The organism is Streptomyces sp. LUP47B, assembly GCF_001746295.1.
GTDB lineage: Bacteria > Actinomycetota > Actinomycetes > Streptomycetales > Streptomycetaceae > Streptomyces.
Genome location: NZ_MJAH01000005.1, coordinates 1 through 55991, shown reverse-complemented (window position 1 = coordinate 55991; position 55991 = coordinate 1). Strand labels below are relative to the sequence as shown.

Here is a 55991-nt window from a genome sequence, read left to right as displayed (position 1 = left end):
CGGCGACCGCTACTGGGCCCTGCAGACCGGCGCGCCGGCCGCGTTGTACGGCGCGAAGGACCTTGACGCGTCGTAGCGCCTGACGGCGGGCCGGGGATCTTCTGAGAGGCCTGAGGATCTCGACGCCCGGCCCCTGACGCACCGATCGTTGTCGGGGCGCGGGGCGCGGGGCGCGGGGGTGAGAGCTCGGGTCTCAGGGCCCGGCAGCCGGACCCACGGCCGGGATCCTCGGGGAGGGGCATCCTCGGCCAGGACCCTCGGTCGGGGGCMGGCCTCGGYGCCGATCGTGTYGAAGGGTCCGGGGTTTGGGCGTCGGCGGTGTCGGAGGGYCGTAGGAATCTCGACGTCGGCCGTGGGTCTCGGGCCCCACGGAGGGGCGTTGCCCAGAGYCCTYGGTCRGGGGCMGGCCTCGGYGCCGATCGTGTYGAAGGGYCCGGGGATCTCGACGTCGGCCGTGTCGAAGGGCCGCAGGGCCCTCGGCGCCGACCGGGTCAAACGCCCCGGCGATCTCGGCGCCGGCCGACCGGAAGGCTCAGGCGAACGCGTTCACGCCCGTGAGCTCCGCCGACAGCGTCCACAGGCGCTCCGCCTGCTCCGGGTCGGTCGCCCACGCCTTGACGCCGCCGCTCTCGTCGCCGTCGACGGCGGGCTCCGCGATGTCGCAGTCCTCCAGGTAGACGCCGCCCATCCCGGCCAGTTGGGGCGAGGTCGCCGCCCACACCTGTGTGGCCGCCCCCTGCTCCGGGCTCTTGAAGCCCGAGGGGTTGAGCACGTTGCCCTGCTCGTCGATCCAGCCGCGCTCCACCATCTCCGCCTTGGGCAGGTGGCGCTGCAACGGGGTGAGGATGCCGCCCGGGTGGAGCGAGAAGGCCCGCACACCGCGGTCGGCGCCGAGCCGGTCGAGGTGGACGGCGAACAGGACGTTCGCCGACTTGGCCTGGCCGTAGGCCTGCCACTTGTCGTAGCCGGTCCGCCAGTGGACGTCGTCCCAGCGCATCCCGGAGAAGTGGTGGGCGCGCGAGGACACCGAGACCACGCGGGCGCCGCCGGGCTCGATCGCCGGCCACAGCCGGTTGACCAGCGCGAAGTGACCGAGGTGGTTGGTCGCGAACTGCGCCTCCCAGCCGGGCCCGACCCGCGTCTCCGGACAGGCCATGATCCCGGCGTTGTCGATGACGAGGTCGACCGTGCGGCCCGAGTCGAGGAACCGTTCGGCGAAGGCGCGCACGCTTTCCAGGTCGTCGAGGTCGAGTTCGTCCAGTTCGACACCTTCGAGGCCGGCCAGGGCCTTCCAGGCGGTGTCGGGACGCCGGGCCGGGACGACGACCCGGGCGCCCGCCTTCGTGAGCGCCCGGGTGGTCTCCAGACCGAGCCCCGAGTAGCCGCCGGTGACGATGGCGAGCTTGCCGGACAGGTCGATGCCCGCGAGAACCTCGTCGGCGGTGCTGTGGGCGCCGAACCCCGAACCGATCTTGTGCTGTGCAGTGCTCATGACGGGAACGCTACGAATTGGAGTGCTCTCGAAGTCAACCCCACAACACGCCCACACCACCCGGGCACCGGGCCCGGACAAGAGGAAGCCCCGACCGGACGGGGGAATCACGGTCGGGGCGGTCTGGCGGTGGATACGGACGGCGGTCGCCTCTCGGCGAAACGCTCCACAGGGCTTCAGCCGAACGATCGTCCCTGTGGGCAAAAGGTGAGGCCCGGGGACACTGTCCCGTCCGTACCCACGGTCTGTTCAACGGGCAACGACCCTTGGGTGTTCCACCGTTCAGGGCGTTTGCGGGTGAGCTGTGTCACCCGTTCCGACCGGCCGGAACGGTCTCGCTCCACAGGTTCTCGGCCTGCAGCAGCAGGCTCCCCAGCACCGTCGTGCCGTCGCCCCCGTTCCCGGCGTGCTCCCGCAGCCCGTCCTGGAGCTGTTCGCGCAGCTCCCGCATCGCCGACTCGGCATGGTCGTCCGGCCGGGACTGGCCGTCGGCCGTCAGCAGCCGGTCGCTCTCCGCTTGACAGGCGTCGCCGATCAGCTGCAGGAGGTCGGCGTAGGCGTCCAGCACCGGCCTGGCGGGTGGCGCGGAGGTGCGGCCGTCGTCGGCGGCCACGGCCAGGGTCCGGGTGAGCGCGCGGATGTGCCCGGTGACACGGCTCCAGCGCTCGTCGTCCTCTTCCGGCGGGACGGACTCGGGAAGCCGCCGTACGGCACGCCGCGGGGCGGCGGTCAGCCGCAGGCTCTCCCGGCTCCAGCCACGCGCGGACCGCAGCGCGCCCAGCCGGCGTTCCAGCCGGGACGAGGCATGAGACCAGCCCTGCGCGTCCCACTCGCCGTCCCGCAGGTCACCGGCCACGGTGTACAGCACGTCGCCCGCCTCCCGAGCCAGCGCCGCGAGGTTCTCGCGTACGTCCCGCAGATGGATCGGCGGAAGCACCAACGCGTTCACGGCGATTCCGATGACGGCGCCGAGCGCGGCCTGACCCACCCGGTGGCTGACGGCCGAGACGTCGGCGGCGCCGGTGGAGAGGGTGAACAGCGCGGTGGTGGCGCCGTAGATCCCCTGGTCGCCGAAGCGCGGCCAGTTCGCCAGCAGCATCAGCAGCGGCACCGACAGCGCCACGGCACCCAGCGTGTTCCCGGTGACGGCCAGGGCCAGCGACGCCAACAGCGCCCCGGCGCAGATCGCCGTGAACTGGCGAGCGGCCTGCATCAACGAGCTGTACACGGTGGCCTGCACCAGGACGACCGCCACCCAGGGCGCCATCAGGGCCATCGGGTCGCCCAACCACACGCCCGCCACGAGCCAGGCGAGGATCGCGGCGACCGAGGCCTTGAGCGACTGCACGAGCAGATCGCGCTCCCGCCCGGGCCCCCGGCAGGCGGCACGGGCTGACCGCCCGACGGCATGTGCCTCCTGCCGCAGCGCGTGCGTCGGGCGGGGCTGTCGACGTAGAGCTTCCGTCACACCAGTCATCTGTGGTGGGTTCCGTGCCGTCCGGCACGTCATGCCAAGGGACTGTCCGCAAGGGATGCCAGCAGGTGGGCCGGATCGTCGTAGATCGCCTGCGCGCCCGCCTCCTCCAGGTCGGAGCGCGGGATGCCGCCGCACAGGACGCCGACGCAGCGCACGCCGGCCCGGGAGCCGGCCCGCATGTCCCAGACGGTGTCGCCGACGAAGACCGCGTGCTCCGCGGGCACCCCGGCCAGCTCCAGCGCGTGTTCGACGGGCTCGGGGGCGGGCTTGCCCTCCGTCACGTCGTCGGCGCTCGCGGTGGCCATGATCGCGTCGTCCGCGGAGATCGCCCGGCGCAGCGCCGCCAGCTCCGCCCCGCCCGCCGAGGTGGCGAGCACCACCCGCCAGCCGTCCCGGTCGAGGCGGCGCAGCAGCCGACCGGCGTCCTGGAGCGCCGGCAACCGGTCGAAGTACTGCCCGTACAGGGCCTTGTGGGCGGCGCTGAGCTCGTCGTCCTGGTCCTTGTCGCGGTCGTCGCCGAGGAGATGGGCGACGAGGTCGTCGGAGCCGAGTCCGATGGCCCGATGGACGGCGTGCATCGGCACCTGGTGGCCCGCCTGCCGGAGCGCCTCCCACCACGTCGTCACATGCAGGTGATTGGTGTCCACCAGAGTGCCGTCGACGTCGAACACTGCCGCGCGTTGCATGAACCGCCCCTTTCCTGTGGTGCCCTCCCTAGTACCACGTCAGACGTTCGCCACTCGGGACGGCACCCGGCCCTCGCGGGACCAGTCCAGCAGCTCCTCCAGAGCCCAGGTGGTCACGATCCGCTCGGCGGGCACCCCGCACTCCTCCGCCCGCGCGCACCCGAGGATCTGCCAGTCGAGCTGGCCGGGCGCGTGCGCGTCGGTGTCGACCGAGAACAGCACGCCCGCGTCGACCGCCCGGCGCAGCAGCCGGCGCGGCGGGTCGAGGCGCTCGGGACGACTGTTGATCTCCACCGCCGTGCCGGACTCGGCGCACGCGGCGAACACCTCGTCCGCGTCGAACTCCGACTCGGGCCGCCCCCGCCCGGTCACCAGCCGTCCCGTGCAGTGCCCGAGGACGTTCGCGTGCGGATCGCGTACGGCGGCCACCATGCGCCGGGTCATCGACCGGGCGTCCATGCGCAACTTGGAGTGCACGGACACCACCACCACGTCCAGCCGCTCCAGGAGTTCCGGTTCCTGGTCCAGCGAGCCGTCGTCGAGGATGTCGCACTCGATGCCGGTGAGCAGCCGGAACGGCGCCCATGTCTCGTTCAGCGCCGCCACCACGTCCAGCTGGTGCCGCAGCCGCTCCGGGGACAGCCCCCGGGCCACGGTCAGCCGCGGTGAGTGGTCGGTCAGCACCGCCCACTCATGGCCGAGTTCCGCCGCGGTCCGGCCCATCTCCTCGATCGGGCTGCCGCCGTCCGACCAGTCGGAGTGCAGATGGCAGTCGCCCCGCAACAGCGCCCGCAGCTTCTCGCCGCCCTGGTGCCGTGGCGCGGTGGACTCACCCTCCAGCTTCTCCAGGTAGCCCGGCACCCCTCCGTCCAGCGCCTCACTCACCACCTGCGCCGTCTTCGGGCCGACGCCCTTGAGCGACTCCAGCGACCCGGCCCGCGCGCGCTCGCGCACCTCGTCCGCGGGCAGCTCGGCCAGCACCCGGGCCGCCGTACGGAAGGCACGGACGCGGTACGTCGGTGCCAGGGACCGCTCCAGCAGGAAGGCGATCCGCTCCAGGGCTTCGACGGGATCCATCGCCACCTCCTCCTCCAGGGTTCCCCACGCCCATGGGGCCCGCACGACGGGCGGCCGGTTTGTCGGGTACATCGCCGGGTACTGCGATGCCTCGTCGGATGTCATCAGGACCTCGGACCCCGGACGTCCGGCAACCGCCTCGTCGCCCCAGACGACGCTCCCCTTCCCGAGGAGGCCCAGATGTCCGCCCCCACCGCACCTCGCACCAAGGTGGCCGTGATCACCGGAGCCGACTCCGGTATCGGCAGGGCCACCGCCGTCCGGCTGGCCCGGGCGGGGATGGACATCGGCATCACGTGGCACACCGATCTCCAAGGTGCCGAGGAGACCGCCGAGGAGGTCCGCGCCCACGGGCAGCGGGCCGCCGTGGCCCAGATGGACCTCACACGGCTGCCCGTCGCCGCCGGCACGGTCGACGAACTGTGCGACCGGCTCGGCCGCCTCGACGTCCTGGTCAACAACGCGGGCACGGGCACCATGACGCCCTTCCTCGACCTGGAGCTCGACACCGTCCGCGAGGTCCTCGACGTCGACCTCGTCGGCCCTTTCCTCTGCGGCCAGCGGGCCGCTCGGCACATGATCCGGCAGGGCTCCGGCGGCCGGATCGTCAACGTGACCTCCGTCCACGAGCACCAGCCGCGGGTCGGCGCCGCCCCGTACTGCGCGGCCAAGGGCGGCCTCGGGTTGCTCACCCAGGTGATGGCCCTGGAACTCGCCGAACACGGCATCACCGTCAACGCGGTCGCACCCGGCGAGATCGCCACCCCGATGACGGGTCAGAAGGACACCGACGTCCACACCGAGGACCGCCCCGGCGTCCCGCTCGGCCGTCCGGGGGACGCACGTGAGGTCGCGGGCGTGATCGCCTTCCTCGCCGGCCCCGAGGCCACGTACGTCACCGGCGCGTCCTGGAGTGTCGACGGCGGCATGCTCCGGATGGGCCCTCAGGCCGGCTCGCACCTCGGAGACGACGAATGGCGGCGCCCTTGAGACTGCGCACCAGTGCCTGCGACCGCCCCGGCTTCACCCGGGTCCGCTGCGGGAGGGGATTCCGTTACCGGGACTCCGAGGGCGAGCCGATCACCGACCCGGACGTGCTCGCCCGCATCCGCGCCTTGGCACGACCTGCACGGAGCCGACCTGAACGAGGCGCTGTGCCGGCTGGCCGGCACCGAGATCACGGCCAAGGACTTCCGCACCTGGCACGCCACGGTGCCGGCGGCCGTCGGCCTCGCCGTCACCGCCCAGGAGGCCCGGGCCACCCCGACGGCCCGCCGCCGCCAGATGGCCCGGACGGTGCGCGAGGTCAGCCACTACCTGGGCAGCACGCCCGCGGTGTGCCGCGCCTCCTACATCGACCCACGGGTCTTCGAGCTGTTCGAAGAGGGGGAGACGATCGCCCCCGCGCTCACCCGGCTGGGCGAACACGGGGACTTCGGGCGGCCGGCCACCCAGGGCGCGGTCGAGGCGGCGGTCCTCGACCTGCTCGGCGGATGACGCACGACTCTCCCTCCCGCGCGATGCGTTCTACGCTCGTTCCATGACCGAAATCGCGAGCCCGCACATCGCCAATCCGCGGATCATCGTGCTCGGGGTCCAGCCGACCACGCCTCCCTTCCGGATCGTGGAGATCGACGGGGAGGTGGTCGGCGAGGCGAGGGCCGTCACCGACGTCCTGGAGGCGGCCGCCGCCTTCGGTATCACGGTGCACGACCTGGACGACCCGGACGTGGTGCGCTGGGTGGGCGGCGACAAGTTCACCTGGACCCGGCACTGACCCACCGGTTCAGCCGACGGTCCACTTCTGGTTGGCGCCGCCCGTGCAGGTCCACAGCTGCAACCGCGTGCCGTTGGCCGAGCTGTTTCCGGTCACGTCGAGGCACTTGTCGGCCTGCGGGTTGACGATGTCGCGTGCGCCCGTGACGGTCCACCGCTGGGCGCCGGAGCCGTTGCAGTCGTAGAGCTGGACCGCTGTCCCGTCCGCGGTGCCGCCGCCCGTCACGTCCAGGCACTTCCCGAGCGCGCGGATCGTTCCGTCCGAGCCGACGGTCCACTGCTGGGCGGCGGTGCCGTTGCAGTCGTAGAGCTGGACGGCCGTCCCGTTCGCGGGGGTCGCCCCGGCGACGTCCACGCACTTGCCGGCCAGGCCCCGGATCGCCGTCCCCGTCGCCGTGTCGCCGGTGGTCACCGACACGTGGTCCACCACGAGCTGCTGCGGAAAGACCGTGGAGCCGTCCGGGTCGCCGGGCCAGTAGCCGCCGACCGCGAGGTTCAGGATCAGGAAGAACGGCTTGTTGAACACCCAGGTGCGGCCGCCCAGGTCGGCGGGGGTGCGGCGCTGGTAGCCGTTCCCGTCCACGGACCAGGTGATCGAGTCGGGTGCCCAGTCGACGGCGAAGGTGTGGAAGGCGTCCGCGAAGGCCTGGCCGTTCGGCAGGGAGTAGCCGGCGCCTATGCCGCCCGAGCCGGAGTAGCCGGGGCCGTGGATCGTGCCGTGCACGGTAGAGGGCTCGAAGCCGACGTTCTCCATGACGTCGATCTCGCCCGAGTCCGGCCAGTTGACCGGGGTGCCGAGCATCCAGAACGCCGGCCACATGCCCTGCCCGCGCGGGATCTTCATCCGCGCCTCGACGTGCCCGTACTGCGCCGTGAACTTCCCGGAGGTGTTCAGCCGGGCCGAGGTGTACTGGCAGGTGCCGTACCAGCACTGGTAGTTCGCCGGGTTCTCGCGCCGCGCCGTGATCACGAGATGGCCCTGGCCGTCCAGAGCGGCGTTCTTGTTGCCCGACGTGTAGTACTGCCGCTCATGGTTGTTGACGTTGTCGCCGGTCTCGATCTGCCACTTCGAGGAGTCGACGGCGGCTCCGGCGGGCCCGTCGAAGGTGTCGGAGAAGGTCACCGCCGCGGCGGACGAGGCCGCGGCGGGTGGGTCCGCCTGGGCGGTACCCGACGAGATGAGGACGGCGGACAGGGCGGCGAGGAGACATCTGCGCAGCAGGCGTGAGGCGGCCACGGCTCTTCCTTCGAGGTGGGGGGTGAAGGTGTCGCCTCTTGATTTAAGGAGTGAGTTAAGGGCTCGTCAATACTTTGGTACGGACCAGGAGTTGAGCCAGGAGGGATTCCCTACGCCTTCTTCGCCGACTTGGCGGCCGACTTCTTGGCGGCCGGCTTCTTGTGCACCGCCCGGCTCAGCCGCCGTCCCAGCAGCAGATAGCCGATCAGAGCGCCGGAGGTGTTGAGGATGACGTCGTCGATGTCGAAGGCCCGCCCCTCCACGAGCGCTCCCTGTGCGAATTCGACGAGCAGCATCACCACGGCCGTCAGCAGCACGATCCGCAGCAGCCCCCGGGTCTTGGGAGCGATGATCGGCACCAGGACTCCGAACGGCACGCCCAGCAGGATGTTCCCGCCGATCTGCTTGACCGCGTCCCGCATCTCGGGCTGGTCCAGATAGGCCTTGAGGGAGTCACCGGGATGCAGGTTGGTGTGTGTCAGGTCCACCGAAGCCGGCGACGGTTCGAGGGTCAGTCGTGCCAGGACGACGGCGAACGCCACCATGAAGGCGAACGCGAACACCATCGCCACGAAACGCACGACGAGGGAGAGCGGATCGCGCCGCGGGCGGGCGGGCTTCGCCGCCCGCTCGGTCTTGGTGGTGCCGGTGTCCGACCCCGCTCGCGAACGTGAGGGCGCCCAGGCCATTAAGTCCTCCACTCTCAACTTCCCCGTGTCGTGGGGCGATTACCCCCGAACGGTCCGAGAATGCCGCCGCGCCCCGACCGGCCCCGGTTTCCCTTCGTACGGTCGGGGCACTCCGGGCTGAGTACCGCGCGCGTCGCCACCGCACGCCCTCGGGCCGGTGTTTGGATGGCGCGCGACGGACCTGTCCCAGGCAGCGGTGGCGAGGAGGTGGCGCATGAACGGGCGTACGACACTCCTCGCCACGGCCGAACTCCTCGGCTGGTGGACCGCGCTCGCCGTCCTCTGGCTCGTGTTCATCAGCACCGTGGACACTCTGGAGCTCACGGTCGGCGCCGCCGTCGCCGGCCTCGGCGCACTCGCCGCCCGGGCCGCCCGAAGGTCGGTGACGGGCCGGTGAACGGCTGGATCCTCGCGGCGACCGTCACCCTCGGCGGGGGAGTGGGCGCCACCGTGTGGGGCGTCGCCACCGGACCGCTCGGGCGCCGGGTCGTGGCACAGAACCTGTGCACCGCCTTCGCCTGCCCCGCCCTCCTGCTGCTCTCCCAGGGCTACGACCGTCCCTCCTACGTCGATCTCGCCCTGGTCCTCGCCCTGCTGGGCCCGGTCGGCACCCTCGTCTTCGCCAGGCTGCTCGCCGACGAACTGGCCGAGGACCCGCCGAGCGCCTGGGGCCTGACCTACGCGGCCGCCGCGGTCGGCGCGGTGGTCGTACTCGCGGTGTGCGTGACCGTCGGCCCGAGCCGGGCCATGGCCAAGCTCCTGGTCGTCGGTGTCCTGCTGATCGGCGGGAACCTCGTCGCCTCACGCGCCCTGTCCGGCGGGTTCCCGGAGCTCCGCCGTGGCTGACGCGGTGATCGTCGTCGCCCTGGTGCTGGTCGCCGTCTCCGCGACGGCGGCGGTGGCCGTCCGCGACCCCGTGCGCCAGGCCCTCGTGCTGGCCGTGCTCGGCGTGGTCCTGGCGGTCCTGTTCACCGTGCTCCAGGCACCCGACGTGGCCCTGTCGCAGCTGGCGGTCGGCTCCGCCCTCACCCCGCTGCTGCTCCTGCTCGCGGTCCACAAGGTGAAGCGGCGCGGGCGGAAGGAAGGACGCCACCGGTGAGCCGACGCGTCCGACTGTGGCTCCTGGCGGTGGGCGGCGCGGGTCTGGCGACCCTCTTCGTGGCCGCCGCCCTCGACCTGCCCGCCTTCGGCGGCGACCACCACCCCTACGGCGACCGCGCCGTCCACGCCTCCCTGGCCCGGCACACCGCCAACGTCATCGCCTCCGTCAACTTCGACCAGCGCGCCTTCGACACCCTCGGCGAGATGACCATCCTCTTCGCGGCCGTCGTCGGCTGCGGGGTCCTGCTGCGGCAGACCCGTGACGAACACCGCGACCGCCCCGCCCCCGAGAAGGTGGCCCGCCCGGTCCGCCGCCACGCCCTCCTCGTCCTGCCCGTCGCCCTGCTCACCGGCCTCTACGTGATCGCCCACGGCCAGCTGAGCCCCGGCGGCGGCTTCCAGGGCGGGGTCGTCGCCGCGACCTCCCTGCACCTGCTCTACCTGGGCGCCGACTACCGGGCCCTGGAACGTGTCCGGCCGGTCGGCCTGTACGAGACCGGCGACGCGATCGCGACCTCCGCCTACGTCGTCACCGGCCTCGCCGGACTGATCGGCGGTACGGCCTTCCTCGCCAACACCGTGCTGCCGTACGGCACCTTCAACACGCTGTCCTCCGGCGGCACCGTCCCCCTGCTGAACGCGGCCGTCGGCATGGAGGTCGCCTGCGCGGTCGTCGTCCTGCTCGCCCGCTTCCTGGACCAGGCCGTCGAGATCGAGGAGGGGAACGGGAAGTGATGGACGTCTTTCCCTATCTGGTGGCCGGATGGGTCTTCCTGGCCGGCTGTTACGGCCTCGCCACCAGCCGCAACCTGATCCACGCCGTCGGCTGTCTGTCCGTGTGCCAGGCCGCCACCTACGTGCTGCTGCTCACGGTCGGCTACCGCGACGGCGCCACCGCCCCCGTCTTCTCCGACCTGAAACCCGGCTCGCGCCCGGTCGTCGACCCGGTCGTGCAGGCCCTGACGCTGACCGATGTCGTCGTCGGCGCCACCGTCACCGCCCTGCTGCTCGCCCTCGTCGTGCAGGTCGCCAAACGGCACGGCACGGTCGATCCCGACGAACTCTCCGAGCTGCGCGGCTGATGGACGCTTCGCTGCCCCTGCTGGTGGCCGTACCGCTGCTCGGCGCCGCCCTGCTGGTCGCCGGCGGCCGCCTGGTGCCCCGGCCCGTCGCCGAGACCGTCGGCTGCGCGGTGTCCGCGGGCACGGCCGCCCTCGCCCTCGTCCTCCTGCTGAACTGCTCCCCGCCCTTCCTGGAGTGGGCCGGCGGCTGGACCCCCGTGGAGGGACAGAGCGTCGGCATCGTCCTGATCGGCGACGGGCCCGGCCTCGGCATGGCCGCGCTGGCATCCCTGCTCACCCTGTCGGCGCTGGCGTACTCCTGGCCTACTTCGACGAACCGCCGCGCGGTCACGCCGGTTCCTTCCCCGCGCTCCTGCTGCTCTTCCAGGGCGGCATGTGCGGGTTCGCGATCGCGGGCGACCTGTTCAACGCGTTCGTGTGGTTCGAGCTGATGAGCGTCGTGGCGTACGCCCTCACCGGCCACCGGGTCGAGGAGGCCAGGGCCGTGCAGGGCGCGCTGACCTTCGCGGTCGTCACCTCGCTCGGCGCCTACGCCATGCTCATGGGCATCGGGCTGCTGTACGCGCGCACCGGCGAGCTGGGCATGCACCGGATCGGGCGCGGGCTGGACGCGCACGGCCGCCCCGACGCCCTGGTCCTCACCGCGTTCGTCCTGGTCATGACCGGACTGCTGGTCAAGGCGGCCGCCGTCCCCTTCCACTTCTGGCTGCCCGACGCGCACGCCGTCGCCCCCACCCCCGTGTGCATGCTGCTGTCGGGGGTCATGGTCGAACTCGGCACCTTCGGCATCTGGCGCGTCTACGGCACGGTCTTCTCCGGACCCGGCGGCGTCCCGGCCGCCGAGTTCGAGCGGGCCCTCGTGGTGCTCGGCGCGCTGACGGCAGTGATCGGCGCGGTGATGTGCTGGTACCAGAGGCACATCAAACGACTGCTGGCCTACTCGACGGTCGCCCACACCGGGCTCTTCCTCATCGGCATCGGCGTCCTGAAGCCCGAGGCCGACGACGGGATCGCCCTGTACGTTCTCGGCCACGCCGGAGTGAAGGCGGCCCTGTTCGCGTGCACCGGCATCCTCCTCGACCGGTACGGCAGCGTCGACGAGCACGCCCTGCACGGCAAGGCCCGCGAACTCAAGGGCGTCGCCGTGCTGTTCGTCCTGGGAGCCCTCGGCCTCGCGGGCCTGCCGCCGTTCGGCACGGCACTCGGCAAGTCGGTGACGGAGGAGGCCGTCGGAGGCCCGCTCACGGTGCTGTACGTGGCGGCGAGCGCGGTGACCGCCGGGGCCGTGCTGCGGGTCGCCGCCAGGGTGTTCGGCGGCCTGGGCCCCACGCCCGAGGTGGGTTCGGGGTACGAGACCACCGGGTCCGGTGAGCGGCCCGAGACCCGGCACCGGCTCGGCCGGATCCCGGACACCATGACGGCGGTGCCCGCCGTGCTGCTCGCCGGAGCCGTGGCCGTCGGCGTGGCTCCCGGTTTCGCGAAGGTGGTCGCCCACTCCGTGAACGAGACCGGATCCGCGGGGGTGTTCACCTCCGTCCACTGGACCCCGGCCGGGGTCCTGCTCGGCCTGGTCTCGACCCTGCTGGCCGGGGTCCTCGCCCTCCTCGCCGTCATCCGCCCGAAGCCGTTCGCCGCACCGGACCGGGCGCTGCCGCTGCGGCGCCTGCAGTCCGGGCACGTCGGCGACTACGTGGCCTGGGTACTGGTCGGCACCACCGTGCTCGGCGCCCTCACCCTGCCGGGCATGCTCGGCGGCTGATCAGCTGCCGTAGGTGACCTCGACCTTCTTGAAGCCGAGCGAACTCAGCAGGCCCTTCAGCATGTTGGTGGTGTTGGTCTCGGCCCGCTTCGTCAGCTCGCTCTCCTTCGCCGCCTCGTTGATGTGCTTCACCGCGAGCTTCTGCACGGCCTGTTCGCCGTTGGGGTTGTCGGAGAAGAAGTCGCCGAGCCGGTCGAGCAGACCGCGCTGCTTGGAGACCGCGTAGGAGCGGTCGGCGTCCAGCGTGGCCTTGCCGAGCTGCGCGTGCGGCAGATGGAGGGTGGCGGCCGTGCGGTCCTCGTTGACCGTCACGTCGTTCTTGGCGACCTTGCCGAGGTCGACGTAGGCGTCGACGGCGCCCGCCCCGACATACAGGGTGCGGGAGCCGCGGATCGCGTCGGGCAGGTACTTGGTGTCCTTCTCCAGGTCCACGACGACCTGGAAATTGCCGGAGGCGGCGTCGTAACGGCTGATGTCCTGGATGGACTCCAGAAGTGCGGGACCCGAACGGTCGTGGGTCTCCGTGCCGAACAGGTCCTTGAGGCCAGGGAGCACACTGAACCGGATCCCGGCGAAGAACACCACGAGCACCACCACGACGGCGGTCAGTATCTTCGCCCAGCCGGGCATGCGCCTGGACACGCGCCTGATGGGAGTCGTCATGCGACGGCCCTCCTTCCTATTGCACGGATGCCCAGGGATGACCCTCAAAAGCCCTGCGGGACCGTCTTGTTGGCTGATTGGGACACTGCCGGGACACAGCGGGGCGCACTAGCGTGGAGAACTCTGTGTACCGGCGTGTCTGGAGACTTGGATGAGCACGGACAGCACGTCCCGGACCCTTCGTCCCATGCACCGCATCCCCCTGCCCGAGAACGGCCCGCCCCGGCTCACCGCCCTGGCCACCGGCACCCCGGTGTGGCTCGTGACCCGCTACGCCGATGTGCGCCAGGTGCTCATGGACCCCCGCTTCAACAGGAAGTCCCTCAGGGACGCGGACGCCCCGCCCCTGCTCGTCGTACCGAACCTGCTGGACTCCCCGGACGGCCTGCTCAACCAGGACGGCCCGTCCCACCAGCTGCTGCGGGGCACGGTCCAGCGGGCCTTCACCCCCCGCGCGGTCGCCCGCTGGCGGCCTTGGACCGCCTCCGTGGTGGAGACCCTCCTCGACGACCTCGCGGGGCAGCCGCAACCGGCCGACATCGTCGAGGGGTTCACCCGTCGGCTGCCGGTGTCGGTGATCTCCCGGCTGATGGGCCTTGAACACGCCGACTGGGAGCGCATCCGGGGCTGGGCCGACCACGCCCTGTCCGGCGGTGCCCACAGTGCCGAGGAAGTCGGCGCGGCCATGCGGGAGTTCGGTCTGTTCTGCGCGGAACTGCTCGCCGAACGGCGCAAGGAGCCGGGTGACGACCTGGTGAGCGCCCTGGTCGTCGCCGGCGACGAGCTCGGGATCGAGGAGCCCCGACTGGTCGTCCTGGTCCTGGGCCTGGTCGTCGCCGGACACGAGACGACGATGACCGCTCTCGGCAACATCGTCGTCCACCTCCTCACCGACGGGCGCCACGCCTGGCCGGGCCTCGCCGAGAGCCAGGAGGCGGCCGAGACCGCGGTCGAGCAGCTCCTGCGCACCATCCCGTTGAGCGAGGGGAGGGTGCTGCCCGGGCTGATCCGCCGGGCCGTGGAGGAGGTCGAGGTCGGCGGCGTGACGATTCCGGCGGGGGCCGTGGTCGCCGTCCAGACCAACGCGGCGAACAGGGACCCCGACGTCTTCCCGCAGCCCGACGAGACCGATCTGTTCGCCCCGCTGACCACACCGAGCGTGGTCTTCGGCGCCGGTCCCCACCACTGCCTGGGCGCCTGGCTGGCCCGACTGGAGCTGGGGCTGGCCCTGCATCGGCTGGCGGTCCGGTTCCCCGGACTGCGGGCCGAGTTCACGCCGGAGACGATCGCGTGGCGGGAGGGACAGATGACACGGGGGCCGCGGCGGCTGCCGGTGTCGTGGTGAGTACTCCTAGTGAGGCTTGAGTTCCCGGTCGCCCGAGGGCCTGGACCACCACACCCCCTCGCCGTGCGTGAGACCGGGCAGCCGCAGTTCGATCTCGCGCGCCCTCCGGGCCGGGAGCTCGCCGGTGATCACCCATGCGGTGCTGCCGCCGGTCGTTCCGGTGAACTCGGCCCCCGCCGAGGCGAGTTGCGCGGTGATCGTGGCCAGCGCGTCGAGGGGGACCTCCGCCTCGAACGCGTGGTACGGCTCGAACAGCCGCGTCCCGGCCTGCTCCAGGGCCCGGCGCAGCACGATCGGCGTGAGACCCCGGAAGTCGGCGGCGGTACTGAGCGGACCGATGAAACCGGAGCGGAAGAGAACGACCCGGTAGTCCGTCACGGTCGCGCCCGTCAGCCCGGTCCGCATGCTCGCGTGGACCGTCTCCTCGATGGCCTGGTGGAATGCCCGGGGGAGTGCGCCGAGTTCCGTCTCGTATGCGAACACCCCGCCGGAGCCCCGCTCGCCCGGCTCGACCCGCAGTCCGATCGTCGCCCAGTAGCGGGTCCCGAGATGCCAGGGATTGCTCTCGTCAGCCTCCCCCGAACCGCGCGGGCGCTCCAGATACCGGACCCGGGCCGGCTCGAAGTCCGCCTCGACACCGAAGTCCTGGGCGAGGGTCGCCGCGAGCACCTCCATCTGGACCTCGCCGTACAGGAGCAGTGCGGTGGCGCCCCCGGTCGTGGGACGGGCGTGGATCAGCGGGTCCTGGTCGGCGAGGTCCAGCAGCGCCGAGCGCAGCCGAGCCGCCTGTTCGGGTTGGCGGGCGGTGACCAGGGTCTCCAGCGTCGGGGGCGCGAACTGCGGTGCGTGCTCGGTCACTTCGCCGAGCCGGTCGCCCACCCGCAGGCCGGAGGAGAAGACCAGCGCCGCGATGTTCCCCGCGGTCAGCGGCCCGGCGAGACGGGTGACCCGGCCGGACACCCGGCTGGTCGTCCCGTCGGCCTCGCGCCTGAGGAGGGTGAGGCGCTGCCGTTCGGTCACCTCACCGCCGTAGAGCCGCAGGTACGCGGTGCGCTCGCCGCCGGGTCCGGGCCGCACCGCGAACACCGTCCCGCGCGGATCACCCGCGGTTGTCACGGGAGGGCGGGGAATCAGCCGGATCATCCCTTCGACCAGTTCGGGGATGCCCTGGCCGCCGAGGGCGGAGCCGAAGAACACGGGGTGGAAGGAGCCGTCGGCGGTGCGGGCGGCAAGGGCCTTGTCGAGGTCGTCCGGGGTGGGCTCGGGGCCGTCCACGACCGCGGTGAGGATGTCCGGGTCCACGTCGGCGAGAGCCTCGGCCAGTCGCCGGTCGTCCTTCGCGAGGACCCTCACGCGGGCGCCGGACGTGCCGATGCCCGCCGCCTGCGTCAGCGGGGCGACGTGCGGCGTCAGCCGGCGTCGGATGTCGGCGAGCAGGTCCTCGGCGCGGGCGCCCGCCCGGTCGATCTTGTTGACGAGGACCAGGGTGGGCAGCCGCAGCCTGCGCAAGGTCCGCATCAGTACCCGGGTCTGCGCCTGTACGCCCTCCACGGCGGACAACAGCAGCACCGCGCCGTCGAGTACCTCCAGGGCACGCTCGACCTCGGCGATGAAGTCGGAGTGGCCCGGGGTGTCGATGAGGTTGATCCGGGTGTCGCCGACGGTGAAGGAGGCGACCGCGGAGCGGATGGTGATGCCGCGCTGCCGCTCGATCGCGCCGTCGTCCGTGCGGGTGTCACCGGTGTCGACGCTGCCGAGCCGGTCGATCGCGCCGTGGTCGAACAGCAGCCGCTCGGTGAGGCTGGTCTTACCGGCGTCGACGTGGGCCAGAATGCCGATGTTCAGGGTGGTGTGCATGCGTGGTCGAGTCCTCGAGAACCGTGGGCCGAAGGGGGCGCTGGGTCGATTCGAGAAGTCGGCGCATGCGAGGGATCCTGACGGTGGGGAGAGACGGACGCGGCCATCATGGCGCCCGCGGACCGGGGCACCGCAACCGAATATCGGCCGGCAGTAGCATGAGCCCGGCAGCCCGAGATGATCATCCTAGGAGCAGGTCCGTGCGAGACATCGCCGTGTTCAGCGGTAGCGCCCACTCCGAGCTGGCGGCGGAGGTCTGCGCGCATCTCGGTGTGCCGCTCAGCCCCACCCGGGTCAGCCGGTTCGCCAACGACTGCCTGGAGGTGCAGCTCCAGGCGAACTGCCGGGAGCGGGACGTCTTCCTCATCCAGCCGCTGGTCAGGCCGGTCCAGGAACACCTGGTGGAACTGCTGCTGATGTGCGACGCGGCACGCGGTGCCTCGGCACGCCGGATCACCGTCGTCATGCCGCACTACTCCTACGCCCGCTCCGACAAGAAGGACGAGCCCCGTATCTCCCTCGGCGGGCGGCTCGTCGCCGACCTGATGGTGTCGGCGGGGGCGAGCCGTGTCCTCGCCATGACCCTGCACTCCCCGCAGGTGCACGGCTTCTTCTCGGTGCCCGTCGACCACCTGCACGCCCTGCGCGAGCTGGCCGCGCACTTCCGGCAGTACGACCTCTCCCGTACCACTGTCGTCTCCCCGGACCTCGGCAACGCCAAGGAGGCTGCCGCCTTCGCCCGGCTGATCGGCGCCCAGGTGGCCGCGGGCGCCAAGCAGCGGTTCGCCGACGACCGGGTCAGTATCAGTGACGTCATCGGCGAGGTCGCCGGACGGGACGTCATCGTGCTGGACGACGAGATCGCCAAGGGCAGCACGGTCCTGGAGCTGCTCGACAGGCTACGGGAGCTGGGGCCGCGCTCCATCCGGGTGGCGTGCACGCACGGTCTGTTCGCGCAGGGTGCCCTGAAGAGGATCGGCGAGCAGCCCGATGTACTGGAGATCGTGTGCACCAACACCGTGCCGGTCCCCGACGAGGAGCGCACCGACAAGCTGCGGATCCTGTCCATCGCCCCGGCGCTCGCCGAGGCCGTACGGCGCATTCACAACGGTGAGTCCGTCAGCGCCCTGTTCGACGCGCGGAGCGAATAGCGCACGGTCATAACGTCTCGGCCGTGGCCTCGGGCCGGCCCAGGGCCGCGTCCAGCGACGGCAGCGGGGGCAGCAGCCGGGACAGGCCGGTCACCCGGATGACCCGCAGGGTGAGCGGATGCGTGCAGACCAGGAGCAGCTTTCCGTTGTTGTCGAGCACGCGCGAGCGGGCCCGGTACAGCAGCCGAAGCCCGGAGCAGTCGAAGAACTCCACTCCGCTGAGGTCGATGACCAGTCGTGCGTCGGGATGCCCCGTGACGCGGTCCAGATGGGGGAGGAGCTCCACGGCCGCGGCGATGTCGATCTCCCCGTGGAACTCCAGCACCGTGTGACCGCGGTCCTGGTGGATGCGCAGATGCCGGGACAGCGGTGCGGACTCCTGCTGCACGACGACATCGCCTCCAACCGGCTGCACAGGCGGCATGGGGTGCGCGCACATCCGTCCCCCGCCCTGCAAGTTACCCTCGATGAGGTGAATTTGAGCATGTTCGATTGACATATGTCTTCGAATTGCGGCCGCCAGTTCGCAACGGGTTCGCGCGGGGCTCGCGCCCGGCTCACGACAGGGCGTGCCAGGCCGTGGTGAGCGCTTGACGGAACTGCTCGGTCTGGTGGGCGGTGAGGTCCCGCACCATCCGCTCCTCCAGCTCCCGCACGGGGCCCTCGTGCTGTGCGAGCAGCGCGCGCCCCTCCTCGGTCAGCAGGATCAGCAGCTCGCGGCGGTTCTTCGGATTGCGCTCGCGGCGCACCAGCCCGCGGGTCTCCAGGGAGCGCACGAGATCGGCGATCGACTGGGCGGTGACGAACGAGTCCCGGGCCAGCTGAGCCGCCGACAGTCCGTCGTGCCGCTCCAGGACCGTGAGGGCCGTGTACTGCAGAGCGGTGATCCCGGACGGCCTGACCAGGTCGTCCAGATGGGAACGGACGACCAGCTCCACCTGTTTCACCATGTAGAGGAGTGACGGGGACGCCTTGGTCACCTGTGTGTCGAGCATGGGTTCAGGCTAGACCATTGACAGGAAACCTGGCTGTAAAGAGACTGCGAACCAACAGGAATCCTGTTTGTTGAAATCTTAGCGACGAAGCTGAGGAGCGGCGATGTCCCCCATCGAGATCGAACCCGGACGCCTGTTTGTGGGCGGCCAGTGGCGTGAGGCCGCCGACGGCGCACGCACCGAGGTGCTCGACCCGTCCCGGGGCGCGGTCGTCACCACCGTCGCCGAGGCCGGCGCCGCCGACGTGGACGCGGCCGTCCGCTCCGCCCGGGAGGCCTTCGACGGCGGCGCCTGGTCCGGCCTCAGTGGTCGCGAGCGGGGCCGGATCCTGCACCGGGTCGCCGAGCTGATCCGCGAGAACGCCGACGAACTCGCCCAACTGGAAAGCCTGGACGTCGGCAAGCCGATCTCGCTGTGCCATGCCGTGGACGTGACCAACGCGGCCAACGACTACGAGCACTTCGCGGCCCTCGCCCACTCCCTGGACGGCTCCGTCCGGAACACGCCCATGAACGCCCTCGCGTATACGAAACGCGAGCCGCTCGGCGTGGTCGCCGCGATCACCCCGTTCAACTTCCCGCTGATCCTCGCCGGTTCCAAGATCGGCCCCGCGCTCGCCGCCGGCAACACGGTCGTGCACAAGCCGGCCGACGAGACCCCGCTCAGCGCCCTCTACATGGCCGCGCTGCTCCAGCGGGCAGGCGTCCCCGACGGGGTCGTCAACGTGGTCACCGGCACCGGGCCGGTGGCCGGCGAGGCCCTGCTGCGCCACCGCGGGGTCGACAAGGTCGCCTTCACCGGCTCCACCGCGATCGGCCGGCACGTGGCGGCCACCGCGGGTGAGGCGCTCAAGCCCGTCACCATGGAACTCGGCGGCAACGCGGCCAACATCGTCTTCGAGGACGCCGACCTGGAGAAGGCGGTCGGCGCGATCATCAAGGCGTTCGTCTTCAACACCGGCCAGTTCTGCATGGGCGGCCCGCGCCTGCTCGTGGCCCGCTCGGTGCACAGCACCCTGCTGGGCATCCTCGCCGACGCCGTGCCCGGCGTGCCGGTCGGCGACCCGCGCGACCCCGGGACCGTCGTCGGTCCGATGGCGGGGGAGAAGCACCTGAAGAAGGTCGAGGAGTACGTCGACCTGGCCCGCAAGGAGGGCGGCCGGATCGTCTGCGGCGGTGAGCGCCTCGATCTGGACGGCGGCTTCTACTACAAGCCCACGGTGATCGCCGACCTCTCCAACGACTCCCGGGTCGTGCAGGAGGAGATCTTCGGACCGGTGCTGACCGTGCAGCCCTTCGACGACGAGGACGAGGCCGTCGCCCTCGCCAACTCCACGCCGTACGGCCTGGCCTCGGGCGTCCAGACCACGAACCTCGCCCGCGCGCACCGGGTCGCCGACCGGCTCCAGGCGGGCATCGTCTGGGTCAACGACTGGGCGATGCTCGACCCCGCGGTGCCCTTCGGCGGGGTCAAGGACTCCGGCTACGGCCGCGAGTACGGCCCCGAGGCGCTCGACGCCTACACCAGGGTCAAGTCCGTCGTCGTCTCGCTCGACTGAGCGCGCGCCCGAACACGCTTGAAGACACAGGGAGTTCGTACGATGCCCACCACCACCCGCGCCGCCGTCGTCGAGTCCGGCGGAGCACCCTTCACCCTCTCCGACGTCGAGCTCGACGAGCCCGGACCGCACGAGGCGCTCGTCCGCATGGTCGCCACCGGTCTGTGCCACACCGACCTCGGGGTGGCGAGCGGCGGACTGCCCTTCCCGCTGCCCGGCGTCCTCGGACACGAGGGCGCGGGAGTCGTCGAGGCCGTCGGACCGGCCGTCACCGGCGTCGCCCCCGGCGACCACGTCGTGCTGTCCTTCACCTCCTGCGGCGACTGCCGCAACTGCGACGGCGGCCACCCCGCCTACTGCGCCACCTGGCTGCCGCTGAACCTCATCGGCGGCCGCCGGGCCGACGGCACGAGCACCATCAGCCGGGACGGCGAGCCGCTCGGCGGGCACTTCTTCGGCCAGTCCTCGTTCGCCGAGCGCGCCCTGGTCGACGAGCGCAGCCTCGTCAAGGTCGACCAGGACGTGCCGCTGGAGTCCATCGCCCCGCTCGGCTGCGGAGTGCAGACCGGCGTCGGTGCCGTATGGAACGTCCTGAAGCCGGTCACCGGATCCACGATCGTCGTGCTCGGCGCCGGAGCGGTCGGCCTCTCCGCCGTCATGGCCGCCGCCCTCAGCCCCGCCACGACGATCGTCGCCGTCGACCGGTTCGGCGAACGCCTCACCCTGGCAAGGGAGTTGGGCGCCACCCACACCGTCAACGCGGCCGAGGAGGACCTCGGCGAGGTGCTCGCCGCCCTCACCGGCGGTCAGGGCGCGGACGGCATCGTGGAGACCACGGGCAACGTCGACGTCCTGCGCCAGGGCGTCGACGCGCTCGGCGCCCGCGGCACGGTCGTCGTCGTGGGCGCCCCGCCGTTCGGCACCGAGGTCTCCCTCGACGTCAACGGGCTCCTCGGCGGCAAGCGGGTCGTCGGCCTCACCCTCGGCGACGCCGAGACCCAGAGCTTCATCCCCGCCCTGGTCCGTCTGGTGAAGGAGGGGCGCCTCCCGCTGCACCGCCTGATCAGCACCTATCCGTTCGCGGACATCGACCAGGCGGTGCGGGACATGCGCGCGGGCAAGGCGATCAAGCCCGTGCTGACGTTCTGACGGTTCAGTCGACCACCAGGACCAGCTTCCCCTTCGTACGGCCGGTGTCGCCCAGCGCATGTGCCTCGGCGGCATCGGCCAGCGGGAAGGTCCCCGCGATCGTGGGCCGCAGCTCGCCCTTCTCCACCAGCTCCGCGATCGCGTTCATCCCGGCGCGGTCGGCGTCCACGAGCATCCGCACGGCCCTGACGCCCAGCCGCTCGGCCTCCTCGCCGAACTCGTCCGAGCCGACCGGCAGGATCGACACCACGATCCCGCCCGGCCGCAGCACCCGCAGTGAACGCACGGACGTCTCGCCGCCCAGGGTGTCCAGTACGACGTCGACGTCCTTCACCGCCTCGATGAAGTCCGTGTCCCGGTAGTCGATCACCTCGTCGGCGCCCAGCTGGCGCAGGAAGTCGTGCTTGCCCGCGCTCGCGGTACCGATCACATGCGCGCCCCGCGCATTGGCGATCTGCACGGCCACATGGCCCACCCCGCCGGCCGCCGCGTGGATCAGCACCCGCTGCCCCGGCCGGAGTTCCGCGTTCTCGACCAGCGCCTGCCACGCGGTCAGCGACACCAGCGGCAGCGCGCCGGCCTGTGTGTGGTCGATCGACGACGGCTTGTGCGTGAGGGCCCGCACGGGCGCGATCACGTACTCGGCGTGCGAACCGTGGCCCCAGGGGTACGGCAGCATGCCGAACACCTCGTCACCGGGCTTGAAGGTGGCGACCCCGATGCCGACCGCCTCGACCACGCCGGAGACGTCCCAGCCGAGGACGAACGGCGGCTCGCCGAGGAAGCCGCCGGTGGCGCGGTGCTTCCAGTCGGTCGGGTTCAGGCCGGCCGCCCGCACCCGGACCAGTACCTGGTTGGGCCGCGGCTCGGGGCGCTCGACCTCGATCACCTCGAGGACCTCGGGACCGCCGAGGGCGCGCTGGCTGATGGCTCGCATGGTGTTCACAGTGCTCATGGTCGTCCAGCCTGCCCGGCTCCGCCCGTCCGGGAAATGGCATGATTGCCAAGCTTCGATAGGATCGTGCCATGCGACATGTGGAGCGGACCGAGCGGGTCGTGGTGCTGGCCCTGGACGGCGTGTACCCCTTCGAGCTGGGCATCCCCAGCCGGATCCTCGGCGCCGCCGACGGCCGGTACGAGGTGCTGACCTGTTCGGTCGACGGCCGACCGGTGCGCAGCAACGCCGACTTCACCATCGGCGTCGAGCACGGGCCCGAGATCCTGGCCACCGCCGACACCGTGGTGATCACCCCTGTCTCGCCGGAGCGGATGCCCGCCGAGCTCCCTGAGGAGGTGCGCGAGGCCCTCGCGTACGTCCGCCCCGACACCCGGATCGTCTCCATCTGCACCGGCGCCTTCATCCTCGCCGCGGCCGGTCTCCTGGACGGCCGGCGGGCGACCACCCACTGGCAGCTCGCCGGCCAGTTCCGGCGTATGTTCCCGCACATCGACCTCGACCCCGACGTGCTCTTCGTCGACGACGGCAGCATCCTCACCTCGGCCGGAGCCGCCTCCGGCGTGGACATCTGCCTGCACCTCGTCCGCAAGGACCACGGCAGCGAACTCGCCAACGCCGTGGCCCGCCGCTGTGTGGTCCCGCCGTTCCGGGACGGCGGCCAGGCCCAGTACATCGAGCAGCCGGTCCCGGAACAGGGCGCCGCGAGTACCGCCGGGACCCGCGCCTGGGCGCTGGAGCGCCTCGACGAGCCCCTGACCCTGGCCGACCTCGCCGCCCACGCCCGGATGAGCCTGCGCACCTTCGCCCGCCGCTTCAACGACGAGGTGGGCATGAGCCCCGGCCGCTGGCTCATCCAGCAGCGCGTCGCCCGGGCCCGGCACCTGCTGGAGTCCAGCGACCTGGCGGTCGACCAGATCGCCGGCCGCGTCGGTTTCGCCACCGGCGCGTCCCTGCGACAGCATCTGCACGCGGCGATCGGGGTGTCGCCGCAGGTGTACCGGCGGACGTTCCAGACGGCGGCGCGCTGAACGTTCCGGTGTCCCGCGGCGTCGAAGGAGCATGAGAGCGGGCGGAGCAAGGGGGGCCTGGGCGCGCATAGGGCTGACGGCGGTGCTGGTCATGGTGGTTGTGGGGTGTGACTCCGGGGACGACGTGGTCGTCGACGGTGCGGCGCCGAGCGCACCCTACGACGGGCCGCTGAACGTCCCCACCAGGGAACTGGGCGAGTACACCCCGCAGGCGCTGCGGCTCGCCTCCGGGGCCGCGGGCCGGGCCCTGGAGTGCGCTGGGGAGATCCACAACGGCAACGGCCCCGACGGCTGGAGCAGGGACGACGGCGGGGACAGCCCGGAGGAAGGGCTGAAGCTGTACTTCGACGTGTTCGACCCGGGCGACCCCCGAGCCGGCTACCGCGTCGAGCGCCGCGAGACGGACCGCGTGTTGTTTTCGTACGACGTCGACGGCCGGACCAAGGTGGCGGTCGTGGTCGCCAAGGACCAGCGGGGAAGGCCCGGTTGGGGCCCGGAGACCAGCGCGTCCTGCGACCCGTCCGAGCTCCCGGCCGACTGGACCGACTCCCACGGCTACGAGATCTGGACCGACCGCGCGGGCGAGCGCGTGCCCACCACCGAGGTGAGCAGCGGTCCCGGGGACGACCACTGCGGCCGGCGTGAGCTGCACTTCCTGGACCTCGAAGAACGGACGTACGCCCGCGACCCCGAGGGCCTGCTCGACCCCGGCATGCTCACCACGGCCTACGACGGTTCGGCCGACCTGCCGGCCGGCGCCCACGACACCGGATACCGATACGCGGACCGGCAGTTGTGGCTGACCGACGACCGACGCACGGCATACGTCCGCACAGCCGACGGCGTCGAGGCCTGGCCCCTGCTCAAGGAACATGTGGCCTGCAAGTGATCCGGTGTCACCGGCTCGCATGCAGCGCGACCAGCAACTGCCAGACCTGGTCGGCGATGTCGGCTGGGCCGGCGTCGAGCAGGCCGTGCAGCCAGTCGGCCAGTACGCCGGCGAAGGTGGCGGCGACCGCGGAGGCGACCAGGGGGGCGTCCGCCGCGCCCGCGAGCTCGCGCTCCCGCAGGCTGTAGGCCCTCAGGTCCCGGTGCAGGACCCTGCCGAGGGGGCCGCCGCCGCCCGGCGCGAGCAGGGACCGGTACAGAGCGGTGTGCGGGGTGAGCGAGCCGAAGAACTCCGCGAGCGCGGGCGGCGCGTGCACCGGGTCGGGCCGCCCGCGCCAGGCGTGCAGCGCCTCCACGGCGTCCCGTACGACGTCCGCGCAGGCGTCGACGGCGAGCGCCTCCAGGCCGTCGTAGTGCACGTAGAAGGTCGCCCGGCCGACCCCGGCCCGCCGCACCAGCGCGGCCACGCCGACCTCCTCCAGCGGCCGCTCGGCGCATTCCGCGAGCAGCGCCTCCCGCAGCCGCGCCCGGGTGCGGGCCGCCCGCGGGTCCTCGGGTGCGGCGCGGGTCACCGCGCCGCGAGCACGGCCGCCAGGGCGAGCGCGCCGGGCAGGGCCTGGGCGGCGAGGATCCGGACGTTGGCGGTGACGGCGCCGTACACACCCGCGACGATCACGCACACCAGGAAGAAGACCTGCACCCGGAACCCGGTCGGATCCCCGGCCACGAGCCCCCACACCAGTCCCGCCGCGAGGAAGCCGTTGTACAGCCCCTGGTTTGCGGCCATGGCGGCGGTGGCCCGGGCCATCTCAGGGTCGAAGCCGTGAAAGGACATCCCCGGCTTCTTCTGCCACAGGAACATCTCCATCACCAGGATGTACACGTGCAGCGCCGCCACCAGGGCAACCAGCACATCGGCCAGGATCTCCATCAGCTTCCCTACTTCTTGGACGTGTGTCCACTATAGCTGGACAACCGTTCAGGAAGTCCACCTGTCAGTGCCGACCGCCAGCGTGCGCGCCACGACCGACCAAGACCTGACCGTCCGCCGCGCCCGCCCCGACGACATCCCGGGACTGGTCGCCTCCAGCGCGGGCCTGTTCGCCGAGGACGCCGGAACCAGGGACGCGAGCGTCGACATCGACTGGCCGCGTGAGCACGGGGCCGCGTCCTGCACCGAGGCGCTGGCGGACCCGGCGCGATTCGTCCTGGTGGTGGATCACGACGGTGAGGTCGTCGGACATCTGACGGGATCCGTGACCGAACCGTCGGCCGTGCGGCCCGTGAAGTCGGCCGTGCTGAACGGCCTGTACGTCCGCCCGGCCCATCGGCGCGCGCGGGTCGGCGCCCGCTTGGTGGAGGAGTTCCTGGCCTGGGCCGGGGCGCAGGGGGCCGTGCAGGCGGAGGTCGCCGCCTATGCGGCCAACCCGGAGGCGATCCGTTTCTACGAGCGCCAGGGATTCGGGGCCCACGCCGTGACGCTGCGACACGTCCTAGGCCGAAAGGCGGAGGTGGAAGCCGGTTCGAACGGCCAGACTGATGCCGTCACTTGATGATCCAGCAGGAGGACGCCCGCCGATGGCCGCACAGCCCGCACGCACCACCAGGCAGCGTAAGCAGGACACCCTGAACCGACTGGAGCACGACCAGGACGTCTGGGTCGCCACGGCCCCGGCCGACGGCTCGGGTGTGCCGTATCTCGTCCCGCTCTCGTTCCTCTGGGACGGCTCCTCCATCCTCCTGGCCACCCCGGCCGGCAGCCCCACCGGGCGGAACCTCAAGGCGACCGGCAGAGTGCGCCTCGGCCTCGGGCCCACCCGGGACGTCGTGATGATCGAGGGCACCGTCGACACCGTCACCCAGGCCGAGCTGACCGGCGAGGAGGGGGACCGGTTCGCCAAACGAACCGGCTTCGACCCCCGTCGACTCGCCACGCCCTACCTGTACTTCAGGGTCCACCCGCAGCGGGTGCAGGCCTGGCGGGAGGCCGATGAGCTCACGGGGCGTGAGCTGATGCGGGACGGACAGTGGCTGGCCGCCGACTGAATCGGCCGTCCCGGGATATCCGCAAGGTACAAGGCCGCGGGGCGCCAACACCCCGTGGCCGAACCCTTCGGAGGAGACATGGCACTGGTGAAAGCGGGGGTCGTCGTGCTCGACTGTGCCGAGCCCGAGAAGCTCGCCGTGTTCTACAAGGAGCTGCTGGACGCCGAGGAGACGGATGCGACCGCCAACCGCGTGGAGATCAGGGGCGCGGACGGCTTCCGGCTCGGGTTCCGCCGCGACGTGAACGCTACGCCGCCGAGCTGGCCCCGTCCCGAGAACTCCCTCCAGGCCCACATCGACTTCGTGGTGGACGACCTGGACGCGACGGAGCGCAAGGTGGTGGAGCTCGGCGGGCGCCCCCTGGAGACGAAGGACGTGTCGGGGCCGTACGAGGAACGCGGCTACGCCGACCCCGCCGGCCACTCCTTCACCGTGCGCCTGGTCACACCGACCGCGCCCAAGCAGGGCTGAGTCAGTCCCGGCCGCCCTTCTCGTCGGTCGGCCAGACTCCGGTGGAGCGTTCGATGGCTGTGGCGCCCGCGCGGTCCACCGCGCTGCGGACCACGGCGAAGATGGCGCCCTGGACCGCCGCAGCCAGCAGGATTTCTCCCCAGCCGCGGTCACGGTCCAGGGCGTCGGGCGCGTCGTCCTCGTGCCGGATGGCCTTCCAGGTCTTCTGGAAGGCCAGTCCCGCCAGCGTTCCGCTCGTCCAGCCGAGTACGAAGCCGAGGGGCTTGTAGGCGAGGGGCAGCTTCTTCTTCTTTGCCACGTCAATCTCCTTGCTCAGTGGTGGGTCGGTGGTGCGCCGGGACCGCCTCGGCCGTCGGCACCGGCCCCGGCGGGGTCCCGTCGCCGAACGGACGGCCGCCGAGCTCCTCACGGTGATGCGGCGTCAGCCAGCCCGCCAGGTCGGGCCCGAGCGGCACGATGCCGGTCGGGTTGATGCCGGTGTGCACCTGGTAGTAGTGCCGTTTGATGTGGTCGAAGTCGACGGTGTCGCCGAATCCCGGCGTCTGGTAGAGGTCGCGGGCGTACGCCCACAGCACCTCGTTCTCCGCCAGCTTCCAGCGGTTGCACTTGAAGTGACCGTGGTAGACGGCGTCGAAACGCACCAGCGTGGTGAACAGCCGGATGTCCGCCTCGGTGAGGGTGTCCCCGACGAGATAACGCTGCCCGGCCAGGCGCGAGGTCAGCAGGTCGAGCCGGCGGAACACGCCCGCGCACGCCTCCTCGTACTCCTCCTGACCGGTGGCGAAACCCGCCCGGTACACACCGTTGTTGACGTCCTCGTACACCTCCGCCATCACCGTGTCGATCTCGTCGCGCAGCGCACGCGGATACAGGTCGGGCGCACCCTGACGGTGCAGGGCCGTCCACTCGGTGGCCAGGTCCAGGGTGAGCTGCTGGTAGTCGTTGGTGACGAGTTTCCCGCTGGGCACGTCCACGAGGGCGGGCACGCTCACCCCGCCCGGATAGTCGCTCTCCCGCCGGTCGTAGGCCTCGCTGAGGTAGCGGATGCCGAGCACCGGGTCGCGGTCGTCCGGGTCCAGGGTGAAACGCCAGCTGCGGTCGTCCTGGATCGGATCGGCGATCGCCATCGACAGCGCGTCCTCCAGTCCGAGCAGCCGTCGTGAGATCACCGCGCGGCTCGCCCAGGGACACGCACGGCTGACCACCAGCCGGTAGCGGCCGGCCTCCACCGGCCAGCCGTCCCGGCCGTCGGCGGTGACCCGGTCCGCGAAATGGCTCTTGGACCGCTTGAACGCCTTCTGGCCGTACGAGCTGTTGCCGTCGTCGGCGCTGCTCATGGTTCCTCCCGTCCTACGCATGTCCTGGTGGACGCGTTCCCCGTTTTCGGGAGTCGGCACGGTGTGAGTGCCGGGGAGCCGGGCAGTCGGCGAAGGTGAGCGGGACATCGAGGAACAACACAGCGGACCGGAAAACACGCGTCACCGTGCTGGTGGCCCTCGCGGCGAACCTGGTGATCGCGGTCGCCAAGGCCGTCGGCGGCCTGCTCGCGGGCTCGCCGGCGCTGCTGTCGGAGGCGGCGCACTCCGTCGCGGACAGCCTCAACGAGGTCTTCCTGCTGGCCGCCCTGCGCCGCAGCCGTCGCCCCGCCGACCGGCGGCATCCCTTCGGTTACGGAAAGGAGCGGTTCTTCTGGTCGCTGATCGCGGCCGTCGGGATCTTCGTGATGGGCGGCTGCTTCTCCGTCTTCCAGGGCATCGAGGCGCTTCGCAACGGCGCCGAGGAAAAGCTCAGCGGCTATGTGGCCGGCCTGATCGTGCTGGGTGTGGCCTTCATCGCCGAGGGGATCTCGCTCCTGCGGGCGCTGCACCAGGTGCACAAGCAGGGCGGGGCCGCCCAGGGCATGCGCGACCCCGCCCTGCGCACGGTCGTCGCCGAGGACGGCACGGCGGTGCTCGGCGTGAGCCTCGCCATGGCCGGCATGGCGCTGCACATGGTCACCGGGCAGGTCGTGTGGGAGGCGTCCGCCTCCCTGGCCATCGGTGTACTGCTGGTCTACGTGGCCTACCGGCTCGGACGCGAGGCCATGGGACAGCTGATCGGCGAGGCCGCGGACCCGGAGGCCAGTGCCCGCATCCGGGCCCTGCTGGACGCACAGCCCGAGATCGACAGCGTGGAAGCGCTGTTCACCATGAAGATGGGGCTGGACTCGCTCCTGGTGGCCGCCCGTGTGGACCTGATGCCGGGCCTGGACAGCGAACGCGTCGAGGAGGTCGCCGTACGCATCAAGCGGTCCGTCGCCCGGACCGTGCCCGAGGCGGACCAGATCTTCCTCGACGTGACCGACCGGCCGGCCGAGGAGGCACGAGAAAGCCCCGCCGCGACGGGGGAACGCGGCGGGGCCTGACGCACGGGTGCCCGGCCGAAACCGGTTCATGCGTCTTCGACGGAAGATTTTTCCCGAAGTCGCTCAGCCCTCTTCGGCGGGCTCCAGAACGAAGACGGGGATCACCCGGTCCGTCTTCTTCTGGTAGTCGGCGTACGGCGGGTACGCGGCGACGGCCCGCTCCCACCACTCGTCCTTCTCAGCGCCGGTGATCTCACGGGCCGTGAAGTCCCGCTTGACCGCGCCGTCCTGGAGCTCGACATGCGGGTCGGCCTTGACGTTGTGGTACCAGACCGGGTGCTTGGGCGCGCCGCCCAGCGAGGCGACCACCGCGTAACGCCCGTCGTGCTCGACACGCATCAGCGGGGTCTTGCGGATGCTGCCGCTCTTCGCGCCACGGGTGGTCAGCACGATGACCGGCAGCCCCGTGTCCATGAGCGTGTTCCCCTTGGTGCCGCCGGAGCTCTCGTACAGCTCCACCTGCTCACGCACCCACTGGGTCGGGCTGGGCTCGTACTCGCCCTCAAGAGGCATGGTTTCCCTCTCCTCGTCGTCTGGTAGGGGGGTCTCGTTCAGGACAGCAACACCGTCCTGAACCGTAATCATCCCCCCGTACGTCGATCTGCACCCGGAACCACCCGACGGCGTCGATCTCCGGCCAGATGGCCCCCGCCACCGATCTGGCCGAACTTGTCGTCGCCCTGTAGATGCCCCGAGCATCTAATGGAGATCTGCACGACGCACCCATCGTCTGCGAGGTCTTCCATGACGGAAACGGAACCTGTCGCCTTCCCCCAGGACCGGACCTGCCCCTACCACCCGCCCACCGGCTACGAACCCCTGCGCGCCGCCCGCCCGCTGTCCCGGGTCACCCTCTTCGACGGCCGTCAGGCCTGGCTGGTGACCGGACACGACACAGCCCGCACCCTGCTCGCCGACCCCCGGCTGTCCACCGACCGCACCCGCGACGACTTTCCCGCGCCCACGGCACGCTTCGCGGCGGTCCGGAACCGGAGGACCGCGCTGCTGGGCGTCGACGACCCGGAGCACCGAGTCCAGCGACGCATGATGGTCCCGAGTTTCACACTCCGGCGGGCCACCGAACTGCGTCCCCGCATCCAGCGGATCGTCGACGAACGTATCGACGCGATGATCGCCCAGGGACCGCCCGCCGAACTGGTGAACGCCTTCGCGCTGCCCGTCCCCTCGACCGTGATCTGTGCCCTGCTCGGCGTGCCCTACACCGACCACGACTTCTTCGAAGGGCAGTCCCGGCGGTTGCTGCGCGGTCCCGCAGCTGAGGACGTCATGGACGCCCGCGACCAACTTGAGGACTACTTCGACGAGTTGATCGACCACAAACAGAAACAGCCGGAACCGGGCGACGGCGTACTCGACGAACTCGTCCACCGGCAGCTGCGGGACGGGGAGCTGACCCGCGAGCAACTGATCGCGCTGGCGATCATCCTGCTGGTCGCCGGCCACGAGACGACCGCCAACATGATCTCGCTCGGCACCTACACCCTCCTCCAACACCCCGACCGACTGGCCGAGTTGCGCACCGACCCCGCGCTGATCCCGAACGCGGTCGAGGAACTGATGCGCATGCTGTCGATCGCCGACGGACTGCTGCGGATGGCCCTGGAGGACATCGAGGTGGCCGGGGCGACGATCCGGGCGGGCGAGGGAGTCGTCTTCTCGACCTCCGTCGTCAACCGCGACGAGGACGTCTACGCCGACCCGGACACCCTGGACTGGCACCGCCCCGCCCGCCACCACATCGCGTTCGGCTTCGGCATCCACCAGTGTCTGGGCCAGAACCTCGCCCGCGCCGAACTGGAGATCGCCCTTCGTACCCTCTTCGACCGGCTGCCCACCCTCCGCCTCGCCGCGCCCGCCGACGAGATCCCCTTCAAACCCGGCGACACGATCCAGGGGATGCTGGAACTCCCCGTGACCTGGTAAGAGGCCCGCCCATGCACATCGACATCGACAGGGACGCCTGTATCGGGGCGGGCCAGTGCGCGCTGGCCGCACCCGGCGTCTTCACCCAGGACGACGACGGCTTCAGCACGCTCCTGCCGGGCCGTGAGGACGGCGGCGGCGACCCCATGGCCCGGGAGGCCGCCCGGGCATGCCCCGTCACCGCCATCACCGTGTCGGAGACGGCAAGCTGATCCGTCGGCCAGGCGGGTCGAGCMCCCCCAACTCGACCCGCCGCAGCCGGGCAGGCTCGGCGACGACCTCGTACGCGGTGATCCGCCCGCCCTCGACCGTGACGGTGAGCGCGGACCGCAGCCGCCCGCGCGGCGCGACGACGAGGCCGACGTCCCCGTCGACCAGGGCGACGGCCGCGAACCGGGACCGCTCGCGCAGCGCCACGGTCCCCTCGGCCACCGCGTGGGCGCCCCGCAGCTCCACCGGTACCCCGGGCGGCAGCGCGGCCGGGTCCGCCCGACGCACCACGTCCGGGGCCAGGATGTGCAGCAGCCCGTCCAGGTCACCGCCGCGCGCGGCGGCCAGGAACGCCTCGACCAGCTGCCGGTGTCGGCCGAGCTCGGCCTCCGGGACGGCGGGCGTGCCCCGGACCTTCAGCCGGGCCCGGCTGGCGAGCTTCTTCGCGGCGGGCCGAGAGCGGTCCAGAATGCGGGCGATGTGCTCGAAGGGCACCCCGAACAGGTCGTGCAGCACGAACGCGACCCGCTCGGCCGGGCCCAGCCGGTCGAGCACCACCAGCAGGGCGAGCCCCACCGAATCGGCGAGCACGACCTCCTCCTCCGGGGACGCGGGCGAGCCGGTACCGGCCCGTTCCGGCACCTCCTGGCCGTACGGCTCCTCGCGCCGCGTCGCCCGCGAGCGCAGCATGTCCAGGCAGATCCGGGAGACTACGGTCGTCAGCCAGCCGGAGAGGTTGTCGATGCCGTCGCCGCCGTCCCTTTCCAGCCGCAGCCACGCCTCCTGCACGGCGTCCTCCGCCTCGTCGAGCGAGCCCAGCATGCGGTGCGCCAGCGCCCGCAGCCGCCCGCGGTCGGCCTGGAACCGCCGTGTCGGCCCGTCGTGCCCGTCCATCGGTCACCTTTCTCCGTCGTGTCCCGTCATCCCACTGACGTTTCCCAGAGCACCGAGGTGACCGACATGACCCTCCTGCACATCGACTCCAGCGCCGACACGGCCGAGGACTCCGTCAGCAGGCACCTGACCGGCCTGTTCGCCACGACATGGCGGGCCCGCAACAGCGCGGCCCCCTACCGTCACCGGGACCTGTGCGCCGACCCGGTCCCCGCGCTCGGCCCGGCCTACGCCACTCTCGGCCGCCGAGTGGAACGTGAGGGTTTCGTCCCGCCCGACAAGGTGCCGGCGCTCGTCGAGAACGCCGCCGAGGAACAGGAGTGGGCCCACACCCTGCCTCTGATCGACGAACTGCTCGCCGCGGACACGGTGTTGTTCGGCGTCCCGATGTACAACTTCTCGATCCCCGCGTCCCTGAAGGCCTGGATCGACCGCGTGACCTTCCCCGGCGCGTACGCCGATCCCGACACCGGCGAGAGCCTGCTGCGGGACACCCGTGTGGTCGTGGTCATGGCACGCGGCGGCGGATACGGCCCCGGGACGCCGCGGGAGTCGTACGACTTCCAAACGCCTTACCTCAAGGCCTACTTCGGCGAGCTCGGCGTACGGCACCTGCGTGTCGTGGCAGCCGAACTCACCCTGGCAGGTCTGCTGCCGCACCTGGCGGGTCTGAGGGATCTCGCGAAGGATTCCCTCACCCGGGCCCGCGAGCAGGTGACGGCACTCGCCGCCGCCTGACCTCAGCGCGGCTGCAGCAGCGTCCGGGCCGCCTCCCGGGCCTGTGTCGCGGGCCGTGTGCTCCGCGTGATGCCCGCCGTCACCATGGCACCCTCGGCGAGCAGGAAGAGCGGCCCGGCCAGCGCCGCGGGCCGTCCCGCGGCGGCCACGAGTGAGGCGAGATAGTCCGCGAACGCCCTCTTGTGCGCCCGGACCTGGGCCGCCACCCGGTCCGAGGTCGCGCCCAGCTCGCCGTACGAGTTGATCCACGCGCAGCCGCGGAAGCCCTCCTCGCCGAACCACTCCGCCAGCCAGTCGAAGACCGCGAGGATCCGTTCCTCAGGGGTCGAGCGGAGTTCCACGAACTCGGCCAGCCGGCCCCGCCACCGGCCGTCCCGCCGCTCCAGATAGGCCTCCACCAGCTGCTCCTTCGCCGGGAACAGCTGGTAGAGCCGTTTGAGGGAGACGCCGGACGCGCCCCGTATGTCGTCCATGCCGACGGACTGGATGCCCCGCCCGTAGAACAGCTCCTCGGCGGCGTCCAGCGCCCGCTCGCGGGCCACTGCGCTGTCCATGGACGACCACTCCTTGACGTGAGAACGAGCGTTCTCCTACGGTAGCAGGCAGCCTGGAGAACGCACGTTCTCCCCTGTCCCGGCCGCTTCGGCCACGGAGGATGACATGACCGACCGCCCACCCCTGCCGCCCTTCACCCGCGAGAGTGCCGCCCAGAAGGTGCAGGCCGCCGAGGACGCCTGGAACACCCGCGATCCACAGCGGGTGGCGCTCGCCTACTCCGAGGACTCCGTGTGGCGCAACCGCGGCACCTTCGTCACCGGGCGCGCCGAGATCGTCGAGTTCCTCACCGCGAAGTGGGCGCGCGAGCGGGAGTACGCGCTGCGCAAGGACCTGTGGGCCTACGACGGCAACCGCATCGCGGTCCGCTTCCAGTACGAGTGCCAGGACACCGAAGGGCAGTGGTGGCGGTCGTACGGCAACGAGCTGTGGGAGTTCGACGAGCACGGGCTGATGACCCGGCGCGAGGCGAGCATCAACGACGTGCCGATCGAGGAGAAGGAGCGCCGGATCCACGGGCCGCGCCCCGAGACCGAGCGGGGGCTGTCCTTCCCGCTTCAGTAGGGTTCCGGCGTGACCGGACAGGACGAGATACCGCCCTTCTTGTACGTCGTCGTGTGCGCCGCCGGCATCGCGGCGGACGTCGGCAAGCTGATCACCGCCGCGCGGGAGCGGGAGTGGCAGGTCGGCGTCATCGCCACGCCCACCGCCATGAACGGCTTCTTCGACACCGCGGCCGTCGCGGCGGCCACCGGCCGCCCGATCCGCTCCGCGTGGCGGCGGCCGGGGGACCCGCGGCCCTTCCCGGACCCGGACGCGGTCGTGGTGGCCCCGGCCACCTTCAACACGATCAACAAGTGGGCGGCCGGTATCGCCGACACCCTCGCGGTGGGCACGCTGTGCGAGGTGGCCGCCCGGGGCGTCCCGATCGGCGTCCTGCCCTGCGTCTCCGACGACCTCGCCGGTCACCCCGCCTACCAGGACAGCCTGATCCGGCTGCGGGGGATGGGGGTGCGCTTCGGACAGCCCTACCAGGGCGCCGGGGGAGATGAGTTCGGGTGGGAGCGGGCGCTGGATCTGGTCGAGCCGGGAAGATACTGAAGCGTGGAGTCGTACGCTCCCCTTCGGACCTCTCTCGAAGTCAGGAGCAGCAACGATGCAGTACGTGAAGCTCGGTTCGACGGGCCTGGACGTCTCGCGGATCTGTCTGGGCTGCATGTCCTACGGCCTGCCGGACCGCGGCGTGCACGAGTGGACCCTCGACGAGGAGGCGTCGCGGCCACTGATCCGGCAGGCCCTGGACGCGGGCATCAACTTCTTCGACACCGCGAACGTCTACTCCGACGGCACCAGTGAGGAGATCGTCGGCAAGGCCCTCACGGACTTCGCGAACCGCGACGAGATCGTGCTCGCGACCAAGGTGAACGGCCCCATGCGGTCCGGGCAGAACGCCGCCGGACTGTCCCGCAAGGCGATCATGACGGAGATCGACCACAGCCTGCGGCGGCTCGGCACCGACTACGTCGATCTCTACCAGATCCACCGTTTCGACCCGCACACCCCGGTCGAGGAGACGATGGAGGCGCTGCACGACCTGGTGAAGGCGGGCAAGGTGCGCTATCTCGGGGCCAGTTCGATGTACGCCTGGCAGTTCTCCAAGATGCAGTACACGGCCGAGCGGCACGGCTGGACCAAGTTCGTGGCCATGCAGAACCACTACAACCTCCTCTACCGCGAGGAGGAGCGCGAGATGCTGCCGCTCTGCGCCGACCAGGGCGTCAGCGCCCTGCCGTGGAGTCCGCTGGCCCGCGGCCGCCTGACCCGGGACTGGGGCACGGTCACCGACCGCAGCTCCACCGACAACTTCGGCAGCCGCCTCTACCAGGAGGGCGACCGCACCATCGTCGAGGCCGTCACCCGCATCGCCGGCGACCGGGGCGTCCCGCGCGCCCAGGTGGCCCTGGCCTGGCTCCTGGCCCAGGACACGGTGGCCGCCCCGATCGTGGGAGCGGGCAAGCCGCACCACATCGAGGACGCCGTGGCAGCGGTCGAACTGGAGCTCAGCGAGAAGGAGATCGAGGAGCTGGAGGGGCCGTACACGACCCGTCCGATCGTCGGCCACAGCTGACTAGTGCGGCCCGTGCGGCGCGAACTCCGTGCCGCACGGCCCCGCCCCCTCGCTCTCCGGCAACGGCACCCGGGCACCGCTCATCGACAACGTCCGGTAGTAGTGCCCGATCCGTTCGGTGGAGGCGCCCACGTAGTGCCCGATGAACGACCGGCGGAACCGGTCGGCCGTGCGGTTCGGCTGCGAGCCGTGCACCAGGCTCCCGTTGAAGAACAGAACATCCCCCGGCGCCATGTCGACGGGGACCGCGGCGAGTCCCGGTGGCGGTGCCACGTACTCCCGCGCGAACGAGACCTGCGAGTCCGCGAGTTCGGGGCAGAACAGATCCATCCGGTGCGTGCCCGGGACGACCTCGAGACCACCGTTGTCCCGGTCGATCACATCGCAGGCCACCCAGGCCGCGACACAGGTGCCCGGCTCGACCCGCAGATAGAAGTTGTCCTGGTGCAGCGCCTGCCCCCGCGCCCCCGGCGGCTTGAAGTAGAACATGCTCTGCGCGGCCAGCACCTCCTCCCCGAGCAGCGTTTCCAGCACCTCCCGCAGCCGGGCGTCCAACAGGACGCGCAGCGCGAGGTCGTTGATCTCGTGCGGCTGCATCACCCGCGGATACCTGCGCAGCGGATCCGTCGACTCGCTCGGCGCACTCGGCTCGAAATGCCCCGGCACCGGCCCTCCCGAGTGCAGCGCCGTGAACTCGCCGCACAGCCGGTCGATCTCGTCGCGTGCGAACAGCCCGCGAACGACCATGAAGCCGTCCTCCTGGAACTGCCCGACCCCTGTCTCGATGCCTGTGACTGTCATGCGTCCACTCCCCGGTGAGTTGTGTTCCACTCGTCACGCTAGGCCGCAGCCCGCCCGAGGAGGATGCCCGTGACCGCCGACGGATTGCCCGAGACTGCCACCCACGGCGATCCCGGTCCGCCACCGGGGCTCGTGGTCGTCGGCCGCTACGACGAGCGTCCCGGCTACTCCGTCCAGCGACCGCGGGGTGCCGACAGCTGGCTGCTCACCTGGACGGTGGGCGGCCGGGGCACCCTGCGCCAGGGACGGACCGAGACCGGGGCGGGCGCCGGGGACCTGGTGGTGCTCGCCCCCGGCACCCCGCACCGCTACGGCGTTCAACAGGGCGCCGACCACTGGGAGTTCTGGTGGGTGCACTGCGGAGCCAGACCGTCCTGGACCGCCTGGCTCGGGCCGCACGGCAGGGGCGACGGCCTGTACGTCGTCACCCCGGACTCCCCGAACTCCCCGCACTCCCCGGGCCCCGCGGACTCCGGGGCCGACGGCCCGCGCGCCCGCATCGAGGCGGCCTTCCACCGGATGCTCGCCGACGCCCGCTGGACCGGCACCGGCACTCCTCCCGAGACCGCCCCGCCCGCGTCCGCACCAACAGACGACCGGGTCGCCGTCGCCGTGGCCCACGGCACCACCGCCCGCGAACTCGCCCTGTGCGCGCTGGAGGAGGTCGTCCTGCTCACCACCGGCGCCGCGCGCGGGACCCGGGCCGGGACCGGCGTCGACCCCCGGGTGCAGTGCGCCCGGGAGCTGATCGCGGCCGATCCCGGCGCCCCGCACACGGTGCGGTCGCTCGCCGCCGAGGTGTCGCTGTCGCCCTCCCGGTTCGCCCACCTCTTCACCCGGCAGCTGGGCCGGTCACCGATGCGGGAGCTGCGCGAGGCACGCCTGAACCATGCCGCCCGACTGCTGGAGAGCACCGACCTGTCCGTGGAACGCGTCGCCGCCGCTTCCGGTTTCGCCAGCCCTTTCCACTTCAACCGGGTCTTCCGTGCCCGCTACGGGACTCCGCCCGGGGCCTACCGGACCACCGGGCCAATGGTTGGGACATGATCTCGCGGGGTGATCCGGACGCGGTGTGGAGTGGCGGTTCAATGGTTGGTGCGGAGGGGCTGCCGCGCCCGGTGAATCCCGTATCCCATCAAGATGGCTGAATAAAGCGGCAATCCCGAGCCGACGACCTTGACGAATCGTCAAACCTCCACAGCCCGAACGCTATGCACAAAACCGCGAGATCTCTTGTTACGCCTCGCTGACCTGTGCAAAGGTGTGCGTTGTCGGCGCACGGACAATACATTTTCCCCCTGTGCGCTCTCGACCCCTCCGTACGCCCTTCACGCTTCAAAAGAGCTGTCCCAGGCGGACGTACCCATTGGTATGGACTTTATGCAACGCAGCATGCCCTCGGGAGGAAATGCCGCCGTGAATGACGCTGGCCTGTCGCATTCCCCGTCTCCGGTTCGCCCGTACGACGTCACGGACGAGCAGCTGAGCGCCGAGCTCAAGAAGTGGAGCGGCACGACGCCGGCCCTGCAGCCCGTCGGTGAACTCCTCGACCGGCACTGGGAAGCCGCCTTCGCCTACGCGCGGCTGTGCACCGACGGTCCCCGCCCCGCGGGCATGCTCACCACGGCCGCGTTCACGCGTCTGTTCGGCGAATCCCTGCGCCACACGGGTCCGACCGCCGCCTGGCGGCCCCATCTGCTCGTCACCGTCCGCCGGATCGCGGCCGAGTGGGACACCGACGGCCGACGGGAGATGCTCCACCCCGCGCTGAGAACCGAGGCGGGCGGCGACAGAGCCGCGGCCCGCCTGTTGCCCCCCGCCGAGCGGCGTCTGCTGTCCGGTGCCTTCCAGCGGCTGCAGCAGTCCGCCCGCTGCCTGCTGTGGCACACCGAGGTCGAGGCCGAGCCGCTCGGCGTCCCCGCGGCCCTCCTCGGTCTGGACGAGGAGGACGCCGGCGTCGAACTCCGCCGGGCCCGCGAGCGGCTGCGCGAGGAGTGCCTCCAGGTCCACCGCGAACTCGCCCCCGAGCAGGAGTGCCGGCACTATCTGCGGCTGCTCGACGTGACGTACCGGCGCGGCGATGCCGAGCTCGACCCCGATCTGCGCGAGCACCTGCAGCGGTGCCGGCACTGCATGCACACCGCCGACCAGCTGTACCAGTTCAACGGGCAGCTCGGCCTCGCCCTCGCCGAAGCCGTGCTCGGCTGGGGCGCCGCCGCCTACGTGGAATCGCGGATGAGCGTCGACGACGCGGGAGCCGCAGAGGAGGCGCAGCGACACGCGCCGAGGGGACCGTTCGCGGGTGAGGCCTTCGGCGTTCCGATGCCGCCCTCCCCACCCCAGGGCCCCGCCCCCACGGGTCCGGCGCCCGCCGCCCCCGGCCCCCGCAGCCGTGCGCGCTCCGCCTCCCGCCGCTCCGCCCACAAGGCCGCCCGCCGTACCTCCCGCCGCAACCTCACCGCGGCCGTCCTGACGGTGAGCGGGCTGGTCGTCCTCCCCCTGGTCATGTGGTCCTCGTTCCACTCGGACGGCAGCGGCCCGGCCGACGCCGCCCCGTCCGAGGCGCCCGGCGCCGACACGGCCTCCTCGACCACCGACCCGTCCCGGGCCGGGGCGAGCGAGGCGCGCCAAGGAGACCTGCGCGGACGCCTGCACAACGTCGAGTCCGGACTGTGCGTCGGCGTCGTCGGCAAGAAGATCGCCCAGGGCGTCGAGACCGGGCTCGCCGAGTGCTCCGCGGCCGAGGGCCAGCAGTGGACGTACGAAACTGACGGACTGCTGCGCAGCGCCGCCGACCCGGATCTGTGCCTGGACTCCCACCTCGGCTTCTCGGTGCGGCTCGCGCCCTGCACGAGCGCCACCGCGCCCGACGCCAGGAACGTCCGCTACGACTTCACCCTCCAGGGCACCCTCGTACCGCGCTGGGACCAGGATCTGGCGCTGACCCCGGCCGCCACCGACGGGTCCGGCGCGCTGGTCCTGAAGAACCGCGACGACGGCCCCGCCCAGCGCTGGGTCTTCGACACCTCGAAGCCCGACCCCCAGATGCAGGCGGTCAACTGGGACGCGGACAGCAGCCCCACGCCGACCCCCAAGTCCGCCCCCGCGCCCTCCAGGACGCCCGCACCGACCCCGACGGCGTCCGCCGCACCGACGGCCACGCCGACACCGCCGAGCAACCCGTACCCCAGCGCCGACTGCTCCACCAACCCGTACTACTGCTACGGGGGCGGCCGGCCCGGGGGTCAGCCCGGCGGCGGCTACGGAGGTGGCTACGGGTACCCCGGCGGCTACGGAGGCGGTGGCTTCGGAGGCGGGCGCTGACCCCGCTCAGGCTCCGACGAGCTGCAGCGAACCCCACAGGGCCACCACCGCGGCGGCGAGCGCGGTCGGCACGGTCAGCAGGCCGAGCCGGGTGAACTCCCCGAGCTCCACCTCGTGCTCGTCGCGGTGCAGGATGCGCCGCCACAGCAGGGTGGCCAGGGACCCGGCGTAGGTGAGGTTCGGGCCGATGTTCACCCCGAGCAGCACCGCGAGGACCGCGCCGGGCCCGGCCGCGGTGGTGAGCGGCAGCAGCACCAGGACCGCGGGCAGGTTGTTGATCAGGTTCGCCAGTACGGCGGCCAGCGCGGCGATCCCGAGCAGGGCGACGATTCCCGTCCCGTCGGGCAGGACGTGGTGCAGGGCGTCGGCGAGTCCGTTGTCGACGACCGCGCGCACCACGACGCCGAGCGCGAGCACGAATGCCAGGAAGGCCGGTGCCGCCGCCCGCACCACCGTGACCGGGGTGGCCTTCCCGCGGACGAGAGCACGGCCCGCCAGTACCAGCGCGCCCGCGCAGGCGACCCAGGCTGGATCGACGCCGAACGCGGAGGCCACCACGAACCCGGCCAGCGTGCAGCCGACCGTGACCAGCGCGAACAGCGGCAGCTGGGGCTCCTCGGACGGTTCGGGGGAGTGGTCGACGACGGTGAGGTCGGTGTCGAAGAAGCGCCGGAAGACCGCGTACTCGACGGCGATCGCCGCCAGCCAGGGCAGCGCCATCAGCAGCGCGAACCGGGTGAAGCTCACCCCGCTCGCCTCGAAGGCCAGCAGGTTGGTGAGGTTCGACACCGGCAGCAGCAGCGAGGCCGTGTTCGACAGATGCGCGCACGCGTACACGTGCGGCTTCGCACGGGCTCCCATCCGGGAGGCGGTGACCAGCACGACCGGCGTCAGCAGCACCACGGTGGCGTCCAGGCTGAGCACCGCCGTGATCGCCGACGCCAGCCCGAACACACCGGTCAGCAGCCGCCCGGGCGAGCCCGCCGCCCGCCGGGCCAGCCAGGACCCGCAGGCCTGGAACAGCCCCTCCACGTCACAGAAGTGCGCGAGCACCAGTACCGCCGCAAGGAACCCGACCACCGGTCCCAGCCGCTCGGCCTCCGCCCAGGCGTGGTCCGGGGAGATCGCCCCGGTGAGGACCGCGAGCCCCGCCGCCGGGACCGCGACCACGGCCTCCGGCCATCCGAAGGGGCGCAGGACCGCCCACACGAGTACGGCGACGAGCAGTGCGACGGACAGGGCTTCGGCGAGCGGGGTGTTCAGGGGAGATCCTTCGGGACGCGAGCAGATCGTGCCCGGTCATGAAACCAGGCCGCGGTAAGAAGCCGGTCAGCGCCCCCGACCGCGATCCGCGCCCGCTCAGGCTCCGGTGCCGGGGCTGAAGGGGATCAGCCGCACCGACGACTCGTTGCCGGACACCGGGACCTCCCCGGACTTCCACGTCACCTTCAGCGGGTCCTCCTCGTCCGGCGGAGTCACCACAAGGGCGGCAGGGGTGGCCGTCCCCGCCCCGCTGACCTCCGGGTTCGCGAAGGACAGTCCGGCCCAGGCGCTCTGGCCCGGCGCGAGCCTCACGGTCTCGGGCTCGGTGGAGGAGCGCTTCGGGTCCGGTCCCAGCTGCTTGCCGGACGCGTCGACGAAGGCAGTGCCCGGATAGCCGTACAGGGTGCAGGTGCGGGTCGACTCGTTCGTCAGCACGACCGGGAAGTTCTCCTGCCCGGCGCCCGGGTTGTTGCGGCCGACGGAGGCGCGCAGTTCGGAGGTGTGACAGCGGGTTCCGCCGGCCGGGGACCGCGGTGCGGACGGGGTGAGGGAGTTGCTCACCGCGTCGGTCGGCACACCGCTCGGCGCGCTGCTGGTGCCGTCCGACGGTGCCGCGGTGTCGGTCGCGGACGCTGCCGTTGCGGACTCCGTGCGCGGCGCGTTCGCCGTGTCGTCGCCGCTGCCGCAGCCCGCCAGCAGACCGGCCATCACGAGCGGACCCGCGAGAAAAGCCGCCCGCCGCACACCCAGGGACCTGATCCTCATGTCTCCACACTCCCGGAGATTTCACGCACGCGCGCGTACGGCGCCTTGTGCCCCGTCATAAGGGTCCGATGCGGAACGGCCCGGAAAAGTTCGCTCACTCCTCGTCGAGCAGTGCGATCTCGGCCCAGATCGTCTTGCCCTCGGCCGTGTGCCGGCTGCCCCAGCGCTGGGTGAGCTGCGCGACCAGGAGCAGACCCCGGCCACCCTCGTCCCAGGTCTTGGCGCGCCGCAGGTGCGGGGCGGTGTGGTTGGTGTCGGAGACCTCGCAGATCAACGTGGTCTCGTCATGGATGAGCCGCAGCCGGATGGGACGGGCGCCGTACCGGATCGCGTTCGTCACCAACTCGCTCACCACCAGCTCCGCAGTGAACGACGCCTCGCTCAGGTCCCAGCGATCCAGCTGCTGGACGACCTGCTTGCGGACGGGCGCCACCAGCGCCGGGTCGGCCGGGATGTCCCAGGTCGCGACCTGGGAGGCGGGCAGGCCCAGGGTGCGGGCCAGCAGCAGGGCCACGTCGTCCGAGGAGCCGCCGGGCGGGAGCATCGCCTGCAGCAGCTGGTCGCAGGTCTCGTCCAGGGAGTCGGAGGCAACGGCCAGGGCCTCGCACAGGAGCGCGTGACCGGCGTCCACGTCCCGCTCCCGGGACTCGATCAGGCCGTCCGTGAACAGGCAGAGCACGCTGCCCTCGGGCAGTGCCAGCTCGGCGGACTCGAACGGCAGCCCGCCCAGGCCCAGCGGCGGTCCCGCGGGCAGGTCCACCTCCCGTGCCGCCGCTCCCGGGGTCAGCATCACGGGCGCCGGATGCCCGGCCCGGGCCAGTGTGCAGCGCCGCGACACCGGGTCGTAGACCGCGTAGAGACAGGTGGCCCCGACCTCGCCGGGGCTGCCCTCGGTGCCGGCCTCCGCGGACAGCCGTACGACGAGGTCGTCGAGGTGGGTGAGCAGTTCGTCCGGGGCCAGGTCGATGTCGGCGAGGGTGCGGACGGCGGTGCGCAGCCGGCCCATCGTCGCCGAGGCCTGGATGCCGTGCCCGACCACGTCCCCGACGACCATCGCGACCCGCATCCCCGACAGCGGGATCACGTCGAACCAGTCGCCGCCCACCCCCGCCCGCGCCGCCGGAAGATAACGCGACGCCGCCTCCACGGCGGCCGTGCGCGGCAGGGAGCGGGGCAGCAGACTGCGCTGCAGGGCGAGGGCGGTCTCGCGCTCGCGGGAGAACCGACGGGCGTTGTCGATGCAGACCGCGGCCCGCGCGGTGATCTCCTCGGCCAGCAGCACATCGTCCGGGGTGAAGGGGTCGGGCCGCCGGTAGCGGGTCAGGACCGCGACCCCGAGGGTCTGGCCGCGGGCCTGGATCGGCACGGACATCGTGGAGTGGACGCCGAACTCCTTGACCCGCTCGCCGCGGATCCTGTTCCAGTTGAGCCACTCGTCCAGATGCCCGGACGCCACCGTGGCGACGATGGTGCGGCCCGCCACCAGCGAGTCGGCCTGCGGCGAGGTGGCGGGATACACCTCGGTGTGCCCGGGCTTCATCACGGCCATCGGATTGCCGGGATCCACGGAGTGGTGGGCGGCGCGCCGCAGTTCGACCGGCGCCGAGAGGTCGGTCGGGGTCTCACCGCCCTCCTGCGTGTCCAGCAGGTCGACGCTCACGAAGTCGGCGAGCGCCGGAATGCAGACGTCCGCCAGCTCCTGGGCCGTACGGGTGACGTCGAGGGTGGTGCCGATGTGCACGCTCGCCTCGTTGACCAGCTGGAGCCGCTCCCGGGCGAGGTAGTGCTCGGTGAAGTCGTGTCCGGTCAGACACGCTCCCCGCACCCGTCCCGAGCCGTCGGTGAGCGGCGCGATCCGGGTCAGCATCCCGGCCGCGCGGTTGAGGCCGCTGGGACGGACGTACCCCTCGATGTCGCGTGCCCGCCCGGTGGCGAGCACCTCGGCGAGGAGTTCCTCGACGTCCGCGTTCTCCGGGCGGACGCCGATGTCCGTGATCCTCAGGCCCCTGACCTCGTGGTCGGGCAGGTCGATCAGCTCGGCCATCCGGTCGTTGATCCACCGCAGACGCAGCCGCTCGTCGCAGATCAGCATGGGACAGGGGGACTGGGCCAGGGCGACCGCGGTCACCACGTCGTCCGGCGGTTCGAGGTCCGCATGGTCGGGCCGGACGACGGCCCGCCAGTCGGCCCGGTCACCCTGCGACAGCCTGCGGAGGGCGAGCAGGTGGACAGAGACCGTGCGACCGTCCCGGTGCCGCAGAGCGAGATCGCCGCTCCAGCGCGGGCCGGCGGGGGCGGCCAGGCCATCCGGATCGGCCAGCAGGGCCGCGGCGGGGCGGCCCAGCACCTCGTCGGCCTCGTACCCCAGCAGCCGCCGGGCACCGACACTCCATCTGGCCACGGTGCCCCGGGCGTCGATGACGGCCCGCGCGGTCGAGGCATCGTCGAACGGATCCACCGGCCTCATCGTCGCTCCATCGCGCCTACGCACAGTGAACAGGTGCGTAACTTGAGTTCCAGCCTAGTGCGTGGCGCCCGTGAGTGAACGCCGATCCCACGTGTACGGGGCGGCGGCGTACGGAGGGGAACGGACCGTCCGAGGGGACGGCCGGGGCAGAAGGCGCTTTCCGCACCCTTGACGGACCAGAGTGGCACGTCGTCAGATTCTGTGTGTTCACGATCAGTTGTGAGTACTTATGGGCCCTGATGAGGGAGAGCCGCCATGACGGTCACGCGCAGATCGGTTTTGCTCGCTTCCACGGCCGCACCGGCGGCAGGCGTACTGCTGGCCACGCCGGTGGCCCAGGCCGCCGAATCCGCCGGGAAAGCGTCCGGCCGACGTACGGTCGCGCTGCGCGACGGCTGGCGCTTCGCGCTCGTCAACCCGGGCGGGATCACCGATCCGACGGGGGAGTACACGGACGCCGCGGTCCCGGGGTACGACGACTCGGGATGGCGCGAGATCGCGGTGCCGCACGACTGGAGCATCGAGCTCGCCCCGACCACCGGGAACGGCACCACCAGCGGTACCGGGTTCTTCCCCGGCGGCCTGGGCTGGTACCGCCTCGCCTTCACCCTGCCGCCCGCCTTCGTCGGCAAGCGGATTTCGGTGGAGTTCGACGGCGTCTACATGGACTCGTACGTCTACTGCAATGGCACCGAAGTCGGCCGTCACCCCTACGGCTACACCGGCTTCGCCATCGACCTCACCGATCTGCTCCACACCGACGGCACCACCGAGAACGTGATCGCGGTCAAGGTGCAGAACCGGCTCCCCAGCAGCCGCTGGTACTCGGGCAGCGGAATCTACCGCGAGGCCCGCCTGGTCGTCACCGATCCGGTGCACGTGGAGCGCTGGGGCACCCAGGTCACCACGCCGGAGATCACCGCCGAGCGGGCCCGCGTCAGGGTGCGGACCTCGGTGGTCGACGAGTCCGGCACGGCGGGGCCCGTCGAGATCCGCTCGCGGATCAAGGACCCCCGGGGTCGGACCGTGGCCCGCGCGGCCACGACGATCACGGTCGGGACGAGGGCGACGGAGACCCATGAACTCACGGTCCCCGAACCCCGGTTGTGGGACATAGCGGAGCCCCACCGCTACACCCTGGAGACCGAACTCCGCCGCGACGGCAAGCTGGTCGACACCTACCGCACCCCGTTCGGCCTGCGCACCTTCCGCTTCGACCCGGACGAGGGCTTCCATCTCAACGGCACCCACCACAAGATCAAGGGCGTCGACCTCCACCATGATCTGGGCGCCCTCGGCGCGGCCGTCAGCATCGACGCGATCCGCAGACAGATGACCATCATGAAGTCGATGGGCGTCAACGCCTTCCGCACCTCCCACAACCCGCCCTCCCCGGAGATGATCCAGGTCTGTGAGGAGCTGGGCATCGTGATGCTGGTGGAGGCGTTCGACTGCTGGCGCACCGGCAAGACGCGCTACGACTACGGCCGGTTCTTCGACGAGTGGTGCGAGAGGGACGCGACCGAGATGGTCCTCGCGGCCCGTAACTCGCCCGCGGTGCTGCTGTGGTCGATCGGCAACGAGATCCCCGACTCGACGTCCAGTGCCGGACTCGCCATGGCCGACCGGATCATCGCCGCGATCAGGGCCGTCGACGACACCCGCCCGCTGATCATCGGCTCCGACAAGTACCGCCGCCTGCCCGCCAAGGGCTCCGCGGCCGACCTCATGCTGGCCAAGCTGGACGGCCTCGGTCTCAACTACAACACCGCCAAGTCGGTGGACCAGCTGCACGCCGCCTACCCGCACCTCTTCCTCTTCGAGTCCGAGTCGTCCTCCGAGACCTCGACCCGCGGCACGTACCAGGAGCCCGAGCACCTCAACACCGGCGAGAACTACACGCCGGGCAGGCGGGAGACCTCGTCCTACGACAACAATCTCGCGTCCTGGACCATGAGCGGCGAGTACGGGCACAAGAAGGACCGGGACCGGAAGTGGTTCGCCGGGCAGTTCCTCTGGTCGGGCATCGACTACATCGGAGAGCCCACGCCGTACGACGTCTTCCCGGTGAAGGCGTCCTTCTTCGGCGCGGTCGACACCGCCGGCTTCCCGAAGGACATGTACCACCTCTTCCGCAGCCAGTGGGCCGACGAGCCGATGGTCCATCTCGTTCCGATGACCTGGAACCACGCGGTGGGCGACACGGTCGAGGTGTGGGCGTACGCCAACGTCCCCGCCGTCGAGCTGTTCCTCAACGGAAAGTCCCTCGGCACCCGCACCTTCGACACGAAGAAGACCACCGACGGCCGGACGTACCTGGAGACCACGGAAGCCACCGGCGACGACAAGACCTTCACCGACGGCCCCTACCCCGGCAGCTACACCAGCCCGAACGGCAGCGCGGGCAAGCTCCATCTGACCTGGCAAGTACCCTACGCGCCGGGCGAGTTGAAGGCCGTGGCCCGGAGGAACGGCAAGGTCGTCGCCACCGACGTGCTGCGCACGGCCGGCAAGCCCCATGCCGTACGCCTCACCGCCGACCGCACCTCGCTTGCCGCGGACGGCCGTTCGCCGGCCTTCGTCACCGCGGACGTCGTCGACTCCCGGGGCGTGGTGGTGCCGGACGCCGAGCACCTGATCTCCTTCGCGGTCACGGGCGGCTCCCTCGCCGGTCTCGACAACGGCCGCGAGGAGAGCGCCGAGCGCTACCAGGCCACCACCCGGACCGCCTTCCACGGAAAGGCCCTCGCGATCGTGCGCTCCGGTACCGAGCCGGGGGTCCTGAAGGTCACAGCGAGCGCGGAGGGTCTTCGGGCGGGCAGCGCGAAGGTGCGTACCACCCCGTCCCGGTCGGTCGCCGTCACCGAGCCGGCCGCCTTCGCCCCCGACCATCCGGCGCCCCCGAACTACCCGCAGGCGGAGGCGAGTTACTCCGGCCGACCGGACACCCTCCCGGCCGCGATGCTGGACGGCGACCCGGCCACCGGCTGGTCCAACGCCTTCAGCAAGGCCGCCACCGCCCTGCTGCCCGCCTTCAGTGGCGCGAGGGCGAAGGACTGGGTCTGCGTGGACTTCGGACGCACCAGGACCTTCGACCGGGCGGAGGTCTCCTTCACGCTGAGCGCGACCCACAGCCTGCCTGCCGCCGTGGACGCCGCGGTGTGGGACGGGAAGCGGTACGTGCCGGCCGAGGGTGTATCGGTCGCCTGGGCCACCGCCTCCGACGCGCCCACGGTGGTCACCTTCGACACCGCCCGCGGCTCCCGGCTCCGGCTCACGCTGACCAGCGCGTATCCGGGCGAGGCCAGGGGAGCCGTGCGCATCAGCAGGCTCGAGGTGCCGGGGAGCTGACCTCACCGGCAGCGGTCCGGACGGGAAACCAGTCCCGTCCGGACCGTTGACTAGGTGTCATGCCTGCAACAAACATGGCGGGCGACCGTCAGTTGGGAGCGCTCCCATCGGTGGGCGCCGCCCGTACCTCCCCCGAGGAGACCGGACGTGAACAGACGCAGAACCGCCCTGTTGTCCTTGACCGCTCTGCTGGGAGCGGCGCTTGTGGCCTCGCCCGGGTCCCCGGCCGCAGCCGACGAGGTCGAGCAGCTCAAGAACGGCACCTTCGACACCACCACCGCGCCCTGGTGGGCGAGCAGCAACGTCACCGCGGGACTGTCCGGCGGGCAGCTGTGCGCGGACGTGCCGGGTGGCACGGCCAACCGCTGGGACGCCGCCGTCGGCCAGAACGACGTCTCTCTCGTGAAGGGGCAGTCGTACAAGTTCTCCTTCACCGCGAACGGTTCGCCCGAAGGGCACGTCCTGCGGGCGATCGTGGGGCTGCAAGTGGCGCCCTATGACACCTACTTCGAGGTGAGCCCCCAGCTGAGCGTCTCCGGGAACACCTACTCCTACACGTTCACCTCGCCCGTCGACACCGCCCAGGGTCAGGTCGGCTTCCAACTCGGCGGCAGCGCCGACCCGTTCCGCTTCTGCATGGACGACGTGTCCCTGCTGGGCGGGGTCCCGCCCGAGGTGTACGAGCCCGACACCGGACCGCGCGTGCGCGTCAACCAGGTCGCCTATCTGCCCGCCGGGCCGAAGAACGCCACCCTGGTCACCGACGCCACGGCGAAGCTGCCCTGGCAGCTGAAGAGCGCCTCCGGCAGCGTCGTCGCCCACGGCTGGACCGTGCCGCGCGGCACCGACGCCTCCTCCGGACAGAACGTCCACTCCATCGACTTCGGCGCCTACAAGAAGCGCGGCACGGGACTCACCCTGGTCGCGGACGGCGAGACCAGCCGGCCCTTCGACATCGGCACGGGCGCCTACGAGCAGCTCCGCCTCGACGCCGCGAAGTACTACTACACCCAGCGCAGCGGCATCGCGATCCGCGACGACCTGCGCCCGGGCTACGGCCGCGCCGCCGGGCACGTGAACGTGGCCCCCAACCAGGGCGACAAGGACGTGCCCTGCCAGCCGGGGGTGTGCGACTACACCCTCGACGTCTCCGGCGGCTGGTACGACGCCGGCGATCACGGCAAGTACGTGGTGAACGGCGGCATCTCCACCTGGGAGGTGCTGAGCACGTACGAGCGTGAGCTGCTGGCCCGCACCGGACAGCCCGCGAAGCTGGGCGACGGCACCCTCGCCATCCCCGAGAGCGGCAACAAGGTGCCCGACATCCTCGACGAGGCCCGCTGGGAGCTGGAGTTCCTGCTGAAGATGCAGGTGCCGGACGGGCAGCCGCTGGCCGGGATGGCCCACCACAAGATCCACGACGAGCAGTGGACCGGCCTGCCGCTGCTGCCGAGCGACGACCCGCAGAAGCGTGAACTGCACCCGCCGTCCACCGCGGCGACCCTGAACCTGGCCGCGACCGCAGCGCAGGCCGCCCGTCTGTACAAGCCGTACGACAAGGCGTTCGCGGCGAAGGCCCTGGCAGCCGCCCGCAAGGCCTGGACCGCGGCGCTCGCCCACCCCGACCTGTACGCCTCGGAGAGCGACGGCACCGGAGGCGGCACCTACGCCGACAACAACGTCACCGACGAGTTCTACTGGGCGGCGGCCGAGCTGTACCTCACCACGGGGGAGAAGGCGTTCCAGGACCACGTGCTCGCCTCGCCGGTCCACACCGCCGACATCTTCACCCCCGTCGGCTACGACTGGGCCCGCACGGCCGCCGCGGCCCGCCTGGACCTGGCGACCGTGCCGAGCAAGCTGCCCGGCCGGGACAAGGTCCGCCAGTCGGTCGTCAAGGGCGCCGACCGCTACCTGGCCACGCTCAACGCCCACCCGTACGGCATGCCGTACGCCCCGGAAGGCAACCTCTACGACTGGGGCTCCAACCACCAGATCCTGCACAACGGGATCGTCATCGCCACCGCCTACGACATCACGGGCGCCACGAAGTACCGTGACGGCGCCCTCCAGGGCATCGACTACATCTTCGGGCGCAACGCGCTGAACATCTCGTACGTGACCGGCTACGGCGAGGTCAACTCCCACAACCAGCATGCCCGTTGGTACGCCCATCAGCTCGACCCGAACATGCCGAACCCGCCGAAGGGCACCCTGGCGGGCGGGGCTAACTCCGGCATCCAGGACCCCTACGCGCAGAGCAAACTCCAGGGCTGCGTCGGCCAGTTCTGCTACATCGACGACATCCAGTCCTGGTCGACCAACGAGCACACCATCAACTGGAACTCCGCTCTGACCCGGATGGCGTCCTTCGTGGCGGATCAAGGCTGACCCTCGCGTGCTCCACCAGCTCACCGGGCCGCTCGTGCGCGGTGAGCGTGTGGAGCCGGGCCTGATCGAGCGGCTGGTGCACCTCCACGTACTCACCGTGCGGCAGCCGTTTGATCACGCCGGTCTCCCGGCCGTGCAACACCAGCTCACGGTCCCGGAGTTGAAGGCCCAGGCAGATCCGCCGGGTGGTGACGAAGACGACCGCCGGGACCACGAGCACCCCGATCCGCACGGCCCAGGTGACCGTGTTGATCGACAGATGAAGCCGGGTCGCGACGATGTCGTTTCCGCCGCCCGCGAGCAGGATCAGGTACAGGCTGATCCAGGACGCGCCGATCGCCGTGCGGACCGGCCTGTTGCGCGGGCGGTCAAGGAGGTGGTGCTCCCGCTTGTCCTTGGTGAACCGGGCCTCCAGGAACGGATACACCCCGATGAAGACCAGCAGCAGCGGGAAGATCACGACCGGTATCAGGACTCCGAGGATCAGCGTGTGCCCCCACAGGGTGACCTCCCAGCCCGGCATCACCCGCACCAGTCCCTCCGCGAACCCCAGGTACCAGTCGGGCTGGGCGCCCGTGGAGACCTGGTCGGCGCGGTAAGGGCCGTACGACCACACGGGGTTGATGGACGCCACGGCCGCGATCAGGGTGAGTGCCCCGAACACGAGGAAGAAGAATCCGCCGGCCTTCGCCAGGTACACCGGGAAGAACGGTGTCCCCACCACGTTGCGTTCGGTCTTGCCGGGGCCCGCGAACTGGGTGTGCTTGTGGTAGACGATCAGGATCAGGTGGGCCACCACGAGCGCCGCCATGATGCCGGGGATCACGAGGATGTGCAGTGAGTAGAAGCGGGCCACGATGTCGTGCCCGGGGAACTCGCCGCCGAACAGGAACATCGCCAGATACGTCCCGACGATCGGCACCGACAGGGTGGCGCCGTAGACGAACCTGAGGCCGGTGCCCGACAGCAGGTCGTCCGGCAGCGAGTAGCCGAAGAGGCCCTCGAACAGGCCCAGGAACAGCAGAGCCCAGCCGAACAGCCAGTTGACCTCGCGCGGCTTGCGGAACGAACCGGTGAAGAAGTGCCTCATCATGTGCGTGAGCATCGCGGCGACGAAGATCAGCGCCGACCAGTGGTGCAGCTGCCGGATCAGCAGGCCGCCGCGCACGTCGAAGCTGATGTCCAGCGTCGAGGCGTACGCCTCCGACATCCGCACGCCGTTCAGCGGTGTGTAACTGCCGTGGTACGTCACCTCGTTCATCGACGGATGGAAGAACAGGGTCAGCCACACCCCGGTCAGGATCAGTACGGCGAAGCTGTACAGGCAGATCTCGCCGAGCAGGAAGGACCAGTGGTCCGGGAAGACCTTGCGCAGGTACCTCGCGCCGAGGGTGCGGGTGCCGAGCCGTCCGTCGAGCCAGCCGGACAGCCGCTCGCCCTTCCCCGGCTCCGCGGGGCGTTCGGCGGCGGTCACGCCTCCTCCTTCCGCACATGCGTGAGCTTGTCGGGGTTGGTCACGACGAAGAGGTTCGAGACCCGGTCGCCCTCCGGTGTGAGGTCCAGGACGATCACCGCGTACGGCGAGTCGTGCTCGAACAGCACGGCCGCGTCGTCGCCGTTGACGCGCCGGTAGCGCAACTCCATGCTCGCGCCCAGGGCTTGTGCCCCGCCCCGCTTCGCGTACCCGGTGAGCAGCCGGGCCGCCTTCTCCCGGCCGTGCACCGGACGCAGGGCCTGCTTGCGCATGCCGCCGCCGTCCGTCCACACCGTCACGTCCGGCGCGAGGATCTCCATCAGCTCCGCGATGTCCCCGCCGAGGGCGGCCCGCACGAACCGCTCGGTCGCCTCCCGGCGGACCCGGGGATGGGCCTCGTACAGCGGGCGGCGGGCGTGCACATGGGCCCGCGCGCGGTGCGCCAACTGCCGTACGGCGGCCGGGGTGCGGTCGATGATCTCCGCGATCTCGGTGTGGGCGTAGCCGAACACCTCGTGCAGCACGAACACCGCGCGCTCCAGCGGGGACAGCGACTCCAGGACCACCAGCATCGCCAGCGACACGGACTCGGTGCGCAGGGCGGGGTCGTCGGCGCTCGCCTCTTCGGTCAGCAGGGGCTCGGGCAGCCATGGGCCGACATACGTCTCGCGGCGGCGGTTGACCACGGCCCGCCGCTGGAGCGCGTGGTTGACGGCGATCCGGACCAGATAGGCACGGGGGTTGTCGATCCCGCCGGCGCCCCGGCGTGACCACGACAGCCAGGTGTCCTGGAGCACGTCCTCGGTGTCTGTGACGCTGCCCAGCATGTTGTAGACGACGCCGAACAACAGCTCCCGGTGCTCGACGAAGACACCGGTCGCCTCTTCGGTGTCGGTTACGGGGATCTCGGACATCTCGTGTGGCCTCCCAGTAGCGCGCTCACTACTGCGAGGCCGTCGGGGCCCCGGAATGTGACATCGGCCGGCCGAATGTGACCCACGCCTCACCGAGGTCGATCGTGTCCCGCCGTGTGACGCAGCCGGGCGGGCCGTGCTCGTGCCGACCGCGACCGCGACCACGACCGGGCCGGGCCCGTGTACCGGGCGGCCGTGTGCGCGATCACCGGGTAACGCATCGACGATCAGGGCATGCCGTCGGCCACGGCCGGCAGGATCGTGATTTCGGCCGTCCGCCCGGGCGAACCGTGGTCCGGCCGCGGCCCGCGGAGATCTGGTGGGCGAACGTGCCGTACGAGGGCGGGCCCGGGGGCATCGCCCGGCGGCTCCGGCTTCCTCGGCCATGTCGGCCGGACATCGACGGTCCGGACGAGTGCCGCCGGTTTCCCGCACCGCTTGGAGGGCGTCCCGGCGCGGCCCGCGGAGGTCTGGTGGGCGAATGTGCCGTACGAGGGCGGGCCCGGGGGGCATCGCCCGGCGGCTCCGGCTTCCTCGGCCATGTCGGCCGGACATCGACGGTCCGGACGAGTGCCGCCGGTTTCCCGCACCGCTTGGAGGGCGTCCCGGCGCGGCCCGCGGAGGTCTGGTGGGCGAATGTGCCGTACGAGGGCGGGCCCGGGGGGCATCGCCCGGCGGCTCCGGCTCCCTCGGCCACGTCGGCCGGACATCGACGATCCGGACGAGTGCCGGTCGGATTCCCGCACCGCTTGGAGGACGCCGTTGTCCTGGTCGTCGAATCGGCCCGAGGCTCCGACACCCGCGGCACGATGGTCCACCGCGACCGTACGCCTCGGCCCCCGCTCCCTCCTCGCCCTGGTCACCCTCGAAGCCGGCCGTGCTAGGACGCGTCGTGGAACACGAGCCCGAGCGCGTGCCGCCGGCCGGAGCGCACGACGCTCACGCCGTGCCGCGTCGCCCCGGCCGACCAGCCACGCCTGCCGCGCACCGGCCGGTCCCGGGTCGTGAAGACCACGCCGTGGCCCCGGGGGAGTATGGTCGCCGTGCCCCGGGACTGGGCCCGGGGACGCTGCTCGACCATCAGGAACTCGCCGCCGGTGTAGTCGGTGCCGTACTCGTCGAGGCCGATCACCACCTGCAGCGGGAAGACCAGGTCGCCGAAGACGTCCCGGTGCAGCGCGTTCCAGTCGCCCTCCGTGTACCGCAACAGGATCTGCGCCGATCGGTCCTGCCCGGCCGCGTGACAGCGCTCCAGCCACTCCTCCAGGGAGTCCGGCCACGGTGCCGGGCGTCCGAGACGGGCCGCCCAGTCACGGGCGACGGGGAGCAGGCGGGGGTAGAGCGCGGCGCGCAGGGCGGACACCGGGGCGGGCAGGTCGTGGGTGAAGTAGCGGTACTCACCCGATCCGAAGCGGTGGCGTGCCATGTCCACGGTGGTCCGGAAGAGCTCCGGCTTCTCGTAGAGCGCTGTCAGGTCCCGGCACTCGGCGGGCGTCAGCAGCGGGGCCGTCGGGGCGCAGCCGTGCGCGTCCAACTCGGCGGCGAGGGCGGCCCAGTCGGTCTCGGCGACCCGGGCGGGGGCCAGGTCGGGGGTGACGGTCATGTCGTTTCCTCCTCGCCTTCGAGTGTGGGACGCCCGTTCTCGCGGGTCCGGCGGGAATCGGACACCGTGCTCACCACTCTTCGGTACCGCTTGAGGGCGGACTTGACCTGCGAGTATTTACGATCGAGTACCCGCGCGGTACCGTGAAGGCATGCCAGCTCTCAACGTGGAGTTCAGCGATCGCGAGCTAGAGGACCTGCGGCAGATCGCCAAGGAGCGCGGTACGTCGATGAAGGCCCTCGTGCGGGAGGCCGCCGCGGCCGACATCGCCCGGCACCGGGCCCTCAAGGAAGGCGCGGAGGCGTTCCGGCGGTTCTTCTCCGCCCATGCCGACGAGTTCGCCGCCGCCTTCCCGGAGGACGAACCGGCCGCCAGGGGTGCGGGGCGGGTCGGCTGACCGATGGCTTCCGTCGTTCACATCGACGTGCCCTGGCTGCTTCAGCGGCATGAAGAGGTCCTGCCGGACCAGCCCACGATCAACGACTTCTCGGCCCTCGTCGCTGCCGTCGCCCGGCATCGCGTCGACCCGCCCCGCCTGGGCGTCGACTCCGACCCGGCCTGGCGCGCCGCCGCCCTTCTGCACACCCTGGCCCTGCTCAAGCCCTTACCGTCGGCCAACGCCCGCTTCGCCTGCGCCACCGCCGTGGCCTACATGTTCGTCAGCGGCGTCGGCATCGACCCGCCCTACGGCGCCCTCGTCGACCTCGCCCGCGATCTGATCTCCGGCAAGACGGATGTGTACGGGGCGGCGGACCGGCTGCGCTCCTGGCAGATCTGAGACCGCTCGGCCGTCCCGCCCCGGGGCCGCCGACCGAGGGCGGGAGGAACGGGGTCGGCGGCCGGGGTTTCGCGCGGGAGAGCCGCCGTCCCGCGCGGGGCCTCCGAGAAGGGCCGACTCCAGTGGACTACCCGTCGCCGCCCGGGGGGAGCGTGCGCGGCGCTCCGGCGCGTGCGCGGGTTTCACACGGGGCGCATCGAATGTCGAAAGCCGGTGCGAGCGCACGCAGTTGCGAGGCCATCTGACCATCTTTCAATTGGTCGGGATGTTGCTCAGGTGCCCTTGTTGGCCGTGAGTGACTTGTGCAAGGGTGAACCACCTATGTGGGGGGCAAGGGCCGGGTCGCATTCGTCCCGTGGGGAACCGGGGTGGAGGGGCGTCGGCGAATTCGTGCTTCCCGCACCCACGCCCAAAAGGGATGCCCCGTTCGGCGCTTCTTTTCGGCAACGAGAACTTCTGTGAGTCCCATGCCTGTGGGAAGGAATCCGCTCAGTGCCAACCCCCCACCCACCGCTCCCTCCTTATCCGCCGCCCGGCGGTGCCTCCGGAGAATCCGACGAGGATCTCGCCGCCCGGCTCAGGGGCCGTCCCGACGGCGAGGCCGCCAAGTCCGTGGCGCTCCTCATGGCGCGCCATTGGCAACCCGCGCACGAGTACGCGGTCATCTGTCTCGCCTCCCCGTCCGAGACCGCCTCCATGGTGGCGGCGGCCGCCTTCCACCAGGTCCTGGACCGGCTGGCGCTCGGCGAACCGGCTCTCGCGCTGCGCCCCAGAACCCTCGTGGCCGTGCGGGACACGATCAGGGAGTGGACGGCCGAGGACCGGACCACCGAGGTTCTGCCGGACCTGGTGAAACCGAACGGCGGCCGCGGTATGCGGGCCGCGAAGTCCATGACCCCCGAAAATCGCAAGCTCGCCGAGCGGTCATTCCAGTCCCTTCCCGGACTCGCCCGCTGCCTGCTGTGGCACACCGAGGTGGAGGCGGAGTCGATTGTCGTGCCCGCCGCACTCCTCGGCATGGCCACCGACACCGCGTCAGCGGCGCTCGAACAGGCGCGTGAAAAATTTCGTGAAGGATGTGTACATGCCCATCGGGAACTCGCGCCGACCAAGGATTGCCGCTTCTACAACCGGCTCCTCGACGTTCCGATTCGCCGCGGCGGAGCCCTGCTGCCGGATGTCCAGCAGCATCTCGCGGAGTGCCGCTACTGCCGTTCCGCCGCGGAACAACTGAGCTATTTCGAGGGCGGCTTGGGCGTGCTGATCGCCGAAGCGGTGCTCGGCTGGGGTGCCCGTCGCTATCTCGAACTGCGCGCCGGGCGTACGCCCCGGACGGTGGCCCGCGGCCGGGGCACCGGCCGGCACGGCGCCGAACGCCGCCGCATCCTCGCGCGCATCCCCACCCCCGGCCGCCGCGCTCCCGGTGAGGGCGGGGGCCTGCGGTCCTCACGGACGCTGCTCACCGGAGTGGGCCTCACCTCCGCCGGCCTCCTCGCGGCCAT

Annotated in this window: 55 protein-coding genes and 3 pseudogenes (1 of these 58 running past the window's edge); 33 read left to right on the top strand and 25 right to left on the bottom strand. The window is 71.4% G+C overall.

The annotated features are described in order from the left end of the window. On the top strand, window positions 1–76 hold the 3' end of the coding sequence (locus tag BFN33_RS16440) for a M15 family metallopeptidase (protein ID WP_069760807.1). Its footprint begins 581 nt before the window's first position; 76 of the gene's 657 nt are visible here — the last part of the coding sequence; the start codon falls outside the window, past its left edge; the stop codon is at window positions 74–76. A gap of 456 nt (window positions 77–532) precedes the next feature. On the opposite strand, the gene BFN33_RS16435 is transcribed toward BFN33_RS16440, so the two are convergent. The 4 genes from BFN33_RS16435 to BFN33_RS16420 all read right to left on the bottom strand — a co-directional run bounded on the left by BFN33_RS16435 (window position 533) and on the right by BFN33_RS16420 (window position 4732). Next, a complete protein-coding gene (locus BFN33_RS16435) occupies window positions 533–1492 on the bottom strand; it encodes an SDR family NAD(P)-dependent oxidoreductase (protein ID WP_069760806.1) in 960 nt (319 codons plus the stop codon). A 307-nt stretch (window positions 1493–1799) separates the two neighbouring features. After that, window positions 1800–2969, bottom strand: a complete 1170-nt coding sequence (locus tag BFN33_RS16430) for an aromatic acid exporter family protein (RefSeq protein ID WP_069760805.1) — start codon at window positions 2967–2969, stop codon at window positions 1800–1802. 29 nt (window positions 2970–2998) lie between these two features. Continuing rightward, window positions 2999–3655 carry an HAD family hydrolase gene (locus BFN33_RS16425; RefSeq protein ID WP_069760804.1) on the bottom strand — a complete coding sequence of 219 codons (657 nt, stop codon included), beginning with the start codon at window positions 3653–3655 and terminating at the stop codon, window positions 2999–3001. A gap of 39 nt (window positions 3656–3694) precedes the next feature. Beyond that, on the bottom strand, window positions 3695–4732 hold the full coding sequence (locus BFN33_RS16420; RefSeq protein ID WP_069760803.1) for a PHP domain-containing protein: 1038 nt from the start codon (window positions 4730–4732) through the stop codon (window positions 3695–3697). Window positions 4733–4912: 180 nt separating this feature from the next. Here BFN33_RS16420 and BFN33_RS16415 point away from each other — a divergent pair, with 180 nt between their 5' ends. The 3 genes and pseudogenes from BFN33_RS16415 (at window position 4913) to BFN33_RS16405 (ending at window position 6509) form a co-directional block, all read left to right on the top strand. Next, entirely contained in the window at window positions 4913–5722 is an 810-nt protein-coding gene (locus BFN33_RS16415) for an SDR family oxidoreductase (RefSeq protein ID WP_069760802.1), read from the top strand. A 126-nt stretch (window positions 5723–5848) separates the two neighbouring features. Further along, window positions 5849–6229 (top strand): annotated as a pseudogene (locus BFN33_RS16410) (DNA topoisomerase IB); the annotation flags it as partial. Window positions 6230–6272: 43 nt separating this feature from the next. Continuing rightward, window positions 6273–6509 carry a hypothetical protein gene (locus tag BFN33_RS16405; RefSeq protein WP_069760801.1) on the top strand — a complete coding sequence of 79 codons (237 nt, stop codon included), beginning with the start codon at window positions 6273–6275 and terminating at the stop codon, window positions 6507–6509. A gap of 9 nt (window positions 6510–6518) precedes the next feature. Here BFN33_RS16405 and BFN33_RS16400 read toward each other — a convergent pair whose 3' ends face one another. Further along, on the bottom strand, window positions 6519–7745 hold the full coding sequence (locus tag BFN33_RS16400; protein ID WP_069760800.1) for a glycoside hydrolase family 16 protein: 1227 nt from the start codon (window positions 7743–7745) through the stop codon (window positions 6519–6521). A 110-nt stretch (window positions 7746–7855) separates the two neighbouring features. Beyond that, window positions 7856–8434, bottom strand: coding sequence for a VanZ family protein (locus BFN33_RS16395; RefSeq protein ID WP_069760799.1), 579 nt, complete (start codon window positions 8432–8434; stop codon window positions 7856–7858). A 214-nt stretch (window positions 8435–8648) separates the two neighbouring features. On the opposite strand from BFN33_RS16395, the gene BFN33_RS16390 reads away from it, so the two are divergent. The 6 genes and pseudogenes from BFN33_RS16390 (at window position 8649) to BFN33_RS16365 (ending at window position 12376) form a co-directional block, all read left to right on the top strand. Beyond that, window positions 8649–8831 (top strand): hypothetical protein, encoded by a 183-nt coding sequence (locus BFN33_RS16390; RefSeq protein WP_069760798.1) that lies wholly within the window; start codon window positions 8649–8651, stop codon window positions 8829–8831. Then, window positions 8828–9280: a monovalent cation/H+ antiporter complex subunit F gene (locus BFN33_RS16385; protein WP_069760797.1), complete on the top strand. Its 453-nt coding sequence runs from the start codon at window positions 8828–8830 to the stop codon at window positions 9278–9280. Before BFN33_RS16390 ends, BFN33_RS16385 begins: the two co-directional genes overlap by 4 nt. Then, complete coding sequence (locus tag BFN33_RS16380) at window positions 9273–9533, top strand: DUF4040 domain-containing protein (protein WP_069760796.1); 261 nt, start codon at window positions 9273–9275, stop codon at window positions 9531–9533. The genes BFN33_RS16385 and BFN33_RS16380 overlap by 8 nt, the downstream gene beginning before the upstream one ends. Further along, complete coding sequence (gene mbhE, locus BFN33_RS16375) at window positions 9530–10270, top strand: hydrogen gas-evolving membrane-bound hydrogenase subunit E (protein WP_069760795.1); 741 nt, start codon at window positions 9530–9532, stop codon at window positions 10268–10270. Before BFN33_RS16380 ends, mbhE begins: the two co-directional genes overlap by 4 nt. Further along, window positions 10270–10617, top strand: a complete 348-nt coding sequence (locus tag BFN33_RS16370) for a sodium:proton antiporter (RefSeq protein WP_069760794.1) — start codon at window positions 10270–10272, stop codon at window positions 10615–10617. Before mbhE ends, BFN33_RS16370 begins: the two co-directional genes overlap by 1 nt. Beyond that, window positions 10617–12376, top strand: a pseudogene (locus BFN33_RS16365) (complex I subunit 5 family protein). Before BFN33_RS16370 ends, BFN33_RS16365 begins: the two are co-directional and overlap by 1 nt. On the opposite strand, the gene BFN33_RS16360 reads toward BFN33_RS16365, so the two are convergent. Further along, the gene (locus BFN33_RS16360) at window positions 12377–13039 is read right to left on the bottom strand and encodes a DUF4230 domain-containing protein (protein WP_057612942.1); all 663 of its coding nucleotides are present in this window, start codon (window positions 13037–13039) and stop codon (window positions 12377–12379) included. Between the two features lie 151 nt (window positions 13040–13190). On the opposite strand from BFN33_RS16360, the gene BFN33_RS16355 reads away from it, so the two are divergent. Beyond that, a complete protein-coding gene (locus BFN33_RS16355; RefSeq protein ID WP_069760793.1) occupies window positions 13191–14384 on the top strand; it encodes a cytochrome P450 in 1194 nt (397 codons plus the stop codon). Between the two features lie 6 nt (window positions 14385–14390). Here BFN33_RS16355 and otr(A) read toward each other — a convergent pair whose 3' ends face one another. Further along, entirely contained in the window at window positions 14391–16241 is a 1851-nt protein-coding gene (gene otr(A), locus BFN33_RS16350) for a tetracycline resistance ribosomal protection protein Otr(A) (RefSeq protein ID WP_069760792.1), read from the bottom strand. A gap of 200 nt (window positions 16242–16441) precedes the next feature. On the opposite strand from otr(A), the gene BFN33_RS16345 reads away from it, so the two are divergent. After that, window positions 16442–17392 carry a ribose-phosphate pyrophosphokinase gene (locus tag BFN33_RS16345; protein WP_069760791.1) on the top strand — a complete coding sequence of 317 codons (951 nt, stop codon included), beginning with the start codon at window positions 16442–16444 and terminating at the stop codon, window positions 17390–17392. 7 nt (window positions 17393–17399) lie between these two features. Here the strand turns inward: BFN33_RS16345 and BFN33_RS16340 are convergent, their stop codons facing one another. Next, the gene (locus BFN33_RS16340; protein WP_370743293.1) at window positions 17400–17780 is read right to left on the bottom strand and encodes an anti-sigma factor antagonist; all 381 of its coding nucleotides are present in this window, start codon (window positions 17778–17780) and stop codon (window positions 17400–17402) included. A 169-nt stretch (window positions 17781–17949) separates the two neighbouring features. After that, window positions 17950–18387, bottom strand: coding sequence for a MarR family winged helix-turn-helix transcriptional regulator (locus BFN33_RS16335; protein ID WP_069760789.1), 438 nt, complete (start codon window positions 18385–18387; stop codon window positions 17950–17952). A 103-nt stretch (window positions 18388–18490) separates the two neighbouring features. Here BFN33_RS16335 and BFN33_RS16330 point away from each other — a divergent pair, with 103 nt between their 5' ends. After that, window positions 18491–19945, top strand: a complete 1455-nt coding sequence (locus tag BFN33_RS16330; protein ID WP_069760788.1) for an aldehyde dehydrogenase — start codon at window positions 18491–18493, stop codon at window positions 19943–19945. Between the two features lie 42 nt (window positions 19946–19987). Next, window positions 19988–21094, top strand: coding sequence for an NAD(P)-dependent alcohol dehydrogenase (locus tag BFN33_RS16325; RefSeq protein WP_069760787.1), 1107 nt, complete (start codon window positions 19988–19990; stop codon window positions 21092–21094). 4 nt (window positions 21095–21098) lie between these two features. Here BFN33_RS16325 and BFN33_RS16320 read toward each other — a convergent pair whose 3' ends face one another. Beyond that, the gene (locus BFN33_RS16320) at window positions 21099–22049 is read right to left on the bottom strand and encodes an NADP-dependent oxidoreductase (protein ID WP_069760786.1); all 951 of its coding nucleotides are present in this window, start codon (window positions 22047–22049) and stop codon (window positions 21099–21101) included. A 71-nt stretch (window positions 22050–22120) separates the two neighbouring features. Here BFN33_RS16320 and BFN33_RS16315 point away from each other — a divergent pair, with 71 nt between their 5' ends. Both BFN33_RS16315 and BFN33_RS16310 read left to right on the top strand, forming a co-directional pair. Next, complete coding sequence (locus BFN33_RS16315) at window positions 22121–23080, top strand: GlxA family transcriptional regulator (protein ID WP_069760785.1); 960 nt, start codon at window positions 22121–22123, stop codon at window positions 23078–23080. A gap of 31 nt (window positions 23081–23111) precedes the next feature. Beyond that, entirely contained in the window at window positions 23112–23969 is an 858-nt protein-coding gene (locus BFN33_RS16310; protein WP_069760784.1) for a hypothetical protein, read from the top strand. A 7-nt stretch (window positions 23970–23976) separates the two neighbouring features. Here the strand turns inward: BFN33_RS16310 and BFN33_RS16305 are convergent, their stop codons facing one another. Together BFN33_RS16305 and BFN33_RS16300 are read right to left on the bottom strand one after the other, a co-directional pair. Further along, complete coding sequence (locus BFN33_RS16305; RefSeq protein WP_069760783.1) at window positions 23977–24540, bottom strand: TetR/AcrR family transcriptional regulator; 564 nt, start codon at window positions 24538–24540, stop codon at window positions 23977–23979. After that, window positions 24537–24899, bottom strand: a complete 363-nt coding sequence (locus BFN33_RS16300) for a DUF1304 domain-containing protein (RefSeq protein WP_069760782.1) — start codon at window positions 24897–24899, stop codon at window positions 24537–24539. The genes BFN33_RS16305 and BFN33_RS16300 overlap by 4 nt, the downstream gene beginning before the upstream one ends. A gap of 67 nt (window positions 24900–24966) precedes the next feature. Here BFN33_RS16300 and BFN33_RS16295 point away from each other — a divergent pair, with 67 nt between their 5' ends. The 3 genes from BFN33_RS16295 (at window position 24967) to BFN33_RS16285 (ending at window position 26485) form a co-directional block, all read left to right on the top strand. Next, window positions 24967–25521: a GNAT family N-acetyltransferase gene (locus BFN33_RS16295; RefSeq protein ID WP_256122767.1), complete on the top strand. Its 555-nt coding sequence runs from the start codon at window positions 24967–24969 to the stop codon at window positions 25519–25521. Between the two features lie 25 nt (window positions 25522–25546). Next, window positions 25547–26014: a pyridoxamine 5'-phosphate oxidase family protein gene (locus BFN33_RS16290; RefSeq protein WP_069760781.1), complete on the top strand. Its 468-nt coding sequence runs from the start codon at window positions 25547–25549 to the stop codon at window positions 26012–26014. 78 nt (window positions 26015–26092) lie between these two features. Further along, window positions 26093–26485, top strand: a complete 393-nt coding sequence (locus BFN33_RS16285; protein WP_069760780.1) for a VOC family protein — start codon at window positions 26093–26095, stop codon at window positions 26483–26485. A 1-nt stretch (window position 26486) separates the two neighbouring features. Here BFN33_RS16285 and BFN33_RS16280 read toward each other — a convergent pair whose 3' ends face one another. Then, entirely contained in the window at window positions 26487–26783 is a 297-nt protein-coding gene (locus BFN33_RS16280; RefSeq protein ID WP_020117129.1) for a DUF4235 domain-containing protein, read from the bottom strand. Window position 26784: 1 nt separating this feature from the next. Further along, on the bottom strand, window positions 26785–27822 hold the full coding sequence (locus BFN33_RS16275; RefSeq protein WP_069760779.1) for a glutathione S-transferase family protein: 1038 nt from the start codon (window positions 27820–27822) through the stop codon (window positions 26785–26787). A gap of 95 nt (window positions 27823–27917) precedes the next feature. Here BFN33_RS16275 and BFN33_RS16270 point away from each other — a divergent pair, with 95 nt between their 5' ends. Then, entirely contained in the window at window positions 27918–28889 is a 972-nt protein-coding gene (locus tag BFN33_RS16270; protein WP_079140850.1) for a cation diffusion facilitator family transporter, read from the top strand. Between the two features lie 63 nt (window positions 28890–28952). On the opposite strand, the gene BFN33_RS16265 is transcribed toward BFN33_RS16270, so the two are convergent. Then, window positions 28953–29402, bottom strand: coding sequence for a nitroreductase family deazaflavin-dependent oxidoreductase (locus BFN33_RS16265; protein ID WP_069760777.1), 450 nt, complete (start codon window positions 29400–29402; stop codon window positions 28953–28955). Window positions 29403–29633: 231 nt separating this feature from the next. Here BFN33_RS16265 and BFN33_RS16260 point away from each other — a divergent pair, with 231 nt between their 5' ends. Together BFN33_RS16260 and BFN33_RS16255 are read left to right on the top strand one after the other, a co-directional pair. Continuing rightward, the gene (locus tag BFN33_RS16260) at window positions 29634–30833 is read left to right on the top strand and encodes a cytochrome P450 (protein ID WP_069760776.1); all 1200 of its coding nucleotides are present in this window, start codon (window positions 29634–29636) and stop codon (window positions 30831–30833) included. 11 nt (window positions 30834–30844) lie between these two features. Then, window positions 30845–31045, top strand: a complete 201-nt coding sequence (locus tag BFN33_RS16255; protein WP_069760775.1) for a ferredoxin — start codon at window positions 30845–30847, stop codon at window positions 31043–31045. Here the strand turns inward: BFN33_RS16255 and BFN33_RS16250 are convergent. Beyond that, window positions 31020–31937 (bottom strand): sigma-70 family RNA polymerase sigma factor, encoded by a 918-nt coding sequence (locus BFN33_RS16250; protein ID WP_069760774.1) that lies wholly within the window; start codon window positions 31935–31937, stop codon window positions 31020–31022. The two genes, BFN33_RS16255 and BFN33_RS16250, sit on opposite strands and share 26 nt — an antisense overlap. 66 nt (window positions 31938–32003) lie before the next feature. Here BFN33_RS16250 and BFN33_RS16245 point away from each other — a divergent pair, with 66 nt between their 5' ends. Continuing rightward, window positions 32004–32675, top strand: coding sequence for an FMN-dependent NADH-azoreductase (locus tag BFN33_RS16245; protein ID WP_069761119.1), 672 nt, complete (start codon window positions 32004–32006; stop codon window positions 32673–32675). 2 nt (window positions 32676–32677) lie between these two features. Here BFN33_RS16245 and BFN33_RS16240 read toward each other — a convergent pair whose 3' ends face one another. Then, window positions 32678–33229: a TetR/AcrR family transcriptional regulator gene (locus BFN33_RS16240; RefSeq protein ID WP_069760773.1), complete on the bottom strand. Its 552-nt coding sequence runs from the start codon at window positions 33227–33229 to the stop codon at window positions 32678–32680. Between the two features lie 106 nt (window positions 33230–33335). On the opposite strand from BFN33_RS16240, the gene BFN33_RS16235 reads away from it, so the two are divergent. Genes BFN33_RS16235 through BFN33_RS16225 form a run of 3 tightly spaced genes read left to right on the top strand, consistent with a single transcriptional unit; the run spans window position 33336 to window position 35358 of the window. Beyond that, window positions 33336–33794, top strand: a complete 459-nt coding sequence (locus BFN33_RS16235; RefSeq protein ID WP_069760772.1) for a nuclear transport factor 2 family protein — start codon at window positions 33336–33338, stop codon at window positions 33792–33794. A 9-nt stretch (window positions 33795–33803) separates the two neighbouring features. Continuing rightward, a complete protein-coding gene (locus BFN33_RS16230; protein ID WP_069760771.1) occupies window positions 33804–34331 on the top strand; it encodes a flavoprotein in 528 nt (175 codons plus the stop codon). A gap of 55 nt (window positions 34332–34386) precedes the next feature. Next, on the top strand, window positions 34387–35358 hold the full coding sequence (locus BFN33_RS16225) for an aldo/keto reductase (RefSeq protein WP_069760770.1): 972 nt from the start codon (window positions 34387–34389) through the stop codon (window positions 35356–35358). On the opposite strand, the gene BFN33_RS16220 is transcribed toward BFN33_RS16225, so the two are convergent. Next, the gene (locus tag BFN33_RS16220) at window positions 35359–36159 is read right to left on the bottom strand and encodes a phytanoyl-CoA dioxygenase family protein (protein WP_069760769.1); all 801 of its coding nucleotides are present in this window, start codon (window positions 36157–36159) and stop codon (window positions 35359–35361) included. Between the two features lie 63 nt (window positions 36160–36222). Between BFN33_RS16220 and BFN33_RS16215 the strand changes: the two genes are divergently transcribed. Beyond that, entirely contained in the window at window positions 36223–37206 is a 984-nt protein-coding gene (locus tag BFN33_RS16215) for an AraC family transcriptional regulator (RefSeq protein ID WP_069760768.1), read from the top strand. Between the two features lie 369 nt (window positions 37207–37575). Continuing rightward, entirely contained in the window at window positions 37576–39483 is a 1908-nt protein-coding gene (locus BFN33_RS16210) for an RICIN domain-containing protein (protein WP_069760767.1), read from the top strand. A 6-nt stretch (window positions 39484–39489) separates the two neighbouring features. On the opposite strand, the gene BFN33_RS16205 is transcribed toward BFN33_RS16210, so the two are convergent. The 3 genes from BFN33_RS16205 to BFN33_RS16195 form a co-directional block, all read right to left on the bottom strand. Next, window positions 39490–40746, bottom strand: a complete 1257-nt coding sequence (locus tag BFN33_RS16205; protein WP_079140848.1) for an SLC13 family permease — start codon at window positions 40744–40746, stop codon at window positions 39490–39492. Between the two features lie 96 nt (window positions 40747–40842). Further along, window positions 40843–41511, bottom strand: a complete 669-nt coding sequence (locus BFN33_RS16200) for a DUF4232 domain-containing protein (RefSeq protein ID WP_069760765.1) — start codon at window positions 41509–41511, stop codon at window positions 40843–40845. A gap of 94 nt (window positions 41512–41605) precedes the next feature. Next, the gene (locus tag BFN33_RS16195) at window positions 41606–43978 is read right to left on the bottom strand and encodes a SpoIIE family protein phosphatase (protein ID WP_069760764.1); all 2373 of its coding nucleotides are present in this window, start codon (window positions 43976–43978) and stop codon (window positions 41606–41608) included. A 255-nt stretch (window positions 43979–44233) separates the two neighbouring features. On the opposite strand from BFN33_RS16195, the gene BFN33_RS16190 reads away from it, so the two are divergent. Together BFN33_RS16190 and BFN33_RS16185 are read left to right on the top strand one after the other, a co-directional pair. Continuing rightward, entirely contained in the window at window positions 44234–47329 is a 3096-nt protein-coding gene (locus BFN33_RS16190) for a glycoside hydrolase family 2 TIM barrel-domain containing protein (RefSeq protein ID WP_069760763.1), read from the top strand. 147 nt (window positions 47330–47476) lie between these two features. Beyond that, window positions 47477–49720: a glycoside hydrolase family 9 protein gene (locus BFN33_RS16185; RefSeq protein ID WP_069760762.1), complete on the top strand. Its 2244-nt coding sequence runs from the start codon at window positions 47477–47479 to the stop codon at window positions 49718–49720. Here the strand turns inward: BFN33_RS16185 and BFN33_RS16180 are convergent. The 3 genes from BFN33_RS16180 to BFN33_RS16170 form a co-directional block, all read right to left on the bottom strand. Then, window positions 49665–51194, bottom strand: coding sequence for a cytochrome bc complex cytochrome b subunit (locus BFN33_RS16180; RefSeq protein WP_069760761.1), 1530 nt, complete (start codon window positions 51192–51194; stop codon window positions 49665–49667). The two genes, BFN33_RS16185 and BFN33_RS16180, sit on opposite strands and share 56 nt — an antisense overlap. Beyond that, the gene (sigJ, locus tag BFN33_RS16175; protein WP_069760760.1) at window positions 51191–52108 is read right to left on the bottom strand and encodes an RNA polymerase sigma factor SigJ; all 918 of its coding nucleotides are present in this window, start codon (window positions 52106–52108) and stop codon (window positions 51191–51193) included. The genes BFN33_RS16180 and sigJ overlap by 4 nt, the downstream gene beginning before the upstream one ends. Before the next feature lie 880 nt (window positions 52109–52988). Further along, window positions 52989–53711, bottom strand: a complete 723-nt coding sequence (locus BFN33_RS16170) for a 2OG-Fe(II) oxygenase (RefSeq protein WP_069760759.1) — start codon at window positions 53709–53711, stop codon at window positions 52989–52991. Between the two features lie 151 nt (window positions 53712–53862). Between BFN33_RS16170 and BFN33_RS16165 the strand changes: the two genes are divergently transcribed. From BFN33_RS16165 to BFN33_RS16155, 3 genes and pseudogenes are all read left to right on the top strand, one after another. Beyond that, window positions 53863–54108, top strand: a complete 246-nt coding sequence (locus BFN33_RS16165; RefSeq protein WP_057612978.1) for a hypothetical protein — start codon at window positions 53863–53865, stop codon at window positions 54106–54108. Between the two features lie 3 nt (window positions 54109–54111). Beyond that, window positions 54112–54489 (top strand): hypothetical protein, encoded by a 378-nt coding sequence (locus BFN33_RS16160; RefSeq protein ID WP_007386606.1) that lies wholly within the window; start codon window positions 54112–54114, stop codon window positions 54487–54489. A gap of 492 nt (window positions 54490–54981) precedes the next feature. Next, window positions 54982–55991 (top strand): annotated as a pseudogene (locus BFN33_RS16155) (hydrolase); the annotation flags it as partial.

Bases quoted from the DNA above. Each gene is read 5' to 3' on its own strand.
- BFN33_RS16435 (WP_069760806.1), bottom strand. From the start codon at position 1,492: ATGAGCACTGCACAGCACAAGATCGGTTCGGGGTTCGGCGCCCACAGC.
- BFN33_RS16430 (WP_069760805.1), bottom strand. From the start codon at position 2,969: ATGACTGGTGTGACGGAAGCTCTACGTCGACAGCCCCGCCCGACGCAC.
- BFN33_RS16425 (WP_069760804.1), bottom strand. From the start codon at position 3,655: ATGCAACGCGCGGCAGTGTTCGACGTCGACGGCACTCTGGTGGACACC.
- BFN33_RS16420 (WP_069760803.1), bottom strand. From the start codon at position 4,732: ATGGATCCCGTCGAAGCCCTGGAGCGGATCGCCTTCCTGCTGGAGCGG.
- BFN33_RS16415 (WP_069760802.1), top strand. From the start codon at position 4,913: ATGTCCGCCCCCACCGCACCTCGCACCAAGGTGGCCGTGATCACCGGA.
- BFN33_RS16405 (WP_069760801.1), top strand. From the start codon at position 6,273: ATGACCGAAATCGCGAGCCCGCACATCGCCAATCCGCGGATCATCGTG.
- BFN33_RS16395 (WP_069760799.1), bottom strand. From the start codon at position 8,434: ATGGCCTGGGCGCCCTCACGTTCGCGAGCGGGGTCGGACACCGGCACC.
- BFN33_RS16390 (WP_069760798.1), top strand. From the start codon at position 8,649: ATGAACGGGCGTACGACACTCCTCGCCACGGCCGAACTCCTCGGCTGG.
- BFN33_RS16370 (WP_069760794.1), top strand. From the start codon at position 10,270: ATGGACGTCTTTCCCTATCTGGTGGCCGGATGGGTCTTCCTGGCCGGC.
- BFN33_RS16360 (WP_057612942.1), bottom strand. From the start codon at position 13,039: ATGACGACTCCCATCAGGCGCGTGTCCAGGCGCATGCCCGGCTGGGCG.
- BFN33_RS16355 (WP_069760793.1), top strand. From the start codon at position 13,191: ATGAGCACGGACAGCACGTCCCGGACCCTTCGTCCCATGCACCGCATC.
- BFN33_RS16335 (WP_069760789.1), bottom strand. From the start codon at position 18,387: ATGCTCGACACACAGGTGACCAAGGCGTCCCCGTCACTCCTCTACATG.
- BFN33_RS16330 (WP_069760788.1), top strand. From the start codon at position 18,491: ATGTCCCCCATCGAGATCGAACCCGGACGCCTGTTTGTGGGCGGCCAG.
- BFN33_RS16325 (WP_069760787.1), top strand. From the start codon at position 19,988: ATGCCCACCACCACCCGCGCCGCCGTCGTCGAGTCCGGCGGAGCACCC.
- BFN33_RS16320 (WP_069760786.1), bottom strand. From the start codon at position 22,049: ATGAGCACTGTGAACACCATGCGAGCCATCAGCCAGCGCGCCCTCGGC.
- BFN33_RS16315 (WP_069760785.1), top strand. From the start codon at position 22,121: ATGCGACATGTGGAGCGGACCGAGCGGGTCGTGGTGCTGGCCCTGGAC.
- BFN33_RS16310 (WP_069760784.1), top strand. From the start codon at position 23,112: ATGAGAGCGGGCGGAGCAAGGGGGGCCTGGGCGCGCATAGGGCTGACG.
- BFN33_RS16300 (WP_069760782.1), bottom strand. From the start codon at position 24,899: ATGGAGATCCTGGCCGATGTGCTGGTTGCCCTGGTGGCGGCGCTGCAC.
- BFN33_RS16290 (WP_069760781.1), top strand. From the start codon at position 25,547: ATGGCCGCACAGCCCGCACGCACCACCAGGCAGCGTAAGCAGGACACC.
- BFN33_RS16285 (WP_069760780.1), top strand. From the start codon at position 26,093: ATGGCACTGGTGAAAGCGGGGGTCGTCGTGCTCGACTGTGCCGAGCCC.
- BFN33_RS16275 (WP_069760779.1), bottom strand. From the start codon at position 27,822: ATGAGCAGCGCCGACGACGGCAACAGCTCGTACGGCCAGAAGGCGTTC.
- BFN33_RS16265 (WP_069760777.1), bottom strand. From the start codon at position 29,402: ATGCCTCTTGAGGGCGAGTACGAGCCCAGCCCGACCCAGTGGGTGCGT.
- BFN33_RS16260 (WP_069760776.1), top strand. From the start codon at position 29,634: ATGACGGAAACGGAACCTGTCGCCTTCCCCCAGGACCGGACCTGCCCC.
- BFN33_RS16255 (WP_069760775.1), top strand. From the start codon at position 30,845: ATGCACATCGACATCGACAGGGACGCCTGTATCGGGGCGGGCCAGTGC.
- BFN33_RS16245 (WP_069761119.1), top strand. From the start codon at position 32,004: ATGACCCTCCTGCACATCGACTCCAGCGCCGACACGGCCGAGGACTCC.
- BFN33_RS16240 (WP_069760773.1), bottom strand. From the start codon at position 33,229: ATGGACAGCGCAGTGGCCCGCGAGCGGGCGCTGGACGCCGCCGAGGAG.
- BFN33_RS16235 (WP_069760772.1), top strand. From the start codon at position 33,336: ATGACCGACCGCCCACCCCTGCCGCCCTTCACCCGCGAGAGTGCCGCC.
- BFN33_RS16225 (WP_069760770.1), top strand. From the start codon at position 34,387: ATGCAGTACGTGAAGCTCGGTTCGACGGGCCTGGACGTCTCGCGGATC.
- BFN33_RS16220 (WP_069760769.1), bottom strand. From the start codon at position 36,159: ATGACAGTCACAGGCATCGAGACAGGGGTCGGGCAGTTCCAGGAGGAC.
- BFN33_RS16215 (WP_069760768.1), top strand. From the start codon at position 36,223: ATGCCCGTGACCGCCGACGGATTGCCCGAGACTGCCACCCACGGCGAT.
- BFN33_RS16200 (WP_069760765.1), bottom strand. From the start codon at position 41,511: ATGAGGATCAGGTCCCTGGGTGTGCGGCGGGCGGCTTTTCTCGCGGGT.
- BFN33_RS16195 (WP_069760764.1), bottom strand. From the start codon at position 43,978: ATGAGGCCGGTGGATCCGTTCGACGATGCCTCGACCGCGCGGGCCGTC.
- BFN33_RS16190 (WP_069760763.1), top strand. From the start codon at position 44,234: ATGACGGTCACGCGCAGATCGGTTTTGCTCGCTTCCACGGCCGCACCG.
- sigJ (WP_069760760.1), bottom strand. From the start codon at position 52,108: ATGTCCGAGATCCCCGTAACCGACACCGAAGAGGCGACCGGTGTCTTC.
- BFN33_RS16170 (WP_069760759.1), bottom strand. From the start codon at position 53,711: ATGACCGTCACCCCCGACCTGGCCCCCGCCCGGGTCGCCGAGACCGAC.
- BFN33_RS16165 (WP_057612978.1), top strand. From the start codon at position 53,863: ATGCCAGCTCTCAACGTGGAGTTCAGCGATCGCGAGCTAGAGGACCTG.
- BFN33_RS16160 (WP_007386606.1), top strand. From the start codon at position 54,112: ATGGCTTCCGTCGTTCACATCGACGTGCCCTGGCTGCTTCAGCGGCAT.